Genomic DNA, 54,897 nt, shown 5'->3' with positions numbered 1-54,897 from the left:
GCCACCGGTGCGTGAGCCACACCAGGTGCCGCCGAAATGTGGCTCAGCCACCGCCGCCACCGCCACCGCCAGCCCCACGCCGCCCGCCAGCGGCACACCCTCACGCCAGCGCAAGCGTCGCGTCGAGCACGAACGCGGGGTCCTCCAGCCGGTCGCCGTAGATCTCGCGCAGCTGCCCGACGCGGTAGCGCACGGTCTGGGCGTGCACGAAGAGCTCCTCGGCCACCGCGTCGCGCCGGCCGTGATTGAGCAGCCAGCTGCGCAGGGTGTCGGTGAGCTTGTCGGCCGTGGCGGGACGCAGGTCGGCGAGCGGGGCGAGCACCCGGGCCCGCAGGTCGGCACGCGCGTCGGGGTCGGCGGCCAGCACCAGCGAGGCGAGGTGGTCGTCGGAGTCGACGAGGCCGTCGAGGCCGAGGGCGGCGCAGCGGAGCGCCCGGCGGTGTGACGCGGCCGCCTCGAGCCACGGCGTGCTCGGTCCGACGACGGCGTCGGTGCCGCTCAGGGCGCGCAGGAGCGTACGGCGCGCGCCGGCGGACCCCGAGGTCGGCACCAGCAGCGACGCGTATCCCTCCGGGAGGCCGGGCACGTCGTCGGCGGGGTGGAGCGTGTGCTGGTCGAGCGCGGTGACCGCGTGGGAGACCTGCGACTCGGGAAGCACCACCGCGGTCAGGGCGCCCGGCGGCTCCCAGCCGGCCCGCTCGGCGGCGGCGTTGACCGCGTCGGCCGGGGCGCCGGTGAGCAGCGCCCGGGCGAGCCGCTCGAGGTTGCGCTGGCGGACCCGGCCGCTGCTCTCCAGCTCGTCGGTGTGGCCGGCGACGGAGGAGGCGGAGAGCTCGTCGATGTAGGCGAAGACCAGCTCGGCGAAGCGGGCCAGCTGCCCGGCGTCGACGCCGGCCTCCACGGCCGCGTCGGCCATGTCGCGCCACGACGCGCGGGCGCCGACGCGGTAGGCGGCGAGCAGCGCGTCGACCGTTCGGCCGCTGCGGGCCTCGCCGCGCCCGAGCTGGTAGGCGCCCTCGATCGCCGGCGCCTTGGGCGCCTCGGCGTCCTGCCGGGTGGCCAGCGTCAAGAAGCCGCCGAGCGCGAGCTGCACCGCGTTGCGGATCACCCCGCCCATCCGGCCGCTCCAGGCGCCGGCGTAGCTCGGCACCTCCTCGACGATGGTGAGGACCGCGGTGTCAGCGACCTCCGCCAAGCGTGAGCGCAGCGCCGCGGCGACCTTGGGGTCAAGGCCCACGACGGTCTGGATTTGTGTGGTGGGACGCACGGGACGAGTGACCATCGGGACTCCCGGTCAGGGTTTTGTTCGCGACGAACAACATCCTAACGCCGATTCACGTGCGCAGGGCAGGAAGGCAGCCCGAGGATCGGGCACATTGGATGTCATGAGCACGACTCTCGAACCCCCGGCCCGCGGCAGGCCGCGCAGCCGCCGACTGGGCGACCACCTGGTCCGGGTCGCCGAGGCTGCCACCACGCCGTACCTCCCTGCGGACTTCCTGGACATGTTCGCGCCGCTGCGCTCCGGCGCCGACCTGCGCGGTCGCATCGAGGCCATCGAGCCCGAGACTGCCGACGCGGCGACCATCGTGATCCGTCCCGGCGCCGACTGGGCCGGCCACGTGCCCGGCCAGTACCTCCGCATCGGCATCGACGTCGACGGCGTACGCCAGTGGCGCGCGTACTCGCTCACCCACGGCCCGCGCCGCGACGGCCGCATCTCCATCACCGTCAAGGCCGTCCCCGACGGCCTGGTGAGCAACCACCTCGTCCACGAGGCGCGCCCCGGCACCCTGGTGCACCTCGAGCAGGCGGCCGGTGAGTTCGTCCTCCCACCCGAGGGTGGCAAGTTCCTCATGGTGACCGCCGGCTCGGGCATCACGCCCGTCATCGGGATGCTGCGCAACCTGTTCCCGAGCACCGACGAGGGCGTCCTGCGCCCCTCGCGCAGCGCCGAGCACGACATCGTGGTCGTCCACGTCGCGCCCAGCCACCCGGACTCGATCTTCATCCGCGACCTCGAGGCCCTCGACGCGGCCGGCGCGATCCGGCTCGTGGCGAGGTACGACGACGAGCACGGCGTGCTCGACGTCGCCGACCTGCCCGGCCTGGTGCCGGACCTCGCCGAGCGCACGACGCTCGCCTGCGGTCCCGCCGGCCTGCTCGACGCCCTCGCCGCCCACCACGAGGCGGCGGGGCTGACCCTCACCACCGAGCAGTTTCGCACCGCGCGGGTCGAGCCCGGCGAGGGCGGCACCGTCACCTTCACCTCCGGCACCACCATCGAGCTCGACGGCGCCACGCCGATCCTCGACGCCGCGGAGGAGGCCGGGATGCTCATGCCGAGCGGGTGCCGCATGGGCATCTGCATGGGCTGCGTCATCCCGCTGCGCGAGGGCAGCGTCCGCGACCTGCGCAACGGCGCCATCACCACCGCCGTCCCCGGCGAGACCGGCGACCTCAAGGTGCAGACCTGCATCAACGCCGCCGCCGGCCCGTGCCACATCGACCACTGACCCCCCGTCCGACCTCCCCGACAACCCCCAGGAGATCGTCATGACCACCGTCCAGAAGAAGGCCGTCCTCGGCCAGACCAACCCGATCGCGCACCTCACCGACGCCGACATCGAGCAGATCGGCTACGAGCTCGACGCCATCCGGCAGGACGTGATCGACAGCCGCGGGGCCGACGACGCCGCCTACATCCGCCGCGTGATCGACACCCAGCGCAAGCTCGAGCTGGGCTCGCGCGCGGTGCTGCTCTTCAGCGCGTTCCCGCCGGCGTGGGTCCTCGGCACGCTCGGTCTGAGCATCTCCAAGATCCTCGACAACATGGAGATCGGGCACAACATCCTGCACGGCCAGTGGGACTGGATGCGCGACCCCAAGATCCACTCCAGCACCTGGGAGTGGGACATGGCCTCGCCCGCCGAGCAGTGGAAGCACAGCCACAACGAGCTCCACCACACCTACACCAACGTCATCGGTAAGGACAACGACCTCGGCTACGGCATCATGCGCGTCGACGAGGACCAGGCCTGGACCCCGTCCCACCTCGGCCAGCCGCTGTGGTGCTTCATCAACGCCGTGTTCTTCGAGTACGGCATCGCCGCCTACGACCTCGAGCTCGGCGCCGTGATCGCCAAGAAGCAGACCAAGGACCCCGAGTTCCGCCGCCGCGCCAAGCAGGTGCTCGGCAAGATCCGCAAGCAGGCGACCAAGGACTACGTCGTCCACCCGGCGCTGTCGATCCCGACGGGCTCGTTCCTGCCGACGCTCGCGGCCAACTTCACCGCCAACGTCGTGCGCAACCTGTGGTCCAACTCCGTCATCCTCTGCGGCCACTTCCCCGAGGGCGTGGAGACCTTCGAGAAGCGCTCCATCGAGGGCGAGACCAAGGGCGAGTGGTACGTCCGGCAGATGCTCGGCAGCGCCAACATCTCCGGCTCGAAGTTCCTGCACCTGATGACCGGCAACCTCTCGCACCAGATCGAGCACCACCTCTTCCCCGACCTGCCGTCCAACCGCTACGCCGAGATCGCGCCCAAGGTGCAGGCGCTCTTCGACAAGTACGACCTCACCTACTGCGCGCGCCCGCTCGTCCCGCAGGTCGCCTCGGCCTGGCACAAGGTCATCCGGCTCTCGCTGCCCAACGGCTGGCTGGCCACGACCAACAAGAAGAACCTGCCGCAGCAGCTGGGCATCCTCTACAAGATGGCCACCGGCGACCGTCGTACGCGCCGCCTGCTGGGTCGCAAGCTCGAGAGCGAGGCCCGCGCGGCCGCCTGATCCACCCCTGGGCGACCCGGTTCGCCCTTGACGTATCAGGACCCGCCGCGTTCCCTCCTGTTCTGACGACACGTCCTGGGAGGGAACGCGCATGACGACAGGTATGCCCCGATGATCCGCATCGGCTCCGTGGGGGAGCCGGCGTACGACGCCCGCGGCGAGGTGTCGCCGCCGCGCCCCCGCGGGGCCACGGAGGACGCGCCCGCCGGCGCCTCGCGCGGACTCCGCTGAGCCTGCGCCGAACCGGCGCCCGGCTCACCTAGAGTTCCCCGGTGGTCTGGCTGGTCGGCGCTGTCCTGCTCCTGTGGTTCGGGTGGGGACCGGCCGTCCTCCTCGCTGCCGCGGCGGCCCTCTGCGTCCCGCGGATCCGCTGGTGGGTGCAGGACCGCGGTCGCCCCAGCGGCCGGGTGACCGGTGCCGCCGCGGGTGCGAGCGTCGCGCTCGTCGCCGCCGTCCTCGTCGTCCCCGACGGCTGGCTGCCCGTCCCGCCGGCGCCGGGCGCGTGGGCAGGGCCGTCGTACGTCGGCCGCCCGGCGACGCCGCACCCCGTCGCCGCCGAGACCGTCCAGCACCCGCACCGGGTGACGGGCGGATCGCTCGTCCGACCGGGTCCCCTGGGACTCCAGCCGGAGGTGGAGACGGCCTGGTTCGGCCTGCAGCGCTGCGGCCGGCTCGAGCTCACCGGCGCCGGGTCGCTCCTCGCACTGTGCGCGGGCCGGTCGGGCCCGAGCCTGCGACTGGTCGATCCGGCGACGCTCCGCCCGAGCGCGACCTTCGACCTGCCCGAGCGGGTCGAGGGTTCGGCGTGTGCCGGCGACGCCTTCTACCTCGACGCGGGGGGCCGGGCGGTGGTGGCGACGACCGACCGGCGCGTGCTCACCGTCCGCACGTCGGTCGACGGCGAGCCGGACCTCGAGGCCGACGCGCCCGGCCAGGGCTGGGACCTCAAGCCCTACGTGCCGTTCGGTGACTGCCTCGTCGCCGTGGCGCCGGACTGGTCGGGTCGGGTCTGGTGGGCCTCGCGCGAGGGGCTGGTCGGCTCCATCGCCCCGGACACCGGCCAGGTAGCGGTCGTCGACCTCGGCGACCCGGTCCGGCGCGGCATCGCAGCCGATGCGTCGGGTGCTGTCTACGTGGTCACGGACGCAGCCCTGCACCGGCTCGCCACCGGTCCCGACGGGGCTCCGCAGGTCGGGTGGCGCACGGAGTACGACGGTGCCAGCGGGTCCGCGCCGGTGCTGCTCGACGGCGGGGTCGTGGCGATCACCGACTCCGTGGACTCGCGTCTCGGCGTGCTCTTCGTCAGTCGTGACAGCGGACAGCCGCTGTGCCGGCAGTCCGTCTTCGAGGAGGGCGCCGCCACGGACAGCGACCTGGCGCCGCTCGGCAGCGGGGTGGTGGTGACCAACAACGAGGGTTACTCGTCGCCGCGCAGCACCCTGCTCGGCTTCACCACCAGCCCCGGGATCGCGCGGGTCGACCTCGCGGGCGGTGAGTGCGTGGTGCGGTGGACGAGCGAGGAGGTGTCCCCGAGCTCCGGTGTCACCGCCAGCTGGCCCAACGGGCTGGTCTACGCCTGGACCAAGCGGCCGTCCCTGACCGGGGTCAGCGCGTGGTACCTCACCGCCCTCGACGTCGAGACCGGCCGCAGCATGTGGGGCGTGCGCACCGGCACGGGGCTGCTCGCCGGCAGCGACCGCTCCGAGGTCTTCCTCGGCCCCGACGGGTCGGCGTTCCTGGGGACGTTGGCGGGGCTGGTCCGGGTGCGCGACCGCAGTTGAGGGCTCACAGCCAGCTGAGCCCGACGGTGGCCTCGCTGAGCTCCCACAGCCGACGCTGGGCCGCCTCGTCGCGCGCGAGGGGGGCGGTCGTCACGACCTGCGGCGGCCCGCTCGCCTGCCCGGGCCCGCTCGGACCGACGTACGTCCCGCCGGGCAGGTCCGCGGTCGCGGCCATCAGCGTGGGCCAGGCCCCGGCCTCGGCGGACTGCGAGACCGCCTTGACGGCGGCGTCGAGGATGGCCGCGCGCCGCCCTCCGGTGCTGCCGAGCTGGCCGTTGACGGCGAGGTGCGTGCCCGCCAGGCCGGGATGCGCGGCCAGCGCCTTGACCGGCAGGGCGGCGCGCCGGAGCCTGCGCTCGAGCTCGAAGGTGAAGAGCAGGTTGGCCAGCTTGGTCTGGCCGTAGACCCGCCACCGGCGGTAGCGCCGCGGCGCCCGCGGGTCGTCGAGCGGGGCCGAGCGCGCCAGCCGGTGCATCTGCGAGGCGAGGGTGACGACCCGGCCGTCGCCGGAGCCGGCGAGCTGGTCGAGGAGGAGCCCGGTGAGCAGGAACGGCCCGAAGTGGTTGGTCGCCATCTGCGACTCCAGCCCGTCGCGCGTGCGGCGCAGCGGGGGAGCCATGACGCCGGCGTTGTTCACCAGCAGGTGGATCGGTCCGAGGCGCTCGGCCTCCCTCCCCGCGGCGCGGACCGAGGCCAGGTCCGACAGGTCGACGACCAGCGTGTCGAGCCCGGCGCCGGGCACCTCGGCCGCGACGGCCTCGCGCGCCGCGTCGAGCTTGGCCCGAGCGCGGCCCGCCAGCGTGACACGGGCGCCGTGGCGAGCCAGCTCGAGGGCGGTGTGGAAGCCGAGGCCGCCCGGCGTCGGCCCGGTGACCACCGCGTGCCGGCCGGCCAGGTCGCCGATGTCGGCCGTCGTCCACACCGTGCTCACGGCGTCACCGCCATCGCGGCCAGCACGCGCTGCCCGAGGTCGTCGCGCCCCGCCACCCGCACCCCGCCCGGTGGCACCGGCCGGCGCCCGCCGGCCAGCACGACGAAGGTCTCCCGGTCCATCGCCAGCGTCACCGTCGGCGCGGCGTCGGGCGTGCCGACGCGCCCGCGCCCGTCCTCGCCCACGACCACCGTCGCGGGCGCGTGCTCGGCCACCTCGAGCCGTACGACGGCGCCCGCGGGCGCCTGGGCCCGCTTGGCGACCACGTAGGGGAGGCTCTCCATCAGGTAGTCGGTGGCGTGCACCGCGGGGGCGGAGTCGAGGTTGCCCGGCATCTCCAGCGCGCGGCGGACGTCCTGCTCGTGCATCCACACGTCGAGCGGCCGGTTGCGCAGGAGCAGGCCGGTGGTCCAGCCGATCGCCCCGAACGGCCCGGGCGCCGGAGCCCCCGGGTCCGTCGGCGGGTCGGCCAGCAGCTGCGTGTGCCGCGCGGTCGTCGACTCGCGGATCTCGGTGATCAGCGCGTCGGGCGTCGCGTCGCGGCGGGCGAGGACGCCCTGCTCGGTGAACTGGCCCATCGCCCCGCGCACGTGCGCCGCCTGGCCGACCTCGACGTCGTCGTGCGGGCGGCCGGCGAGCAGGGACTCGAGGTGGGCGGTGTGCGCCGCGATCGCGTGCACGTCCCAACCCGGCAGGTCGGTCGGCGTGGACCACTGCCCCTCGCCGACGTGCTCGAGCAGGCGGGTGAAGGAGTCGACCGCCTCCCACCACACCGCGACGAGCGCGCTCAGTCGTTCCTGGTCGGTCATGGGCAGAGCCTAGGACCGAGCGGGGACTGCCGCCCCGGCGCGCGGTCTAGGCTGGCGGTGACGGCCGGCGTCGGCCGTGTCCCCACCTCGAAGGAGTCGTCATGGGCATCGGTCTCGGCATCCTCCTGCTCGTTCTCGGCCTGGTCCTCCTCTTCGCCATCAACGAGTTCCCGGCCTCGGTGCAGGAGGTGGTCGACCCCACCACCGTCGGCTGGATCCTCGTCGTGGCGGGCGGGGTGGCCCTCGTGCTGGCACTCGTGACGCAGCGCTCGCGGACCACGCGGGTGGAGGAGCGCCACGAGATCTGAGCGGCCGGCCGTCACAGCCAGCCGCGGTCCTGCGCGATCCGCGCGGCCTCGCTGCGCGTGGTCGCGCCGGTCTTGCCGATGGCTGCGGACAGGTGGTTGCGCACCGTGCCCTCCGACAGGTGCACCCGCGCGGCGATCGCCGCCACCGGCGACCCGTCGAGGGCGTGCACCAGCAGCTCCCGCTCCCGAGCGGTGAGCGGGCTCGGTCCGTCGACCAGCGACGCGGCGGCCAGGTCGGGGTCGATGGCTCGCAGGCCGGCGTGCACCCGGCGCACGGCGTCGGCGAGCTGGCGCGCCGGGGTGTCCTTGACGACGAACCCCGACGCCCCCGCCTCGATGGCGCGGCGCACGTAGCCGGGGCGGCCGAACGTCGTCACGACGAGGGACCGTACGCCGGGCAGCTCGCGTCGTACGGCGGCCGCGGCGTCGATGCCGTTGAGGCCGGGCATCTCGATGTCGAGCAGGCACACCTGCGCGCCGGAGTCGCGAGCCGCCGCGACCACCTCGTCGCCCCGACCCACCTGCGCCACCACCTCGAGGTCGGTCTCGAGGTCGAGCAGCGCGGCCAGCGCGCCGCGCACCAGCGCCTGGTCGTCGGCGAGCAGCAGCCTGATCACGGCAGCGCCACCTCCACCCGGGTGCCGGGCGTCGTCCGGGCGACGGTGAGGGTGCCGCCGGCCCCGCTGACCCGTTCCCGCATGCCGCGCAGGCCGTTGCCCTCCGCGCCGCTGCAGCCGGTGCCGTCGTCGGTCACCGCGATGCCGCGGGGACCGAGCTCGATCACCACCCGGTCCGCGGCCGCGTGGCGCACGACGTTGGTGACCGACTCGCGCAGCACCCAGGCCAGCAGCGCCCGGTGTCGCGGGTCGGTGTCGGCGACCGTGCCCACGACCGTCGTCGCGACACCGGCGTCGGCCAGCACGCGCGGCGCGGCGAGCAGCTCGGCCTCGAGGTTGCCCGCGCGTAGGCCTCCGACCGTCGCCCGCACCTCGGTGAGGGCCTGCCGGGCGGTGGCCTGGATCGACTCGAGCTCCTCCTTGGCGCGCGCCGGGTCGAGGTCGATGAGGCGCGCGGCCAGCTCGGCCTTGACCGAGAGCGCGGTCAGGGAGTGGCCGAGGACGTCGTGCACGTCGCGCGCGACCCGCTCGCGCTCGGCGAGGACGGCGTACTGGTGCTGCGCGGCGTAGACCTCCCGCTCGCGCTCGCTGAAGATCCGGAGCAGGACGGCGCCCAGCATGATCGGCCACAGCGTCAGGAAGAAGTAGCGCGGGAAGCCGTCGAGGCCCAGCAGCGACAGCAGCGGCACCAGCACCCAGAAGCCCACCGCCCGCTGCCAGGCCGGCGCCGGCAGCTCCAGCGCGGAGAGGATGGCGAGGTAGGGCGTGTAGCCGACCGCCTGCATGCCGATGACCGGCACCGTCGCGAGGCCCAGGGCGACCATCACGGCGAGGTGGCCCCACACCCGTCCCCTCCGGCTGTAGCCGTGCACGTTGACGACCGCGAAGCCGACGATGCACAGCAGGCTCGCCGCCTTGGCCGCCGGGGACACGTCTGCGTCGACGACCGCCAGGACCGGGTAGAGCAGGAAGACCAGCCAGACGGACGCGAAGGCCCAGCCCCACTTCTCCCAGGGGTTGGCCGGGATCGGGTCCGCGGTCACACCCGCGCCCGGCTGCGGCGCAGGCCCCACAGCGCGAGCAGCGCGAAGACGGCGGTCCACGCGAGCACGTTAGCGACCGGCAGCCACAGCGCGTCTCGGCCACCGCCCGGCAGCTCGCCGTCGGTGAGGGAGAAGCGGGCCAGCGCGACGTAGCCGTAGAGCGGCGTGAGCCGGCCGATCTCCAGCAGCAGGCCGCTCATCGGGGCGAAGACGTTGCCCAGGAAGGCCATGATCACGATCATGCCGGAGGCGATGCCGGGAGCGTTCGGCCCGCGGAACACCAGGCAGACGGCCAGGCCGTAGATCGCGAACAGCGCCGACCCGAGCCACACCACCGCTGCCGCGAGGGTCCAGTCGCGCCAGTCGCCGCGGGCGCCGGTGGCCGCACCGATCGCGAAGATGAGGGCCACGGGGACGGCCGCCACGCTCATCGCGACCGCCGCCTTCGCCGCGACGAAGGCCAGGGGCCGCATCGGTGTCAGCCCGAGCTGGCGGCCCCACCCCATCACCTGCTCGGTCGTCGCGCTGCCGGCGACGCTGGTCGTGGCGGTGACCGCGCCGTAGGCGGCCATCGAGATCATGACGTACATCGCGACGTTGCCGGTGCCGACGGGGTCCTCGGACCCGAGGCCGAACACGAAGTACATGAAGGTCGGCAGGCCGACGACGAAGAACATCCCGATCCGGTCGCGCAGCTGGCGCCGGAGGTCGAGCCGCGCGTAGGTCAGCATCTGCGGTCGCGGGGCGGGGCGTACGCCCTCGCTGCGCTCAGCGGCGGCGGTGCCGGTGGGGGCGTTCATCGGTCCGCTCCGACCATGTCGGTGGCCTGGGCCGCGGCCGGCTCACCGGCCGGCTCGGCGGTGAGGGCGAGGAAGGCCGCCTCCAAGCTGGCCGCCGACACCTCGAGGTCGGTCACGCCGAGCGGCTCGAGTGCCCGCCGCACCGCGGCCAGCCACGCCTCGTCGAGGCCGGCGGGGCTCACGGCCCGGGCGGGCGGCCGGAAGGTCAGCCTGCGCCCGCCGTACGCCGCCCGCACGTCGGCGGTCGGTGCGTCGTGGACGATCCGGCCGTGGTTCATCAGCACGGTGCGCTCGGCGAACTCGTCGGCCTCGGCGAGGTAGTGGGTGGCGAAGACGATCGTGCGACCCAGGGCGGCGTCGGCGCGCATGGCCTGCCAGAACTCCTGGCGGGCCCCGACGTCCATCCCGGTGGTGGGCTCGTCGAGGATCACCAGGTCCGGGTCGGGGACCAGGGCGAGCGCGAACTTGAGTCGCTGCTGCTCCCCGCCCGAGCAGGCCTCCACCCGTCGCGCGGCCAGGTCGGCGAGGCCGGCCCGCTCGAGCACCACCTCGACGCGGTCGGTGCGCCCGTGCAGCGCCGCGATGGCGCGGACGGTCTCCTCGACGGTGAAGTCGTTGAGCAGCCCGCCGGACTGCATGACCGCCGAGACCCGGCCGGCGCGCACCGCCTCGCCGGGCGCGACGCCGTACACCTCGACGAGGCCGGCGTCGGGCCGCGTCAGGCCGAGCAGCATGTCGACCGTGGTCGTCTTGCCGGCGCCGTTCGGGCCGAGGAACGCCACGATCTCGCCCGGGTGGACGGTCAGGTCGACGTCGTCGACCGCGACGACCGGGGTGCCGTCGGTCGACCGGAAGGCCTTGCGGAGGCCGACGGCGCGGATGGCCGGGATGTCGCTCATGCCTTCACCCTGGCGCCGTACGCCGCCACGGGCCGGGTGGAGATGTCACGACCTGCCCGTGACACCTGTCATCCGGGGCCGGTCGCCCGGCGCTGCCTGTCCATCACGGTATGTAGGCGAATGGGCACTTCCCCCGGCGAACTCGCAGGGGGAAGTGCCCATTCAGCGACGTACCGTGATGGCGCAGCAGGGGGCGGACTTCACCGCCCAAAGCTCATCGCCCGGGCGGAACGCTCAGAAGGCCGCCTCGTCGAGGTCCATCAGGTCGAGCCCGATGCCCTCGGCGATGGCCCGCTCGGCGCTGATCTTCGGCAGGTTGGTCTGCGCGAAGAACTGCGCGGCCGCGACCTTGCCCTCGTAGAACGCCTGGTCCTTCGCCGACACCTCGCCGGCCAGCCTGCCCAGCGCGACCTCGGCCTGGCGCAGCAGCAGCCAGCCGCACACCACGTCGCCGAGCACCATGAGCAGGCGGGAGGTGTTGAGGCCGACCTTGTAGATGTTGCGCACGTCGTCCTGCGAGCTCATCAGGTCGTTGATCATGTGCCCGACGATCGCGTTGGCGTCCTCGAGCGCGGTGGCGAGCAGCGCCCGCTCCGTCTTGAGCCGGCCGTTGCCGGCCTCGGAGGCGAGGAAGGCCTCGATCTCCTTGGCCAGGTGGCCCAGCGCGCGGCCCTGGTCCTTGACGATCTTGCGGAAGAAGAAGTCCTGACCCTGGATCGCGGTCGTGCCCTCGTAGAGGGTGTCGATCTTCGCGTCGCGGACGTACTGCTCGACCGGGTACTCCTGCAGGAAGCCCGAGCCGCCGAAGGTCTGCAGCGACTCGGTGCCCAGCAGCACCCACGAGCGCTCCGAGCCGTAGCCCTTGACGATCGGGAGCAGCAGGTCGTTCACCGCGGCGGCCAGGCGCGCCTCGTCGGAGTCGGCGGTGCCGGCGTGCTCGGCGATCATCACCTGGTCCTGCCAGGTGGCGGTGTAGAGCACCAGCGCGCGCATCGCCTCGGCGAACGCCTTCTGCGTCATCAGGGAGCGGCGTACGTCGGGGTGGTGCGTGATCGTCACGCGCGGGGCCGTCTTGTCGGCGGCCTGGGTGAGGTCGGCGCCCTGGACCCGCTCCTTGGCGTAGTCGAGCGCGTTGAGGTAGCCGGTGGACAGCGTGGCGATCGCCTTGGTGCCGACCATCATCCGGGCGTTCTCGATGACCTGGAACATCTGCGCGATGCCGTCGTGCACCTCGCCGAGCAGCCAGCCGCGCGCCGGCTCGCCGCCGCCGACCTGCGGGTCGCCGAAGGTGACCTCGCAGGTGTTGGAGACCTTGATGCCCATCTTGTGCTCGACGTTGGTGACGTAGACGCCGTTGCGCTCGCCGGTCAGCTCGCCGGTCTCGTGGTCGAAGTGGTGCTCGGGCATCCAGAAGAGGGAGAGGCCCTTAGTGCCCGGCCCGCCCGCGCCCTCGACACCCTCGGGGCGCGCGAGCACGAGGTGCATGATGTTCTCGCTCATGTCATGCGTCGCGCTGGTGATGAAGCGCTTGACACCGGTGATGTTCCACGAGCCGTCGGCGTTGGGGACCGCCTTCGCGCGCCCGGCGCCGACGTCGGAGCCCGCGTCGGGCTCGGTGAGCACCATCGTGCAGCCCCACCGGCGGTCGACCATGTACTGGGCCACGCGCTTGTCGCGCTCGTTGCCGTTGCGGTGGACCACGTTGGCGAAGGCCGGCCCGGCGGCGTACATCCACACCGGGGCGTTGGCGCCGAGCACCATCTCGCCGATCGCCCAGATCAGCGACGAGGGAGCGGGGGTGCCGCCCATCTCCTCGAAGACCTGCAGGCGCCAGAACTCCGAGTCCATCCAGGCCTGGTAGGAGGCCTGGAACGACTCCGGCACCGGGGCCGTGTGCGTGGCGGGGTCGAACACCGGCGGGTTGCGGTCGCTGTCCTCGTACGAGGCCGCCAGGTCCTCGCGGGAGAGGCGCTCGACCTCGCGCAGGATCTCGCGGGCGCTCTCGCCGTCGATCTCGCCGAACGGGCCCTGGCCGAGGACGTCGTCGCGGCCGAGCACCTCGAAGAGGTTGAACTCGATGTCGCGGAGGTTGCTCTTGTAGTGGCTCACAGCTTCCACCTGTTCCGTGTCGGTCGTGGGCGAGCGCAGCGGCTACTCACCGGTAACAAATGATGCCTCGCGGGCGAGCTCGACGCAACACGGGGTCGATGGGCGCGATCCCCAACGACGACAACCCGTCCGGTCTGGTCCACGGACACGCCACGACCCATCTCGGTTTTGTCTATCGCCTCTTGTATGTCTAGTCTGTCACCCGACAAACCACGGACAGTGGACCTAGAACAGTTTCGACCTGGAAGGAGCCTGCCGATGCGCAAGCTCATCGTGCTCGGAGTCGTGGGCCTGATCGCCCAGCTCATCGACGGCTCCCTCGGGATGGCCTACGGCGTGACGTCGTCCACCCTGCTGCTCGCGGCCGGCGTGGCACCCGCTGCGGCATCCGCCGCGGTCCACTTCTCCGAGATCGGCACCTCCCTGGTCTCCGGCGCCTCGCACCACAAGCTCGGCAACGTGGACTGGCGCACCGTCTCGATCCTGGCGCTCCCGGGCTTCGTGGGGGCGTTCCTCGGGGCGACGCTGCTGTCCAACCTCGACGCCGCGGTGGCCAAGCCCGTGGTCGCGATCATCCTGCTCAGCCTCGGCTTCTACGTCGTCTACCGGTTCCTGCGTCTCGGCGGCGCGCGGCCCACCTTCAAGGGCCACCCGTCGGCGGCCTTCCTCGCGCCCATGGGCCTGGTCGCCGGCACGCTGGACGCCGTCGGCGGTGGCGGCTGGGGCCCGGTCGGCACCACCTCCCTGCTCTCCAGCGGCCGCCTGGAGCCCCGCAAGGTCGTCGGCTCGATCGACACCTCCGAGTTCGTGGTCGCCGTCGGCGGGTCGCTCGGCTTCCTCTTCGGCCTCGGCGCCGCGGGCATCAACTGGGGCTATGCCGGTGCGCTGCTGGCCGGTGGCGTCGTCGCCGCCCCGATCGCCGCGTGGCTGGTCAAGCGCCTCGCCGCCCGGGTCCTCGGCACCGCGGCCGGCGGCCTGATCATCCTCACGAACTCCAAGACCCTGCTCGAGTCGGCCGGCGTCCCGGGCGTCGGCGTGGCCGCCACCGCCGCGGTCGTCTTCGTCCTGTGGATCTCCGCCATCGTGTGGGCCGTCCGGCAGGAGCGTGCCGCCAAGGCGCTGGCTGCGGACCGCGACCTCGAGCCGGCCACCGCCTGAGCCCTCCTCGTACGCCGTCGCCCCGCCCGCGCGGGTGCGGCGGCGTACGCGCATCCACGCCGCCGGTGTCGACCGGCAGCGCCCCCCGTGGCGCCGGGTCTGACAAACTGGCCCCATGCGCGTCTCCGCCAAAGCCGACTACGCACTGCGTGCGCTGATCGAGATCGCGGTCCGTGCTGACGGGGCCGCGGTGAGTGCCGAGCAGCTGGGCAAGGCCCAGAGCATCCCGCACGGCTTCCTCCAGGCCATCCTCGCCGACCTCCGGCGCGCCGACGTCGTGGTGTCGCAACGTGGCCAGTCAGGCGGCTGGCGGTTCGCCCGCCCGCCGGCGGCGGTCACGGTCGCCGACGTGATCCGAGCGGTCGACGGTCCACTGGTGTCGGTCTACGGCCTGCGGCCGGAGGCGGTGGAGTACGACGACTCGGCGCAGGTGCTGCAGCACGTCTGGATCGCGGCTCGGCACTCGCTGCGGATGGTGTTCGAGCAGGTCTCCATCCAGGACCTGGCCGACGGCCGGCTCCCGCAGGGCGTCGCTGCGCTCACCGAGGACGACGACGCCTGGCAGCCACACTGACCGCAGGCCGGTGCGGGGGGGCCTCAGGCGGCCAGCTTGCGGGTGACCTGCTTGCGTCGCTTGGTGATCTTGGCCAGCCGCTTGTCGAGGCGCGCCTCCTCCTCGAGGAGGGCGATCCGGGCGACCTGCGCGGCCAGCTGCTCGTCGGTGAGGTCGGAGGGCAGCACGTGCGTACGACCGTCCTTGACCTGCGACATCCAGGCGGCCGGCGGCTCGACGGCGAAGCCGCTGGTGACCACGAGCACGACCTTGAAGCCGACGAGCCCGTCCAGGGCGAGGGCCGCCTGCTCCGGTGAGGCGTCGAAGAAGGCCGGGATGCTGACGAAGCAGTCGGACTTGGTCCGGAACGCGCGACGGCACACCTTGGCCCACGCGCCCTCGACGTGCTTGCGCTTCAGGCCGGCGGCCTTGTGCGTGCGGCGGATCTCGATGCCGGCGTGCGCAAAGAGCTCGGGCTCGGCATCCGGTACGGCGATGCGCCCCAACGCCAGCGCCTCGGTCATCGCCGAGACGTCCACCGTGTCGGGGCCGACGTGGAGCAGGAACAGTCTCTTGGCCATGGCGCCAGCCTGCTGCGGCCGGGCGACGACCACGTGAACACGGGTCGTCGGCGGCCGGAACACCTCTCCCGACCGGGAGCGCCGGATCAGTCGACGGCCCGCAGCCACGTGACGAGCGGCTTCAGCGCCCGCCAGTCCGCCCGCACCCGGTCGAGGAGCCCGGCGTCGATGGCGTCGGTCTCGAAACCGTAGGAGCGGCCGACGAACAGCTGCTTGCGCCGCAGCAGGTGGATGCGCGGGTGGTCGGCCGGGTAGCCGCGCGGCGAGGTCTTGAGCTGCTCGCCGCCGACCTCGAAGCCGTCCTTCTCGAGCCGGCGCAGCAGCCGGTCCAGTGCCGTGCCGGTCCGGTCGTCGGCCATCGCCGCGCGGATGGCGGCCAGGGCGGGGCCGTCGGCGTCGTAGAAGCCGGCGCCGACCCGGGTGCCGCGCGCCGAGATCTCGACGTACCACCCGGTCCGCGGCCCGGCGGCGACGAAGGCGCCCTGGTGGGTCTTGTACGGGGTCTTGTCCTTGGCGAACCGGACGTCGCGGTAGGGACGGAACACCTTCGCGGCGCCGAACTCCGGCTCGAGCTCCGCAACCAGCGCCTTCATCGGCGCCTCGACGGACTCCTTCCAGACGTGCCGGTGGGCCTCCCAGAACGACTTGGTGTTGTCCATCTCGAGGTCGTCGTAGAAGTCGAGCGCGGCGACCGGGAACCCTGCAAACGACACGGCGGAAGCCTAGTCACCGCGCTTGGTCGCGCGCGTCCGCGGGCGCGGCTGCGAGGCGGCCGGGGCGCGGGGCGGGGCGGTGTTGCAGTCCCCGGCTAGCCGGGGAACCTGGAGGTTCCAGTGCGAAGTTTCGGGGGTGAGGCTCAAGTTTCCCCGGCTAGCCGGGGATCGCAACAAGGCCGCGACAAGCCCGTACGGCGTACGGCGGGGCCGCAGGCGGCGAGTGAGGACCTGGAGCGGATGACGAGATTCGAACTCGCGACATCGACCTTGGGAAGGTCGCGCTCTACCAGCTGAGCTACATCCGCAGAGCCGTCCGGGGACGGCGGGCCGAACAATACCGGACCCGGGCTACCGGACGCTCGACAGGCGGGGGTGCTTCGGGGAGACGGTGTCGCCCGAGGAGCGGCCGGTGACCCGGCGGTGCACCCACGGCACGAGGAACTCGCGGGTCCACTGCACGTTGGCGGCCCAGGTCTCGCGCCGCCCCAGCACGGGCAGCGGCTCGACGGTGACGGGCTCGAGGGAGTGCTCGACGCCGATCGCCTCGAGGACGGCGTGCGCGATGTGGGTGTGCCCGGAGCTGTTGAGGTGCATCCGGTCGGTGTCCATGACGCCGGCGATCTCGACGTCGCGCATCCGCCACATGTCGACGAGGGTGGCGCCGTGCCGGTCGGCGATCTCGCGCACCCACTCGTTGAAGATCGCCATCCGGCCGCGCACCGGCCCGTAGATCCCGCCGCTGCCGGGGTCGAAGATCGTGAACATGACGACGCGGGCGCCGGTCGCGGTGAGCCGCGCGATCGCGTCGTCGTACGTCCGGGCGAGCGCGTCGAGGTCGACCCGGGGGCGGAGCACGTCGTTGCCGCCGCCGTGGATGGTGATCAGGTCCGGCTCGAGCGCGATGGCGGGCTCGACCTGCTCGGCGACGATGGGGCCGAGCTTGCGACCGCGGATGGCGAGGTTGGCGTAGCCGAAGTCGTCGGTCTGCTCGGCGAGCACCTCGGCGACGCGGTCGGCCCAGCCGCGCAGGCCGTTGGGCCGCGTCGGGTCGGGGTCGCCGACGCCCTCGGTGAAGGAGTCGCCGAGGGCGACGTAGCGGTGGAAGGTCACGGCCCCCATTGTGGCGACCGGCCGGCGGCGCCGCACAGCCGGGGAAGCGCGACGCGGTCCCGTCGCACGGGGACATGCCCTAGGTTGGCCGCGTGCTGCTCTCTGATCGCGACATCACCGCTGAGATCGACGCCGGCCGGATCGCGCTGGAACCGTGGGACCCCGCGATGATGCAGCCCTCCAGCGTCGACGTGCGCCTCGACCGGTTCTTCCGGGTCTTCGAGAACCACCGCTACCCCCACATCGATCCCGCGGCCGACCAGTCCGACCTCACGCGCGAGGTCGAGCCGGTGGGCGACGAGCCGTTCATCCTGCACCCGGGCGAGTTCGTCCTGGGCTCGACGTACGAGGTCGTGTCGCTGCCCGACGACATCGCCGCGCGCGTGGAGGGCAAGTCGTCGCTGGGCCGGCTCGGGCTGCTCACCCACGCCACGGCGGGGTTCGTCGACCCCGGGTTCTCCGGGCACGTCACCCTCGAGCTCGCCAACGTCGCGACGCTGCCGATCAAGCTCTACCCCGGCATGAAGATCGGCCAGTTCTGCTTCTTCCGGCTGACGTCGCCCAGCGAGCACCCGTACGGGTCGGAGAAGTACGGCTCTCGCTACCAGGGCCAGCGCGGCCCCACTCCGAGCCGGTCGTTCCAGGGCTTCCACCGCACGCCGATCTGACCGGCGTACGCCGCGATGCTCCGATCGGGCGAGGAGAGGTTAGGCTGCCCTAAGTAGCCCCCACCCCCGCCCACGGAGTCCTCATGAAGCAACGCCTTGCCGCGCCCCTCGCCGCCGCCACCGTCCTGGTCGCCGCCCTCGCCGGGTGCAGCACCGGCGCCACCGGCAGCGCCAGCGACACCGCCGCGGAGCCGACCGCCACCACGTCCGTCGACGCGGACGCGTTCCCCGTGACGATCGAGCACGCCTTCGGCGAGACCACCATCGAGGCGGAGCCGACGCGCGTGGCCACGCTCGGGTGGACCGACCACGACCACGCCGTGGCGCTCGGCGTCATCCCCGTCGGCGCCACGAAGATCGCGTGGGGCGGCAACGAGGAGGGCTCGACCGACTGGTTCGACGCCGCCGTCGAGGAGGCCGGCGCCGAGGCCCCGGTGCGCTACGACGACGCCGACGGCGCCCCGGTCGACGAGATCGCGAAGCTCGCGCCCGACCTGATCCTCGCCACGAACTCCGGCGTCACCGAGGCGGAGTACGCCAAGCTGTCCAAGATCGCGCCCGTGGTCGCCTACCCGGAGTACCCCTGGACCACCGACTGGCGCACGTCGCTGGAGATGGTCGGCCAGGCGCTCGGCCGCACCGCGATCGCCGAGGAGGTCGCCGCCGACACCGAGGCCACGATCGAGGAGGCGACGCAGGCCCACCCCGAGCTGCAGGGCGCCGAGCTCATCTACGGCTACCTCGCCGCGACCGACCTCTCGTCGGTGGGGATGTACGCGCCCGAGGACCCGCGGGTGGCGCTGATGCACGACTTCGGCATGGTCGACGCCCCCGTCGTCGCCGAGTCGGTCAAGCCGGGTGAGTTCTACGGCATGGTGTCGGCCGAGCGGTCCAGCGAGCTGGACTCCGACGTGTTCCTCACCTGGGTCGACTCCGCGGAGAGCATCGAGACGATCGAGAACGACAAGCTGCTGAGCCAGATCCCCGCGATCGCCGGCGGCCACTGGTACGCCGAGACCGACATGGAGACGACCATGGCGGCGACGAACCCGACGCCCCTGTCGATCCCGGTCATCGTCAGCGACTTCCTCCCCCACGTCGTCGAGGCCATCGAGGGCACCTGAGTGACCGCCCTCGTCCCGACGCGGGACGTCGCCTCCGGCCCACTGGGGGGAGACCCGAGGCGTCGGCCCGCACTGCCGGCCAGCGCCGCGATCGCGATCGCGGTGCTGGTCGGTGCCGGCGTGCTCTCGCTCGTCGTCGGGGCGCGAGCCGTGCCGCCCACCGCGCTGTGGGACGCCGGCCACCCGCTGCGGCCGGTCGTCGAGGCGCGCCTCGAGCGGACCGTGCTCGGCCTGGCCGTCGGTGCGGCGCTGGGGCTGGCCGGGGCGCTGATGCAGGGCCTGACCCGCAACCCGCTGGCCGACCCGGGCATCCTCGGCGTCAACGCCGGCGCGACCTTCGCGATGGTCGTCGCGATGAGCACCCTCGGCCTGTCCGCGACGGGTGAGCTCCTGGCGCCCGCGTTCCTCGGTGCGGCGCTCGCCGCGGCGCTCGTGCACGCGATCGCCTCGCTCGGCCGCGACGGCGCCACTCCGATGAAGCTCGCGATCACCGGAGCAGCCCTCACCGCCGGCCTCACCAGCTGGACCACCGGACTGCTGTTGGCCGACCGCAAGACCGTGGAGACGTTCCGCTACTGGCAGGTCGGCACCATCGCCGGCCGCGGGTTCGACGTGCTGCTGGCCGGACTGCCGTTCCTCCTCGTCGGCGCGCTGCTCGCGCTGACGGGGGCCCGCCTGCTCAACACCCTGGCCCTCGGGGAGGACCTGGCCCGCGGGCTGGGGCGTCGTACCACCCGGGACCGGCTGGTGATCGCCCTCGCCATCGTCCTGCTGGCCGGCACCGCCACCGCCCTCGCGGGCCCCATCGCGTTCGTCGGACTCGTCGTCCCGCACGTGGTCCGCGGCCTCGTCGGCCCCGACCACGCCCGCGTGCTGCCGTTCTCCATGCTGGCCGGGGCGGCGCTGGTCGTCCTCGCGGACACGGCCGGGCGCGTCGTCCTCCCGCCCTCGGAGGTGCAGGTGGGGATCATGGCCGCCGCCGTCGGCGTGCCGGCCTTCATGGTCCTCATCCGCCGCGCGGGGAGCTCCCTGTGACGCTCGCCGTGGACCGCCCCGCCGTCCCGTCCGGGACCGTCGACGCTGCCGGCGTCGTACGCCGGGCGCGCCGCGCGCCGCGACGCCACCTGCGCCGGCTCTGGGCCGGCCTGGTCGTGGTGCTCGTCGGCGCCTTCGCGGTGCGCGTCCTGCTCGGCGACTACACCGTCACGATCCCCGACTTCGTGCGCATCCTCGGCGGCGAGCAGATCCCCGGCGCGACGTACATCGTCTGGGAGTCCAAGCTGCCGCGCGCCGTGCTCGCCGTGCTCGCGGGCCTGGCGTTCGGCATCGGCGGCGCGATCTTCCAGACCACGCTGCGCAACCCCCTGGCCAGTCCCGACATCGTGGGCGTGAGCCTCGGCGCGAGTGCCGCCGCGGTGTGCGCCATCGCGCTGGCCGGCTGGACCGGCTGGCCGGTCTCGGCCGCCGCCGTCGCGGGTGCCCTGGCCGTCGCGCTGGCGGTGCGCCTCGTGGCCGGCGACCACGGCGGCTTCCGTCTCGTCCTGGCCGGCATCGGCCTCGCGGCCGCCATGCAGTCGGTCATCCAGTACGTCTTCACCCGCGTCGACGAGTACGACGTCCAGCTGGTGCTGCGCTGGCTCACCGGCAGCGTCAACGGCGTCGCCTGGTCGACCATCGGCCTGCTCGCGATCGCGCTGGCGGTGCTCCTGCCGGCCACCGCGTGGACCGCGCGGTCGCTGCCGGCCAGCGAGCTCGGGGAGGACGCGGCGGCCGGCCTGGGTGTCGGGCGCGCCCGAGCCGACGTCCTGATGCTGCTCGGCGTGCTCCTCGTCGCCGTGGGCGTGGCCGCGGCGGGACCGATCGCCTTCGTCGCCTTCCTGTCCGGGCCGATGGCCCGCGCCCTCAACGGCGGGCGCACCAGCCTGCTGGCCGCCGGCCTGGTCGGCGCGGTGATCGTCCTGGCCGGCGACCACGTCGGCGCCTACGCCTTCGCCGACCTCAACCTCCCCGTCGGCGTCGTCACCGGCGCATTCGGCGCACCGTTCCTGCTCTGGCTGCTCGCACGCGGCCGCACCGGAAGGAGGGCGGCATGACCGTGACCGCCGACCCCGACCAGACCGCGCGGCTGCGGGCGAGCGACCTCACGCTCGGCTACACCGACACCGCCGTGGTGCAGGGCCTCGACCTGGCGGTGCCGCACGGCCGGATCACCGTCATCGTCGGCGCCAACGCCTGCGGCAAGTCGACGCTGCTGCGTGGCATGGCGCGGCTGCTGCGCCCGCACTCGGGGTCGGTGCTGCTCGACGGCGAGGCCATCCACCGGCTCCCGACCAAGCAGGTCGCCCGCACCCTGGGACTGCTGCCCCAGAACCCGGTCGCCCCCGAGGGGGTGACCGTCGTCGACCTGGTCGGCCGCGGCCGCCACCCCCACCACGGCGCGTTCGGCCGCTGGACCAGCGAGGACGACGACGCGGTCGCCGAGGCGCTGACCCTCACGGACACCCTCGGCCTCGCGCACCGCGTCGTCGACGAGCTCTCCGGCGGACAGCGCCAACGCGTCTGGATCGCCATGGCGCTCGCCCAGGGCACCGACCTGCTCCTGCTCGACGAGCCGACGACGTACCTCGACGTCGCCCACCAGGTCGAGATGCTGGACCTGCTCGCCGACCTCAACGCCCGCCGCGGCACCACGATCGTGATGGTGCTGCACGACCTGAACCTCTCCGCGCGCTACGCGGACCACCTCGTCGCGCTGCACACCGGCCGCATCGTCGCCGAGGGCACGCCGCACGAGGTCGTCACCGAGGACGTCGTACGCACGGTGTTCGGCCTCGACAACCGCGTGATCGACGACCCCGTCTCGCACACGCCGATGGTCGTGCCGGTGGGCCGTCACCGGCCGCGACGCCACGACGCGCCCGCTCCCGACCAGCAGTCCCAACAGCAGTCCCAGCAGCACCCCCAGCCGTCCTCCGAGGAGACCCGATGACCGTGACCTCGTCCGTCCTGCCCATGCTGTTCACCGAGGTCGAGGTGGTCTCGGTCGAACGGCTGAGCCCCTCGTTCGTCCGCGTCGAGCTCGGCAGCCCCGAGCTGGCGCACTTCGGCGTCGACGGCCCGCGCTACGACCAGCGCATCAAGCTGATCTTCCCCGACCCGGTGACCGGCGGCATCACCTCGACCGATGATGCGGACGAGTCCTGGCTGGCGACGTGGCTGGACCGGCCGGCCAGCGAGCGCGGGCACATGCGCACGTACACGATCCGCGACGTGCGGGGCTCCGGTGCGCGGACCACCTTCATCGTCGACATGGTGCTGCACCTCGAGGGCGACCTCGTCGGGCCCGGGTCGACGTGGGCGTCGAAGGCGGCAGTCGGTGACCGCATCGTCATGCTGGCACCGCGCCGCGGCTACCCCTACGGCGGCATCGAGTTCGTCCCCTCGCCCGGCGTCGACCTGCTGCTGGTCGGCGACGAGACCGCCGTCCCCGCGATTTGCTCCGTGCTGGAGCAGCTGCCGGCCGACGCCCGGGGCACCGCGTTCCTGGAGGTGCCGGTCGCCGGCGACGTGCAGGATGTCGAGGGTCCCGCGGGGGTCGAGGTGGTGTGGCTGGCCCGCGAGGGCGCGGAGCTCGGCCAGCGGCTGCACGACGCCGTGGTGGCTCACCTGGGCATCCCGGGCGCGCAGGTCGAGGTGGCCCCCGACGAGGTGGACCCCGACCTGTGGGAGACGCCGTACTACTCCTCCTCGGGCGAGGAGGTCGCGACCGACGAGGCCGGGCCCAGCGGCACGTACGCGTGGATCGCGGGGGAGTCGAAGGTGGTCACCGGCCTGCGTCGCCACCTGGTCAACGAGCTCGGCTTCGACCGGCGTCAGGTCGCCTTCATGGGCTACTGGCGCCGCGGCGTGGCGATGCGGTCCTGACGACGCCGGCGGTGCCGGCGGGTCGCTCCGGCTCGACGGGCTGTGCCGCGGCTCCGTGGGGCGTACTGTGGCCCGAACGCACCATGGCGAGTCATCACCGAGTTCGGGATCCGACGCGTAGCGGCGTCTCCTCGATGCAAGCAGCAGAGGAGGTCCACCTGTGTCTCCTTCATCGACCGACGTCGCGCGCTCCCTGGCCGAAGCGGCCCGCGCCATCAGCGCCCCCCACGACCTCGACGAGACGCTGGACGCGATCGTGAACGCCGCCCGGACGTCCGTGCCCGGCTTCGACCACGTCGGCATCTCCGTGGTCCGCAAGGACGGGATCGAGACGAAGGCGGCGACCAGCCAGCTCGTCTGGGAGCTCGACGACGTGCAGTACCGGCTCACGGAGGGTCCGTGCGTCGACTCCATCCGCACCGAACCCTCCATCAGCGCGCCCGGGCTGCGCCACGACCAGCGGTGGCCCCGCTACGTCCCGGAGGCGGTGGCTCGCGGAGTCCGCGCGCAGCTCGCCTTCCGGCTGTACGTCGACGACCACGCCATGGGTGGGCTGAACTTCTACAGCACCGAGTCCGAGGAGCTGCAGGAGGGCGCCTGCGAGATCGGTGAGCTGTTCGCCAGTCATGCGACGATCGCGCTCGGGCAGGCGATCGAGCACGACACCCTCAACCAAGCCCTCGCGACCCGGACGATCATCGGCGAGGCGATCGGGCTCACGATGGCCCGCTTCGAGATCACCAGCGACCGCGCGTTCCAGTTCCTGGTCCGCGCCTCCTCCACCTCGAACATCAAGATCCGGGACATCGCGCAAGAAGTGGTCGACCAGGCCGACGAGCAGTACCGGCCTCGCGAGTAGGCACCGCGGTGGGCCCCGGCCGCGTCCGCTGATCGGACGGACCGGGGCGCTCGTGCCGCGGCGACGCTCGGAGCGGGAGCCGGTCAGGAAGCAGTGACGCCGACGCTCCAGGTGACGCCGAAGCGGTCCGTGAGCATCCCGAAGCCGGCGCTCCACGCCGACGCCGCGAGGGGCTCGACGACGGTGGCCCCGACCGCGAGCCCGTCCCAGTAGCCCTGCGCCTCCTCGAGCGTGTCGGCACTGATGGACACGAACACCGCCTGGTCGGTGATCGTGGTGTTGTTCTCCCGGCGGGTGGAGGTGCCGCCGAGGATGGTGCCGCCGGTCTCGCCGGGGACGTCATACGCCATCACGCGGAAGCCGGTGTCGGAGGCGACGAGGCCGAACACGACGTTGTCGGCGCCGGGGACGTCCTTCGGCATGCCGAAGTCGGCGTAGGTGTTGATGACGGTGTGCCCGCCGAACACGGAACGGTAGAACTCGAGCGCTGCGCGCGCGTCGCCACGGAAGTTGAGGTGGGTGGTCGTCTGGATGGTCATGGCTGCTCCTCGTGAGATACGCGGCCCGGATGGCCGCCCGACCCACTGTCGCGCGCGTGTAGGACAGGTTTGGTCCTGGACGGGGACGAGACTGGGGCCATGACGACCACGACGTCCCGACTGCTGAACCTGCTGTCGCTGCTGCAGACGCGCCGGGACTGGCCGGGTCCGCTGCTGGCCGAGCGGCTCGGGATCACCGACCGGACCGTTCGCCGCGACGTCGACCGGCTGCGCGAGATGGGCTACAACATCCACGCGACCCTGGGACCGGCAGGCGGCTACCGGTTGGACGCGGGTAGCGAGCTTCCCCCGCTGCTGTTCGACGACGACCAGACCGTCGCGGTGGCCGTCGCGCTGCAGACCGCGCCGGCCGCGGGCATCGGGATCGAGGAGGGTGCGATCCGAGCACTGGCGACGATCCGCCAGGTGATGCCCTCACGGTTGCGGCACCGTCTCGACGCGATCGAGGTCACCGCCCTGCCCGCTCGCGTCGGCAGCGGGACGCCGGCGAGGATGTCCGCGGGCGTGCTCGTCTCGCTCGCCCACGCGGTCCGCGCTCGCGAGGTGCTGCGCTTCGACTACGCCGCGCGTGACGCCGGTGCGGACGAGGAGCCGACGAAGCCTCCGCGGCGCGCGGAGCCGCACCACATCGTGACCGCGCAGGGCCGCTGGTACCTCCTGGCCTGGGACCTCGACCGGGAGGACTGGCGCCTGTTCAGCGCCGACCGGATCAGGCCGCGCACTCCGACCGGTCCCCGCTTCAGCCCGCGCGACGTGCCGGGGGGTGACGTGCACGAGTTCGTGGCCGCCCGGTTCAAGGGACGCGACGTCAACGAGTGGCCGTGTCGCGGCACTGTCCTGCTCGACCTGCCCGCGGGCGACGTCCTGCCCTTCGCCGGCGACGGAACCGTCCGGGTCGTCGACGAGAGCCGGTGCACCCTCGAGGCCGGCTCGTGGTCCTGGGGCTCGCTGGCCGCGTCCTTCGGGCGGTTCGAGGTCTCGATGGAGGTGGTGGAACCGCCTGAGCTCGTCGCCGCGTTCGCCACCTTGGCGGAGCGCTTCAGTGCCACGGCCGCTGGCAGGTGAGGTCAGCGGTGCTTGGGGGTGCGGGGCGAGTAGCGCACGCGCTCGGCGATGCGATGACGCGCGATGATCTCGATCTCGGTGAGTGAGTCGAACACGGTCTGCTCCTCTCGGGTCGATGGGTCGGCTCTGGTGGATGGGTCAGCTCTGGTGGAGGGTCACGTCGCCCGAGGCGGTCGTGGCCCGGACCTCGAGGTAGGGCTGGTCGGCGGCCGGCTCGCCGGTGCTGGGCAGGTGCGACGACAGGCGGCCGCTGGCCGTGCTGATGTCGGTCCACACCGGCGTGCCGGCCGCGACCCCGATGCGTACGTCGCCACTGGCTGTCTTGGCGGTCACGCGTCCCGCCGCCACCCGGTCGACCTCGAGGTCGCCGGAGCCGGTGGTGAAGACGGCGTCGCCACCGAGCTGGCCGACGTGGGCGTCCCCTGAGCCGGTCTTCACGGCGAGCCCGTCGCGCGCCGCCTCGACGCGTACGTCGCCGCTGCCGGTGGTGATCACCAGGCTCGAGTCGGCGAGGTGGACGAGGATGTCGCCGGAGCCGCTCTTGAGGCGGGCCTCGCCGGCGAGGTGCCGGGCGGCGAGGTCGCCCGAGCCGGTCTGGACGACGGTGTCACCGTCGACGACGTCGAGCGACACGTCGCCCGACCCACTGTCGACGCGGGTGTCGGCGAAGCGCCCCCGCGCCGCCAGGTCGCTGCTCCCGACCTTGGCCTGGAGGCCGCTGGCGACGGGCACCTCGACGACGATCTCGGCGCGCGGGTCCTTGCCGAAGGCGCCGGAACGAGGGGCGATGATCCCGATCCGGCGGGGACCGTGCCCGTCGCTCAGGTCGCGGACGTCGTACTCGTCGGCGCGGTCACTGGTGATGCGCACGGTGGTCTGGGTGGTGCCGGTGGCGGTCACCTCGACCGTGCCGCGGCCGTTCTCGACGTACAGGTCGATCGGTTCGGGGGTGTCGAAGGCGAGGTCCAGGTGGTTGCTCACGGGGCGCTCCGGTTCGGTTGCGGGTGTGTTCGTCCGACGGGCCGGCGATGCCGGTCCGCTGATGCGGTGGGCGGGACCCTCAGGTCCCGGGACGGGTCAGAGCCAGCCGGTCATCCGGCGATTGCCCTGCTTGCGGTTGGCGGCGAAGGGGTCGTAGCCGACGAAGGGGACGCTGCTCAGGTCGATGTCGACGTTGATGGCGTGCTCGTTGGTCGCGCTGCGCACGACCCCGACCAGCCAGGTGTTGAGGCTCTGTCCCGCGGCGGCCGCCTTCTCCTCGGCGCGGGCCTTGACGGCCTCGGGGATGCGAAGGGTGATCCGGGCCAGGTCGCCGTCGTCCTCGTCCGGAACGGCCGGCGGCGCCGGCGGCGGGGGTGGGACCGGTGCCGCGGTGGGCGGCGCGACCTCGACGACGAAGTCGAGCTCGCGGCCCACGAGCCGTACGTCGACGCTGCCCTCGGGGAGCTCGGCGGTGATCTCCGCGGCAGCGTGGGAGATGGCCTCCATCAGCGCGAGCCGGGCGCTCGGGTCGAGCGCGAAGGCCAGCCGCTCGGCCGCCTGCTTGAGCACGTCGCCGCCCGCCTCGGCGGCGGCGACCAGGTCGCGGCGCAGGGTGTCGACGTACGGGGTGATGTCCATGTGCACCAGTGTGACATCACTGTGATGCCATGTCAACGCCCATGTGACATCATCCTTGCCCCCGGCGCTCGGCGCTGCGGCGCTGGGTGTGGTTCAGCGGGCCGCCGACGCGCGGCTGGGGTGGCGGTGTGTGAGCCACATCGGGAGGCGTTGGGATGTGGCTGGGGCACCGCTGGGGGAGCGGCCGCGCTGCGCCGTTTGGGTGGCGGTGTGTGAGCCACATCGGGAGGCGTTGGGATGTGGCTGGGGCACCGCTGGGGGAGCGGCCGCGCTGCGCGGTTTGGGTGGCGGTGTGTGAGCCACATCGGGAGGCGTTGGGATGTGGCTGGGGCACCGCTCGGCGAGCGGCTGCGCTGCGCGGCTTGGGTGGCGGTGTGTGAGCCACATCGGGAGGCGTTGGGATGTGGCTGGGGCACCGCTCGGCGAGCGGCCGCGCTGCGCGGCTTGGGTGGCGGTGTGTGAGCCACATCGGGAGGCGTGGGGATGTGGCTGGGGCACCGCTGGGGGAGCGAGCCGGGGGCGCGGCTGGGGTGGCGGTGTGTGAGCCACATCGGGAGGCGTTGGGATGTGGCTGGGGCACCGCTGGGGGAGCGACCGGGCCCACGTCGTCGACGGCCCATGTAACGCCGCGTTACGCCACCTAGTCACCCCCGTGGAAGGGGGTGGGTACAAGCAGTAACACGGCGTTACAGCCGCGCGGGCGGTCTGGCGCGGGGCGGCCGCCGGAGGCGGGCGGGCCCAGATCAGAGGTCGAAGAGGGATCCCGAACCGCTGATGTCGACGTCCGTACGCGGAGTGTGCCCGGGCGCATCGGAGCGCGGTGCCGGCTCGTTCTTCGTCTCCGCGGGCGACTCCTCGGAGCCGGCGTCGGGCTCCGGCTCCGGCTCGGAATCCGGCGATGCGGCCTCGGCCTCAGGCGCGGGCTGGGGATCCGGGTCCGGCTCGGACTCCGGCGCAGCGGCCTCGGCCTCGGCCGCCGGCTGGGTCGCCGGCTCGGCGGGCCCGGGATCGGACGCGAGTGCCTCGGGTGCCTCCGGTGCCGGCGCGCTGGCCGGGGCCTCGAGGTCGAACAGCGAGCCGAGATTGCTCAGGTCGACGTCGGTGCTCGGCGTGGGTGTCGCCGCAGCCGCGTCCGGGGCGGCCGCTGGCGCGCCCTCCGGCTCGGACTCGGCTGCCTCGGCCTCGGCCTCGGCCGCGGCCTCGGGTTCGGTGGCGGGGGCAGGGGCCGGTTCGGCCGCCGGAGCCTCGAGGTCGAACAGGGACCCCAGGCTCGACAGGTCGGCGTCCGTGGTGGGTGCCGAGGAAGTACTGACTGCCCCGGGCTGGGCGGTGGCCTCGGCCTGGGTCGGCTCGGCCGACGCCGACCCCGACGCCTGCGTCGGCTCGGGCGAGCCGGCCCCTGCGACGTCGGGTGCAACGGGCTGCGCCGCAGCTGGCTCCGGAGCGGCGATGTCGAAAAGCGAACCGCTTCCACCGAACCCCGTGGTCGGGGCTGGTGTCGGCTCCGGCTCGGCAGTCTTGGCGGGCTCGGCGGCGGCCACCTCCGGCTCGCTCGGCGTACCGATGTCGAACAGGGAGCCGCCCGCGCCCAGGTCGGTCAACGCGGAGGCGGTCGGCTCTTCGGCCGGCTCGGCGTCGCGCGGCTCGGCCGGCTCGGCGTCGCGCGGCTCGGCCGGCTCCTCGTCCGAGGCGGTCCCGTCGGCGGGGATGTCGAAGAGCGAGCCGCCGGAGGAGGGCGGGTCCTGGGCAGGCGTGTCGAAGAGCGAGCCGCCGGAGGAGGGCGGGTCCTGGGCAGGCGTGTCGAACAGCGAGCCGCCGGAGGAGGGCGCGTCCTGGGCAGGCGTGTCGAACAGCGAGCCACCGGAGGAGGGCGCGTCCTGAGCGGGCGTGTCGAACAGCGACGTACCGCCGGACGCCTTGGCGAGCGGGCCCGCGTCGGCAGTCTCGGTCACGGTGTTGTCGGTGACGGTGACGTCACCGGCCTCAGGCTCGTCCTTGGTCGCCACGTCGGTGGCCGACGCAGATGCGACGGCGGACGTGGACGCTGCGGCGGCCACCCCGGGGGCGGCCTTGGTCGCCTGCTCGCCCTTGACCGAGGCCAGCAGCATCTGCGCGACGTCGAGGACCTCGACCTCCTCGCGGGCCTCGCCGTTGCTCTGCTGCAGGGTGAGCCCGTCGGAGAGCATCACCCGGCAGAAGGGGCAGCCGACCGCGATCTGGTCCGCACCGGTGCCGACGGCCTCCTTGGTGCGGTTGACGTTGATGCGCTCGCCGAGGTTCTCCTCCATCCACATGCGCGCACCGCCGGCGCCGCAGCAGAACGAGCGCTCGGCGCTGCGCTCCATCTCGACGTACTCGGCGCCGGGCAGCACCTGCAGCAGCTCGCGCGGCGGCGAGTAGACCTGGTTGTGGCGGCCGAGGAAGCACGGGTCGTGGTAGGTGATCGAGCGCTTCGCGGCGCCGGCGCCGTCCTTGACCGGGGTCAGCCGGCCCTCGCGCACCAGGCGGTTGAGCAGCTGCGTGTGGTGCACGACCTCGAGCTCGATGCCGAAGTCCTTGTACTCGTTCTTCAGCGTGTTGAAGCAGTGGGCGCAGGTCGAGACGACCTTCTTGACCTTGTACTCCTTGAAGGTCTCGACGTTCTGCTGCGCCAGGCCTTGGAAGACGAACTCGTTGCCCGCGCGGCGCGCCGGGTCACCGGAGCAGGTCTCGCCGTTGCCGAGCACGCCGAACGAGACGCCGGCCATGTCGAGCAGCTCGGCGACCGCGCGGGTCGTCTTCTTCGCGCGGTCCTCGTACGCCCCGGCGCAGCCCACCCAGAACAGCCAGTCCACGGACTCCAGGGACTCCAGGTCCTCACCGACGACCGGGACGTCGAAGTCGAGGCCCTTGGCCCAGTCCATCCGCGCCGTGGCGGACATGTTCCAGGGGTTGCCCTTGTTCTCCAGGCCCTTGAACAGCTGGTTGAGCTCGGCGGGGAAGTTCGACTCCACGAGCAGCTGGTAGCGCCGCATGTCCATGATGTGGTCGACGTGCTCGATGTCGACAGGGCATTGCTGCACGCAGGCGCCGCACGACGTGCAGCTCCACAGCACGTCCTCGTCGATGACGAAGTCGCCGTCGGCGGGGTTGTAGAAGTAGTCGAGCACGTCGGCGCCCGCGCCAGCGGTCTCGCCCTTGGAGCCGACCCCGACCAGCTGCCGCTCGGTGTGGGCCTCCACGCCGTCGGCCTTGGCGTAGGCGTGGTCGCGCAGGCTGGTGATGACCAGCTTGGGGGACAGGGGCTTCTCGGTGTTCCAGGCCGGGCACTGCGACTGGCAGCGACCGCACTCGGTGCAGGTGGTGAAGTCGAGGATGCCCTTCCAGGAGAAGTCCTCGACCGTGCCCGCGCCCAGCGTGGCGTCCTCGTCGAGGTCGTCGAGGTCGTCGAGGGTGATGGCCTTGCCGCGGGACGTGAGCGGCTTCATCGCGCCGAGCGCCGTGCTGCCGTCGGCCTCGCGCTTGAACCAGATGTTGAACCAGGTGGTGAAGCGGTGCCACGCGATGCCCATGGTGAGGTTGCGGGCGATCACCATCAGCCAGACCATCGCCAGCGCGATCTTGAACGCGGCGATGGCGTAGATGGTGTTCTCGAGCGCCTGCGGGGAGTTGGGGTAGAACGCGTCGCCGATCCACGACGCGATCGGGTAGTGGCTGCGGCCGGCGTCCTCGTCGAGCTTCCACTCGGCGGCGCGCACGAACAGGATCGCCGCACCCTCGAGCAGCGCCAGCGCCTCCACGAAGTAGGCCTGCCAGAAGGTCGAGCCGAAGAAGCGGCTCCCGCGGCCCTCGGTGCGGGGGTGGTGGCGCTGGCGGACGAGGATCAAGAACACGATGCCGACGGTGCTGAGCAGCCCGATGGCCTCGCTGAACCACTCGTACGGGTACCAGTGGCCGATCAGCGGCCACGCGAAGGACGGCTCGAACAGCTGGAAGTACGCCGCCAGCACGGCCGTGCTGAGGAACAGGAACGCCGCGTAGACGAACCAGTGCATCACGCCGATCCACGGCCGCTGCAGCATGCGGGTGTGGAGGAAGGTCTCCTTGAGCATCGTCGCGGTACGCCCGACCGGGTTGTCGCTGCGCCCCGGAGCCGGCTGTCCCGCGCGGATCACGCCCAGCATCCGACGGACGGCCGGGACCAGCACGGCCAGCGCTGCGAGGGTCAGTGCGAACGAGAGGACGATCGCGAAGATCTGCATGGGGGACGGCTCCTCGGTCGGGGCGTACAGAGCCGGAGCATAGGGCCGCCTGTCGGGGCGACGGCAGGGCACGTACGGGTGAGAAGAATCCTACCCGCAGGTAACTTCAACCGGGAGCGACGGTGCCCTCAGTTGACGATGGCGACGTTCTCCAGCTCGATCTCGCGGGCGTCCTCGCGGTACGTCGCGACCTTCGACCTCACCTGGTCCAGGGCCTCGGTGAGCTTCTCCACGCCGTCGCGCAGCTTCTGCTGGTGCTCGAGGTGCGCGATGTGCGACTCGCTCGTCTCGTCCCAGCCCGGCGTCAGCCGCTTCACCTCCTCGAGCAGGTCGTCGATCTGCTTCTTGATCGCCGTGGTGGCGTCGGCCAGCGCGGTCTCGATGGCCGACAGCGAGCCCTGGTGGACGACGAGGCCGCGCTCGCTCATCGGGGACCACCCCCGAGGCGGTCGGAGAGCTGGCCGGCTCGCTCGGCCTGCGCGACGTCGTTGGTGGCGTGCTCCTGCGCGACGTACATCAGGCTCTGGGAGTAGCCCTCGAGGATCGGTCCGAGGGTCACCGCGACGTCGAACCACGCGTTGATCGCCTCGCCGAACCCCGCCGCGGCCTGGCCCTTGAAGCCCGAGCCCGCCTCGGTCTCGATGGTGGCGCCCAGCGCGCGCAGCGTCTCCTGCAGCGGCTCCACCGCGTCGGCCGCGGCCTGCGCGGCGGCCTGCATCTCGGCGTACACAAGTCCGACGGCCACGGGCCGCCTCCTTCCGTGAGTTGATGCCCCCTTCCTACCCGCGTGTCCACGGGCCTAATCCGTCATCCGACCCGGACCTGGCACGGACGCCGACCGGACCTCGGGTGGCCGCGCCCCGGGTTTGGGTCGCGGGGTCCCGGGGAATCGGTGAGCCATGCCGTCCTACGACTACGAAGTCGACCTCGAGAGCATGGGCAAGGCCGCCCAGGGCCTCAACGACACGCTCCAGCTGTTCAAGGACAAGGACGTCGAGGACCTCGTCCCCGGCAAGGGCGACGTCGGCAGCGACGTCGTCTGGGACGCCCTCGACGAGTTCAAGAACCGCTGGGAGGAGGGCGTCAACAACCTCTGCCAGGACGTCGAGGAGATGGCCGGGCGGCTCGGCAAGATCGCGATGAACTACTTCGAGACCGACAAGGCCGGCTACGACGCCCTGTCCGCCCTCAAGGGCACGATCGCCGCGGTGAAGGTGCTCTGAGATGCCGGACTTCGAGGTCGAGGGCAATCCCGGCAACATCCGCGCCAAGGCGCTCACCATGGAGCAGAAGGGCCAGCTCTTCTACGACACCGGCGAGGCGCTGTCCAAGATCGACGTCTCCGGCTGGACCGGCCGGGCCGCCGACGAGTTCCGCGAGGCCCACGACCTCGAGCCCGAGCGCTGGTACAAGGCCGGCAACGGCTTCAAGAAGGCGGCCGCCGGGCTGACGACGTACGCCGGGGTGCTGGAGGACGTGCAGCGCCGCGCCGCCGAGGCGAAGGCGGAGTACGAGCGCGGCCAGCGCGAGTCGGAGAACGCCCGCAGCCAGTACAGCTCCTACATGGACCGGATGCGCTCCTACTGGAGCAGCGGCGGCACCGAGCAGGCCGAGCCGTTCCACGACTGGGGCGACCCGATCCAGCAGGAGGCGCTGAAGGCTCTGGCCTCGGCGCGGGCTGACCTCGACAGCGCCGCCCAGGTGTGCGCCGGTGAGGTGCGCGCCGGCTGCGCGGACGCCCCGGAGGAGCCCAACTGGCTCGAGTCGGGCCTCAAGTTCGTCGGCGGCATCCTGGAGGGAGCCGGCGAGGCCGTCTGGGACCTGCTGACGATGGTGCCGTTCAGCCCGGTGAACCTCGTCATCGACGCCTACAAGCTGGCCACCGGCGACCTCACGCCGGAGGAGCTGATGGAGAAGTACGAGCTCTCGGCGGAGAACGCCGTAGAGATGGCGCAGGGCATCTACACCGGCCTCACGACCGACCCGGTCGGGTTCGGCAAGAACCTCGGCAAGAGCCTCCTCGACTGGGACACGTGGGCCGACGACCCGGCCCGGGCCATCGGCCACCTCGTGCCCGACGCGATCGCGGCGGCCGCCACCGCCGGCACCGGCGCGCTCGCCACGAGGGGCGTCAAGGGCACGGCCGACATCCTCGACGGGCTCGCGGACCTGTCCCGGCTCGACAACCTGTCCGACCTCAACAGGCTGGACAACCTCTCGGACCTCAACCGCCTGGACGACATCGGTGACCTCAACAGGTACGACAACGCGCCCGAGGGGCCGCAGGGGACGTGGCGCCACCTCGACGACCCGGCTCTGGAGCCGTGGCTCGACGAGGTCAGCCGGGCCCACCCGGAGCTGGACCGCGAGGGCATCCGCGGCATCTGGGACTACACGACCGACGACGGCTACGACACCATGAACAGCGCGATGCGCGGCGACGGGCCCATCGACCCGGCCGTCCAGGACCGGATCGACGCCACCAACCGCGGCCTCGACCAGCTGCCCAACTACGAGGGCACGACCTATCGCGGCACCAACCTGCCCGACTCGGTCGTGGAGCGCATCAACAACGGCGGCACCCTCACCGACGGCGCCTTCACCAGCAGCTCGACCAACGCCAACGTCGCCGAGGGGTTCATCAACCTCGGCAAGGACAACCCGACGCGGATCACCATCGAGGGTCACTCGGGCAGCAACGTCGGCCCGTTCTCCGCGGCGAGGTCGGAGGCTGAGATCCTGTTCCGTGGCGGCACCGAGTTCGAGGTGCTCAGCAACACGCCGGGGCCTGACGGCGTCCGCCAGCTGGTGGTCAGGGAGGTCAGATGAGCAGCGCCGACGACCTGGACGCGATGAGTCCGGAGCAGATCCGCGAGTGGGCCGAGCGCAAGTGGGCGGAGTCCCGCGCGGCCAACGCCGACAAGCCGCTGCCCGAGATCAGCCGGGTCAAGCGCGACGACCACCCCCACTGGGAGGTCGTCGCCTACGAGTTCCACACCTCGCCGGGGCGCCGGGTCCTGGTCGACAGGGGTGACGGCGCCCAGGTGGAGGGCACGCTGGGCGGTGTCCGTCCGGCTCGGGGCGCCGACGAGCTGCTGGTCGAGCTCGACGGCGCGCAGTGGGCCTGCCGCCGCGCCGACGGGCACGAGTGGGCGCCGAAGGCCAACGGCCGGGTGCGCGTCGAGACACTGCAGGTACCGGTCGTCGCGCGTCCCGTCGACCGTCCCGTCGACGGCACCTCGGCCGCCGAGGAGTGGACCCTGCAGACCAACATGGAAGGACAGCCGTGACGCAGACGCCCGACCTCGAGAGGCTGCTCTCGACCCTGGAGCAGCTCCCGCCCCACGAGGGCGTGGTGTTCCGCGGGTGCGAGGCGCGCAGCCACGAGCGGTGGCCGGGACGCACTCACGTCACGCAGGCGCTGCTGTCCACCTCGCGTGACCCCCGGGTCGCCACGGAGAACTTCTCCACCGACGCCGTGTACGCCGTGCTGAGCAGGACCGGCCGCTCCATCGAGCAGTTCTCGGCCGCCCGCCACGAGCGCGAGGTCGTGTTCCTCCCCGGCACCGTCCTGACTCTGGTGACCCGGGTGCGGGTGCGGGACCTCGGCGTCACGGTCGTCGAGGAGTTCGACCCCGCGGGCGGCGAGCCGGAGCCGGTCGACCTCGACGCGGTGCTGGAGGAGATCGGCCGCGCGGTCCTGGAGGCCGGGCTGCGACCCGACGTACCGGCGCCGATCCCGGGCAAGTTCGCCGGCGACATCGCGTGAGGCCACCGCAGGTGCGGCGATGACCGACGACCTCGACGCGGCCCGCGCCGACCGGATCGAGGGGGTCCTGGTCGCCTCGGCGTGCGGCGACGCGCTCGGGGTGCCGTACGAGTTCGGCTCGGCGCCGCTGGCCGCGACCGAGGCGCCGCGGATGATCGGCGGCGGTCTGGGGCCCTACGCGCCCGGGGAGTGGAGCGACGACACGCAGATGGCGGTCGTCATCGCCCAGGTGGCCGCCGAGCGGGGCCTCGCCGACGAGCAGGCGCTGGACCGGGTCGTCGAGGGCTGGGTCGCGTGGTTGCGCGAGGGTGCCTCGGACGTCGGCACCCAGACGCGCCAGGTGCTCTCCGCCGTGCGGCCGGGTGCGCCGCGGCCGGCGGAGCAGGCGCGGGAGGCGGCCTGGCAGCTCCACCGCCGCACCGGCCGGACGGCCGGCAACGGGTCGTTGATGCGTACGGCGCCGGTGGCGCTCGCGTACCTCGACGACGCCGCCGCGCTGACGGCGCACGCCCGGGCCGTCTCGGACCTCACGCACCCCGACCCCGTCGCGGGCGACGCCTGCGTGCTGTGGTGCCACGCGATCCGGCACGCGGTCCGCGGGGGCGCGGTGCCCGACCTCGCGGACCTGGTCGAGGTGCTGCCGGCGGCGCGGCGCGACCAGTGGGCCGCCTGGGTCGCGGAGGCGGAGGCGCGCCCGCCGCAGGCGTTCGCGCCCAACGGCTACGTCGTCGCGGCACTGCAGGCGGCGTGGTCGGCGCTGCGCCATCCCGCCGGAGCGGGGTCGCCCGTGGTCGCCTCCCTGACGGCTGCCGTGCACGCCGGCGACGACACCGACACCGTGGCCGCCATCGCCGGCGCGCTGCTCGGCGCCCGCTGGGGCGCCTCGGCGTTGCCCGACGAGTGGCTCGCCGACGTCCACGGCTGGCCGGGCCTGCGAGCAGCGGGGCTGCGCGCCCTCGCGCGGCGCGTGGCCGCGACCTGACGCCTCCGCCGGCGGCTCTGGGGTCCGTCCGTCCGGCTAGGTGCCGGAGGTCCGGCCGCTGACCCGCCGGGTCAGCCTCGCCGCCGTTGCGCTGACCGCGGCGGCGGTCACCGCGACGTCCGCGCCGTCGTCGCTGGGGAAGGTCACTGCCACCCCGGCGACGGGGTGCGCGCTGTGGTCGAGCACCGCCGCCGCCACGCTCTGCAGCCCCGGCGTCACCTCGCCGTCCTCCGTGGCGTGCCCGCGCTGCCGGGTGGCGGCGAGGACGGTGCGCAGGGCGCTCAGCGAGGTCGGACCCTTGCCGTGGCGGTCGACGAACGCGTCGCGGTCGGGGTAGAGGGCGCGTACCTGGCTGGCCGGCAGCGCGGCCAGGATCGCCCGCCCGGAGGCGGTGAGGTGCGCGGGCAGGCGTACGCCGACGTCCGTCACGAGCGGCGGCCGGCCGGGCGCCCGCTCCTCGATGACGTACAGCACGTCGCGACCGTGCAGCACCGCGAGGTGGGCGCCGTGGCCGGTGCGGTCGACGAGCTCGGCCAGCGGGCGGCGGGCCAGGCGGGCCAGCGGCTCCTGGCGGGTGAAGCCGCTGCCGACCTCGAAGGCCGCGACGCCGAGGCCGTAGCGGTGCTCGTCGGGCAGGTGCACGACGAAGCCCTCGTCGATCATCGTGTTGAGCAGGTGGTACGCCGTGCTGCGGGGCAGCTCGCACGCCCGCATGATGCGGTCGAGGGGGACCGGGTCGGCCTGGGTGGCCAGGAAGCGCAGGACCCGGAGCGCGCGCGTCGCGGCGGGGACCTGGCTCACCGGCACGGGCTCAGGCCGTGCCGCCGCCGTCCTTGCGGGTGAACCAGCCGCCGCCGCCGTCGGTCTCGATCGGCTTGCCGGGCATCTCCTGGGCGCCCGGCGTACGGCGGGGCAGGCTCGGGGTGTCGCTGCTCGGGGTCTCGGCGCTCGGGTTGGCGCTCGTGTCGGTGCTCGTGTCGGCGGGAGGTGCGGCGTGGCTGCCTCCGGTGGGGGTGCCGGCGCTCGCGTGGCTCGTACGCTCGTCGCCGGTCGTGACGGCGGGGTCCGCGTCGGCGGCCGGCTCCGGCTGCCGGTCGGCCGCGGCGGCCTCGGCGGCGGTCGTCGGTGCCTGCTGCTGGTCGGCCGCGCTGGGCACCTGGGGCGTGTAGTCGTCCGCCCGGTGGTCGACGCGCGGGTCGAGCCGGTCGGCGGCGCGGAGCTGGGCCTCGTGCTCGGCCTCGGCGTGGGAGGCCTCGACCCGAGCGGCCTCGGCCTCAGCCTCGGCGCGCGCGGCCTCGGCGCGGGCCTGCTCGGCCTTCGCGTCCGCCTCGGCGGCGCGCTGCTGCACCGTCGGGAGGGTGGCCTGCGCCTCGGCGGCGGCCCGGGACCGCAACTCGTCGGCGCGGGCCATGTCGGCCTTGCGCTTCCTCTGGCGGAGCAGGAACGCCGCCGCGGCGAGGAGGACCAGGACGATGACGGCGATGACGATGTACGTGGTCGTGGTCACGGATTTCCTCTTTCAGCTCACAGGGATGCCCTCAGTCTGGCAGCACCGGGCGCGGTGTCCAGCGCCGCGTTGCCGCGCCTCCCCCGCCCGGGCGGGGGGCGGTGGGCGATGTTGCGATCCCCGGCTAGCCGGGGAAACTCGAGGTTCCTGCCCGAAGTTTCGGGGGTGAGGCTCAAGTTTCCCCGGCTAGCCGGGGAACCTGACAGCCAGCCACCCCACTCCCGGGGGTCTGGGATCCGAGACAGGAGGGGCGCGGGCGGGGTCGTGCCCGACGCCTCGGCGCGGTTTCATGAGACGCATGCAGAGCATCCAGGTCGGGGTCGGCCCCGTCTCGTTCGAGGACCTCGTCCACGTCGCCCGCGACGGCGCCCCCGTCGAGCTGACCGAGGAGGCGCTGGCCGCGATCGACCGCGCTCGGGAGGTCGTCGAGGCGCTCGCCGCGGCGGAGACCCCGACGTACGGCGTCAGCACCGGCTTCGGCGCTCTGGCCACCCGCCACATCCCGACGGAGCTGCGCGCGCAGCTGCAGCGCTCCCTGGTCCGCTCCCACGCCGCCGGCTCCGGCCCCGAGGTGGAGCGGGAGGTGGTCCGGGCGCTGATGCTGCTGCGGCTGTCCACGCTCGCGACCGGGCACACCGGCGTACGGCGCGAGACCGCGCAGCTGCTGGCCGGCCTGCTCTCGCACGGGATCACGCCGGTGGTGCGCGAGTACGGCTCGCTCGGCTGCTCCGGCGACCTGGCCCCGCTGTCGCACTGCGCGCTCGCGCTGATGGGCGAGGGCGAGGTGCGCGACGCGTCCGGGACGCTCATGCCCGCCGCGGAGGCGCTCGCCGCAGTCGGCCTGCAGCCGGTCGAGCTCGGCGCCAAGGAGGGCCTGGCGCTGATCAACGGCACCGACGGGATGCTCGGCATGCTGGTCATGGCGATCACCGACCTCCGGATGCTGCTGCGCACCGCCGACATCGCCGCCGCGATGAGCGTCGAGGCGCAGCTGGGCACCGACCGGGTCTTCGCGCCCGAGCTGCAGGCCATCCGCCCGCACCCCGGCCAGGCGCTGTCGGCGGCGAACCTGACGGCCTTGATGGCCGACTCTGCCGTGGTCGCCTCGCACCGCACGGGGCCCGGCAACACGGTGGAGTGCAACCGGGTGCAGGACGCGTACTCGCTGCGCTGCTCGCCGCAGGTCCACGGCGCCGCCCGCGACACCGTCGAGCACGCGGCGACCGTCGCCGGCCGCGAGCTGGCGAGCGCGATCGACAACCCGGTCGTCCTCGGCGAGTCGGTGGAGTCCAACGGCAACTTCCACGGCGCCCCGGTGGGCTACGTCCTGGACTTCCTGGCGATCGTCGCCGCGGACGTCGCCTCGATCAGCGAGCGGCGCACCGACCGCTTCCTCGACAAGGCCCGCAACCACGGGCTGCCGCCGTTCCTGGCCGACGACCCGGGCGTCGACAGCGGCCACATGATCGCGCAGTACACGCAGGCCTCGATCGTCTCCGAGCTCAAGCGCCTCGCCGTGCCGGCGTCGGTCGACTCCATCCCCTCCAGCGCGATGCAGGAGGACCACGTGTCGATGGGCTGGAACGCCGCACGCAAGCTGCGCCGCTCGGTCGACGGCCTCGCGCGGGTGATCGCCGTCGAGGTGCTCACCGCCGCCCGGGCGCTCGACCTGCGCGCCCCGCTGACGCCGTCGCCGGCGACGGGCGCGGTCGTCGGCCTGCTCCGCAGCTCCGGCATCGCCGGCCCCGGACCCGACCGCCACCTCTCACCCGAGATCGAGGCGGCCGTCGCCCTCGTCCAGTCCGGCGCGGTGCTCGCCGCCGCCGAGTCAGTGATCGGAGAGCTGAAGTGACCACCGAGGAGAACCCCCGCCTGCCCATCCGCGCCGCCCGCGGCACCGAGCTGACCGCGAAGTCGTGGCAGACCGAGGCGCCGCTGCGGATGCTGATGAACAACCTCGATCCCGACAACGCCGAGCGTCCCGGAGACCTCGTGGTCTACGGCGGCACCGGCAAGGCGGCCCGCGACTGGCCGTCGTACGACGCCCTGGTGCGCACCCTGCGCGACCTCGAGCCCGACGAGACGCTGCTCGTGCAGTCGGGCAAGCCGGTCGGCGTGATGCGGACCCACGAATGGGCCCCGCGGGTCCTGATCGCCAACTCCAACCTCGTCGGCGACTGGGCCGACTGGGAGGAGTTCCGCCGTCTCGAGGACCTCGGCCTGACGATGTACGGCCAGATGACGGCCGGGTCGTGGATCTACATCGGCACCCAGGGGATCCTCCAGGGCACCTTCGAGACCTTCGCCGCCGTCGCCGACAAGAGGTTCGGCGGCACCCTCGCCGGCACCATCACCGTGACCGCCGGCCTCGGGGGCATGGGCGGCGCGCAGCCGCTGGCGGTGACCATGAACGACGGCGTCGCGATCTGCATCGAGTGCGACCAGCACCGCATCGACCGTCGCCTGGAGACCCGCTACCTCGACGTGCAGGCCCGCGACCTCGACCACGCCGTCGAGCTGGCCCTCGAGGCGCGCGACGCGCGCCGCGGCCTGTCGATCGGCGTGCTCGGCAACGCCGCTGACCTGCTCCCCGAGCTGCTCGAGCGCCACCTCGACCGCGCCGGCCGCGGCGAGGGCCCGCTGGTCGACGTCGTCACCGACCAGACCTCGGCGCACGACCCGTTGTTCTACCTGCCCTCCGGGACGGCGTACGACGACTGGGAGCGCGAGCGCACCGAGGACCCGCGCGGCTTCACCAAGCGCAGCCAGGAGTCGATGGCGCGCCATGTCCGGGCGATGGTCGAGCTGCAGGACGCCGGCGCCGAGGTCTTCGACTACGGCAACTCGATCCGCGACGAGGCCCGCAAGGGCGGCTACGACCGGGCCTTCGAGTTCCCCGGCTTCGTGCCCGCCTACATCCGGCCCCTGTTCTGCGAGGGCAAGGGCCCCTTCCGCTGGGCCGCGCTGTCCGGCGACCCGGCCGACATCCACGCCACCGACCGCGCCATCAAGGAGCTGTTCCCCGCCGACGAGAAGCCGGAGTACGCCCGGCTGCACCGGTGGCTCGACCTGGCGAGCGAGCGGGTGCAGTTCCAGGGCCTGCCCGCGCGGATCTGCTGGCTGGGCTACGGCGACCGCGCCAAGGCGGGCGCCCGGTTCAACGAGATGGTCGCCAGCGGCGAGCTCAGTGCGCCGATCGTGATCGGTCGCGACCACCTCGACTGCGGCTCGGTGGCCTCCCCCTACCGCGAGACCGAGGCCATGCTCGACGGCTCGGACGCCATCGCGGACTGGGCGGTCCTCAACGCGCTGGTGAACACCGCGTCGGGCGCGACGTGGGTCTCGTTCCACCACGGCGGCGGGGTCGGCATCGGCCGCTCGCTGCACGCCGGCCAGGTCACCGTCGCCGACGGCACCCCGCTCGCGGCCGAGAAGATCGAGCGCGTGCTCACCAACGATCCCGGCATGGGCGTCATCCGGCACGTGGACGCCGGCTACGACCGCGCGGTCGAGGTGGCCGAGGAGCGCGGCGTGAGGATCCCGATGCGGGGTTGAGGTCCGCGCGGGAGCCGGTCACCGTCGCCTTCTGGCACCGGTGCGGGGCGCGAGCCGAGCTCAGCCGATCGCGCCGCCGCCGGTCAGGATGAGCTGCGTGCCGTCGAGCGGCCCGCGGGCGAACCGGCTGCGCAGGTCGAACGTGGCCTCGACGATCCACTCCGAGGGCGTCTCGAGGTCGGTGGCCACGAGGCGGCCCGAGAGCGAGCCGGCGCCGCCCGGACCCTCGTCGACCGGGGCGTCGACCGCGACGCCGTCGACCTGAGCGGTCGCCGTGGCGAACGTGGCACGGTACTGCTCGCCGGCAGCGGTGACCTTGGTGAGGGTCACGGCTGGCTCGACCACGGCGTGGAGCGAGCCGTCCTCGCTCCAGCCGGCGTCGGGGAGGTAGGGCAGCATCCACACGCGGACGGTGCAGTCGAGCTCCAACGTCGCGGCGGGTCGGGCGCGCCACCCCGCCGAGCAGTCCTGCCGCTCGCCGGCGGCCGCCGGCTCGTACAGCGCCTCCGCGACACCCGCGTCGCGCGAGCCGTCGAGGTGGACCTGCTGCTCCAGGCCGGCGTAGGTCGCCGAGACCGTCTCCACGGGAGTGTCGGCGCCCACGGCGACCACGCGACTCCCGGTGGCGTTCGTCGCGCCGTCGGGGATGGTGGTCACGGTGGCCGGCTCGTCGCCAGCCACCAGCCGCAGCTCGGTGTCCTCGTCGAAGCCGGTCACCTCCGAGGTCTGGTAGCGGTCGAGTGCCCAGGCGACCGGCACGAGGGCGCCGCCCTCCGGCGCGGTGAACTCCTGCGATCCGACGGTGACGGAGCCGACGGGCTCACCGACCGTGACCGTGATGGAGCCGCTCGGCACGCGCACCTCGAAGGTGTCGCCCGAGACGCCGGCAGGTCCCGGGGTCGACTCACCGGCCGCGAGCGTGCCGGAGTCGCCGTCACCGCACCCCCCGGCCAGACCCAGGGCGAGGAGGCCCACGACGACGGCGCAGACCCGGCGTGGCCCCGAGTGCCGTGCGTGCGCCCTCAATGCCCGGCCTGCTTGAGCTCGTACATCTTCCGGAACTGGTCGGCCACCATTGCCGTGCCGGCCTCGTCGAGCGCGCGCTGGACGGCGAGCCGGTCGCGGCGCGCCCACAGCTGGGAGTCGATGGTGATGACGAAGTGGGTGAGCCCGACCGAGGCGATCGACACCGTCCCGTCCGCCGACACGCCCTCCACGGCCAGGTTGTCCCGCTTGTCGACGAACGTCTGCAGGTGCGGGTTGCGGCTGCCGTCGATGGGCGTGATCTGCAGGCCCGTCACCATCTCCTTGTGCCGGTTGTAGGCCTGCGTCCGCTCCACGAGGGCGAGCTTGAAGAGCCGGCCGAGCTGCGTCGTGAAGTCGCCGAGCGTCGCCCGGTGGAACCAGGAGTCGTCGCAGGTGATCCGGAACTCCCGGTCGCCGCGGTTGGTGAGGTGGATGCAGCCGTTGGGGGACGTCGTCTGCACGGACACGTCCTGCCAGGACTCGCGGAAGCGCTGCATCCGGCTCACGAGCCGCCACCCCACGTCCCGAGCCCGGAGTAGGCGGCGATGTGGTTGCGGTGGACCGAGGTCAGCGTCGGGGGCGGCTGGCAGAACTCGTCCCAGTTGCCGTCGATCTCGGCGAGATTGGTGTCGAGCTGGGCCCGGATGGCGTCCTCCGCGTCGCGCACGGCGTCCTCGACGCGACGTACGCCGTCCATCAGGTCCGCCAGGACGTCGCGGGGACAGCACGTGGCGAACTTCTTGGACTCGGTCTGGCCTGCGGCGTAGACGTCCATGCCGGTGCTCGCGACGGTCACCCCGGCGCCGACCGCGGCCAGGATGGACAACGAGGCGCCGCCGGTCGGGACCGCTGCGGCGACCGCGACCACCGCGCCGACGACCTTGAGCGTCGTGGAGATCTCACCGGCACCGGTGTCGAACTCGTCGTCGGCGGCCTCGAGCGCGGCGTAGGCGTCGTTGCCGAGCTTCTCGAGGTCCTCCAGAGCGGCCGTCCACACGGCGGCCTCCGCGTGCAGCAGCTGGCGCAGCACGGCGGCGGCCGCGAACTGGTTGCTGATGCCGGTCTTCCAGCTCTGCGACCACTGGAAGAACCCGTCCGCGGCCTGGCCGGTCCAGTCGTCGAGCTCGATGCCGGCCGTGGAGACCTGGTCGAGAGCCGTGTTGGCGTTGCCCGTCACGGGGTTGCCGGAGCCGTCGCTCGTGCCGGTGTCGAAGCCGGTGGGGGCGAGCAGGGTCATCGTCTCGAGGAGGGCGTCGGTGTGCTGGCCGAACTGGGACGGGTCGGGCACGTCGGCGAAGTTGTTGAAGCACGAGCCGAACTGGGACGGGTCGTCCGGGAAGCCCGAACCCCACGAGCCGGAGTTGTAGCGGTCCATGAGCCGGCCCTGGAGGTCCATGAGGTCTGCCGGGGTCACCATGTCAGTCGATCCTCTGCTTCTCGCGCTCGTAGGCGTCCCGCGCCGCCTGGTCGGTCAGCTCGTAGTCCTCCGCGGCCCACACGAGCGCCGTCCCGCAGTCGCGGATGGCCTGCTCCGAGTCTTCCAGTGCCCTGCTGATCAGCCCCCGGAGCTCGTCGAACCGCGAGCTGACATCGGTGCCGACGCCGGAGGACCGCGACAGCAGGTCGACCAACGAGGTCGACACCCCTCGCTTCGCGGTCTCCAGCGTGTCGCCCACCTCGGGCAGCTTCTTGGCGCCCGCTCGCCACACGCGGCCCACCTCGACGCCCAGTGCCTCGCTCAATGTCCTGCCCTCCGGTTGGTGTCGCTGACACCCTGACACCTGCCCGCACGACCGCGATCGAAACCTCCCACGCGCTCCGAGCCGCGGCACGCCCCACGACCGGGCCGCGGCAAACCCGCGACATCTGCCCAGGCGTACGACAGGATGCAGTCATGGCTACGGGGGAGAAGAAGCCGGCGCGCTCGCGCGTCGTACTGACCGACATCAGCTCGCGGGCGTGGGAGCACCCCGCAGACAAGGGCGCACTCGTCGCCCTCCGCAAGCTCAAGGGCTTCGACGTGCTCCTCAAGACGATGTCGGGGGTGTTCCGCGAGCGCGCGTGGCGGCTGACGCTGCTCGGCTCCGCGGTGCGCGTCGACGAGCGGCAGTTCGCGCGGCTGCACCGGCTGCTGGCCGAGGTCGGCACGAGCCTCGACGCGCGCGACCTGCCGGAGCTGTACGTCGCCGCGGACCCGACGCTGAACGCCCAGACCATCGGCATGGACCGGCCGATCATCGTGCTGTCCTCCGGCCTGGTGCACCACCTCGACGACGACGAGCTGCGCTTCGTCATCGGCCACGAGCTCGGCCACGCGATCAGCGGCCACGCGATCTACCGCACGCTGCTGCTGCGGCTGCTCGGGGTCGGGGGCCTGCTCAACGCCCTCCCCGGCGGCGCCCTCGGCATCCGCATGGTCACCGTCGCCCTGCTCGAGTGGTCGCGCAAGGCCGAGCTGTCGGCCGACCGCGCGGGCCTGCTCGCCAGCCAGGACCCGACCGCGGCGCTGCGCACCCACATGAAGCTCGCCAGCGGCGGCACGCTCGAGGAGCTCGACGTGACCTCGTTCCTGCAGCAGGGCGCGGAGTACGACGAGGGCGGCGACGTCCGCGAGTCGCTGATCAAGCTCTCGCTGCTCCAGCAGCAGTCGCACCCGTTCGCGGTCGTGCGGGCCACCGAGCTGCGCCGCTGGATCGACTCGGGCGCCTACACCGCCATCCTCGGCGGCGAGTACCCGCGCCGCGACGGCGACGACGAGGCCTCGGTGAGCGAGGCCGCGCAGGAGGCGGCTGCGAGCTACGCGGTCACGTTCGAGCGCACCCAGGACACCCTGGGCCGGCTGGTCCACGACCTCGCCGGCTGGATGGGCTCGGCCAGCACCTGGCTCAACGACCGCTTCCGGCGCGGCAGCGAGAGCGCCTGACGGGTCGCGGTCCGAGCACCGTTCTGTCAGCCGTCGGCGGCGAGCGCGCGGACGGCGGCGGAGATCGCCAAGGTGCGCCGCGCCAACTCGACGTGCAGGCTCTCCACCATCCGGCCGTTGTAGGTCACGACCCCGGCGCCCGCGCCCTCCTCCCAGGCGGCGACGAGCCCCTCGGCGTCCGCGACCGCCTGCTCGCTCGGAGCGAAGGCGGCGTTGGCGCCGTCGACCTGGCCGGGGTGGATCAGCGTCTTGCCGTCGAAGCCCATCTGGCGTCCCTGCTCGCACTCGGCGAGGAACCCGGCGGTGTCCTTCACGTCGTTGTAGACGCCGTCGATGACGGCGATGCCGGCGGCGCGGCCGGCCAGCAGCGCGGTGTGCAGGCTCGGCAGGATCGGCGCGCGCCCCGGCACGTGCTCGGCGTACAGCTCCTTGACCAGGTCGTTGGTGCCCAGCACGAAGGCGCCGAGGCGCTGCGAGGCGCGGGCGATCGCCAGGGCGTCGAGGACCGCCACCGGCGTCTCGATCATGGCCCACAGCGTGGTGTGGTCGGGGGCGCCGGCACGCTCCATCGCCTCGACCAGCCGCGCGACGTCGTCGGCGCTGCCCACCTTGGGCACGACGACCGCGTCCGGGCCCGCCTGGCTGGCGGCGACGATGTCGTCGTCGTGCCACTCGGTGCCGAGGCCGTTGACCCGGATGGCGACCGTGCGCCGACCGTAGTCGCCGCTCGCGGCCGCGGCTGCTGCCGACTCCCGCGCGGCGACCTTGGCATCGGGGGCGACGGCGTCCTCGAGGTCGAGGATGAGGCCGTCGCACGCGATGGTCTTCGCCTTCTCCAGCGCGCGCTCGTTGGAGCTGGGCATGTAGAGGACGGAGCGCAGGGGGGTGAAGTCGCTCATGCCGGCACCTCGATCGCGTCGTAGGCCTTCTTCAGCTCGGGATCGATCGCGGCGAGCTCCTCGGCGAGCGCGACCATCACCCGGCACTGCTTGACCGACGCGTCGTCCTCCATCTTGCCGTCGATCATCACCGCGCCGGTGCCGTCGCCCATCGCGGCGATGACCCGGCGGGCGTGCGCGACGTCCTCGACGCTGGGGGAGAACACCTTGTGCGCGATCGCGACCTGCGTGGGGTGCAGGCTCCAGGCGCCGACGCAGCCGAGCAGGAAGGCGTTGCGGAACTGGTCCTCGCAGCCGACGGTGTCGGCGATGTCTCCGAACGGCCCGTAGTAGGGGTAGATGCCGTGCATCGCGCACGCGTCGACCATCCGGGCGATCGTGTAGTGCCACAGGTCCTGCTGGTACGTCGCCCGCGCGGCGTCGTACTGCGCCTGGCCGTCGACGCGCGGCGCGTCCTGGCGCACGAGGTAGCCGGGGTGGCCGCCTCCGACGCGGGTCGTCTTCATCCTCCGGTCGGCAGCGAGGTCGGCGGGACCGAGGGAGAGGCCCTGCATGCGCGGGCTGGCTGCGCAGATCTCCTCGACGTTGGCCACGCCGCGCGCCGTCTCGAGGATCGCGTGGACCAGGATCGGCCGGTCGAGCCCGGCCTTGGCCTCGAGCTGCGCGAGCAGCCGGTCGACGTAGTGGATGTCCTCGGCTCCCTGCACCTTGGGGACCATGACCACGTCGAGCTTGTCGCCGATCTCGGGCACGAGCGTGGTGAGGTCGTCGAGCCCCCACGGGCTGTCGAGGGAGTTGACCCGGGTCCACAGCTGGGTGGGGCCGAAGTCGGTGGTCCGGGCGATCTCGACGAGGCCTCGGCGTGACCGCTCCTTGTTCTCCGCCTTGACGGCGTCCTCCAGGTTGCCCAGCAGCACGTCGACGGTGCCGACCATGGCCGGGACCTTGGCCGCCATCTTCTCGTTGCCGGGGTCGAAGAAGTGGATCGCCCGGCTCGGACGGGCCGGGATCTCGCGCAGCGGCGCCGGCGCCCCGACGGCGAGCGGGGCGAAGAAGTCCTTGGCGGAACGGGTCATGCTGCGCAAACTACCGCTGGGTGACGAGGCGTCGATATGACGGATGTCTCGCCGGCGTCGAGCGCGCAGGCCAGCGGCGTCAGCGCCGTCGACCCAGGAGCCGGCGCCAGCCGCGGCGTGGCTCGGTGGCCGGTCGGGCCGCGGCCAGGGCGGCGCGCTGCGCCTCGGCCCGGGCCGTACGCCGCTCGCGCCAGGCGGCGAGCTCGGCGTCCACGTCGCGCAGCGGCGTCACCACGGGTGGTCCGCCCTGCAGCTGACGGCGGTTCTCCACGACGCGCCGGTTGAAGTCCTCGAGCTCGCGGCGCACCTCGGCCTCGACGTTGATGGCGTCGAGGCGGTCGTCCAGCTCCGCGTCCTCCTTGCGCAGGGCGATGGCCGGTGGGAGCAGCGCGATGTTCTCGCGCTCGACCAGCTTCTTGACCCACCAGTCGGGATCGTGCTCGACGTCGAGGTCGGCGATCGGTTTGCCCTGCCCGGGGAGGTTGTCGAACTCGCCGCGCTCCATCGCCTGCCGGACCTGCAGGTCCACCCAGCTCGCCTGCTGGGCGATGCGGGCGGCGGCGGCCGAGCTGCCGGTGCGGTGGTCGCGCGCGGGCTCGCGACGGGCGTCGTCGGCGGGCGGGGTCGGGTCGGGCATCACGGTCACCTCCGGGACCTCCAGACTAGTCGGCGGTGGACTCCGGGCCGGAGATCTCGTCCTCGAGGACACCGCCCCGGCACCTCCGGCGGAGGCGCGGCCCCCGTGCCGACGGCCACCGTGGAGCCATGACCATCCTGCTCTCCGACCCGCGCGTCGCGGCCGTGCCGGTGCGTGAGTCCGGCGACCCGCTCGTCCGCCTCGACCCCGACTTCGGCCCGGCGCGCGCCGTGGTGCGGCGGGAGCTCGCCGACCGCCTCGCCGCGGCCCGGCGCGAGCTGCCGTCCGGGATCTCGCTGCGCGTCGTCGAGGGGCACCGCACCGTCGCCGACCAGCGCGCCATCATCGCCGCGTACTCCGCCGAGGTCTGCGCCGCCCACCCCGGGATCTCGCCCACGGACCTGCACCACCTGACGAGCCGCTTCGTCGCGCCCGTCGCGGTGGCGCCGCACGTCGCGGGCGCGGCGGTCGACCTCACGCTGGTCGGCGCCGACGGCGACGAGCTCGACATGGGCACGCGGATCGACGCGACGCCGGAGGAGTCCGACGGAGCGTGCTTCTTCGCCGCGGCCGTCGGCGCCGAGGCCCGGTCCCACCGTGACCTGCTCGCCCGCGTGCTCGGCGGCGCCGGCCTGGTGAACTACCCCACCGAGTGGTGGCACTGGAGCTACGGCGACCGCTACTGGGCGCTGCTCACCGGCGCCGACGCGGCGCTCTACGGTCCCGTCGAGCCCGGCACGCGGATCGAGGGGGAGGCCGCGTGACCGCGCTGGCGAGCGTCCCCGACGCGGCCACCGGTCACGGTCCGCGCCTCGAGGTCGACCTGACGGCGGTCGCCGCGAACACCCGCCTGTTCTGCTCGCGCACCGACGCTCAGGTGATGGCGGTGGTCAAGGCCGACGGCTTCGGCCACGGCGCCGGCGACGTCGCGCGTACGGCGCTCGCCAACGGCGCCACCTCGCTCGGCGTCACCAGCATCGCCGAGGCCCTCGCCCTGCGCGCGGAGGGCCTGGACGCCCCGGTGCTCAGCTGGCTGAACCCCCTCGAGGCGGCGTACGACGACGCGCTGGCCGCCGACATCGACCTGGCGGTCCCCTCGCGCGAGCACCTCGACGTGGTGGTCGCCGCCGCGCACCGCTCGTCGGTCCAGCGGCCCGCGCGGATCCACCTGCACCTCGACACCGGCATGGCGCGCGACGGAGCCGAACCGTCCGCCTGGCCGCGGCTGTGCCGTGCCGCGCGCCGGGCGGAGCGCGCCGGGCTGGTGCGGGTCGTCGGTGTGATGGGCCACCTCGGCTGCGCCGACGCCCCGTCCGACGACTGCAACGCGCTGGGCCGGCGCCGGTTCGCGTGGGGACTCGAGATCGCCCGGTCCGCTGGGCTGCACCCCGGGCAGCGTCACTTGGCGGCGACCGCGGCGACCCTGCTCGACGCGCGCAGTCACCACACCACCGTGCGGGTCGGCGCGGGCCTCGTCGGCATCGACCCGAGCCGCACCACGCCTCTGCGCCCGGCCCTGACCCTCACCGCCCCGGTGGTCACCGTGCGGCGGGTCCGCGCCGGCACGGGCGTCGGCTACGGCCACACGTGGACCGCGCCGCAGTCCACCCACCTGGCGCTGCTGCCGCTGGGCTACGCCGACGGGCTGCCGCGCGTCGCCTCCGGCCGCGCCGAGGTGCTGGTGCGCGGTCGCCGCCGCCCGCTCGTCGGCCGCATCTCCATGGACCAGGTCGTCGTCGACCTCGGCGACGACCCCGTGCAGCCCGGGGAGACCGCTACGGTGCTCGGCCCCGGCGACGCCGGCGAGCCGACCGTGGCGGAGTGGGCCGCCTGGTCCGACACCATCGAGCACGAGGTCGTCACCGGTCTCGGCTCCCGCGCCCGCGCCCGCCGCACCGTCCTGCCCGCCGTCGCCAGCCACCTCCGGAGCCTGCCGTGAACCCCGCCCCCATCCGCACCCGCGTCGCCGTCGTCGGGGGCGGACAGAACTGTGAGCACGAGGTCTCCCTCGCCTCCGCCGCCTCGGTGGCCGCCGCGCTCGACCCGGCGGCGTACGACGTGGTGCGGCTGACGATCGGCCGCGACGGCACCTGGTGCGACCAGGACGACCGCCCGCTCCCGCTCGGCGAGGCGGTCACGCTCCTCCAGGGCTGCGACGTCGTGCTGCCGGTCGTCCACGGACCACGCGGGGAGGACGGCTCGCTGGCGGCGCTGTGCGAGCTGGCCGGGGTCCCCTACGTCGGGTCCGGCGTCGGGGCGGGCGCCCTCGCGATGGACAAGTGGGCGACGAAGCTCGTCGCCGAGGCGATCGGCATCCCGACCGCCCCTGGAGTGCTGCTCACCGCGGGCACCGCGGCGACGTACGACTGGACGCGTCCCGTCGTCGTCAAGCCGGTCGCGGCGGGGTCCAGCCACGGTGTCTCGCTGGTCGCCGACCCCGGGATGCTCGAGGAGGCCCTGCGGACCGCCCTGGCGCTCGACGACCGCATCCTCGTCGAGGACGTCGTCGTCGGGCGGGAGATCGACGTCGCGGTGCTGGGCACCGCCGACGGCTCGCGCGTCGTCTCGCCGGCGCTGGAGATCGTCGTCGACGGGTGGTTCGACCACGACGCGAAGTACGGCGGTGGGGCCGAGTTCCGGGTGCCGGCAGCCCTGCCCGACCCCGAGCGGACGGCCCTGGAGGAGGCGGCGCTCGCGGTCTACGACGCACTCGGGTGCCGCGGCGTGGCGCGCGTCGACTTCTTCGTCACCGACGCAGGCCTCGTGCTCAACGAGGTCAACACGATGCCCGGCTTCACCGAGCAGTCGCAGGTCCCGAAGATGTTCGCCGCGGCCGGGATGTCCTACGGGGCACTGCTGGACCGTCTCGTGCGCGACGTGCTGCCCGCGTGAGGGGCCGGATCGAGGGCATCGACCTCCTGCGCGGCATCGCGGTCGCGCTGGTGATGCTGCGGCACGCCTGGCCCGCGGCCTTCCCCGGAGCCGGCGTGGTCGGCGTGGTGATGTTCTTCGCCCTGAGCGGCTACCTCATCACCGGGCTGCTGGTCGACGAGCTCGACCGGACCGGCCGGGTGGACCTGCGCCGGTTCTACCTGCGGCGCGCGCGCCGCCTGGTCCCGGCGCTGCTGCTGCTCGTGGCCGGGGTCGTCGTGGTCACCCTGCTGCTCGACCCGCTCGGCGACCGCGACGAGCTGGTGAAGACGGTGCTGGTGGCGCTGACGTGGACCGGCAACCTGCCCTTCGGTCACGCGAGCGAGGCGACCTTCCACCTCTGGACGCTGGCGACCGAGGAGCAGTTCTACCTCCTGTGGCCCGCCGTGCTCGCGGCGGCGTACGCCCGGGGCCGCGTGCGAGCGGGCCTCCTGCTGGCCGGGGTCGCGTGCGTGCTCGCCTGCATCGCGACGGTGCTCTGGCTGCGCGAGGACCCCGACCTCGCCTACTCGCTGCCCACCTCGTGGGCGCTGTGCTTCGTGATCGGCGGCGCGGCGCGCGTAGTCGGCACCCATGACGCAGCCCGGTGGCCGAGGGTGGCTGCGTCCGCGTGGGCCGCCCCTGCCGCGCTCGTCGGCCTCCTCGTCCTGAGCGTGGTTCCATTGCGTGGACACGCCCTCACCTACCTGGCAGGAGGACCCGCCATCGCTGCGCTGACCGCGGTCCTGCTGCTGTCGTGGCGGACCTGGACGGAGGTCTCCGGACCCGCCCGGGCGCTCGTGCTGCTCGGCACGGTGTCCTACGGCGCGTACCTCTGGAACTACCCGCTCACCCTCTGGCTGCGGCCGTCGCTCGACGGCCTCGCCGGTCCGGTCGCCGCCGTGCTGACGCTCGTCGCGGCCGGGCTCAGCTGGCGCCTCGTCGAGTCGCGATCCCAGCGCACGGCGCGCACGCCCGAAGCGGTGGCTCCGTGAGCACCTCGGTGGCGGGGCGGCCGTCGGCCGAGCAGCTCCGGGCCTGGCTGCCCGACGCCGCCCTCGGGGCGGCGGTGCTGCTCCTCGGGCTGGCCGAGGCGTCGCGGGTCAAGCCGTTCTGGCAGGACTGGTGGGACCTGGCGCTCGTGGTCGGGGGCATCGCGACGGCTGTCGGGCTGAGCCGCCGGGCGCCCGGCGCGGCCCTCGGCCTCGTGTGGCTCGTCGGCCTGGCGCAGCTGGTCACCGGCACGCCCGTCCTCCTCGCCCAGCTCTCGATCGCGGCCGTCGCCTTCGGCGCCGCCCGGTGGGGGAGCACGGCGGTGGTGTGGCTCAGCGGCCTGTCGATCCCGCTCGGCGCGGCGGTCGTGGTGCTGTTCGCCGCCTCAGAGGTCTACGACGTCATCAGCGGCTTCATCGACTACAGCAGCGTCATCGACTCCGCCTACCGCTTCGGTACGACGTGGGAGGTCGGCGCGGCCGTTGTCGGCATGTTCGTGCTGGGGTCCCCGTGGCTGGCCGGCCTGGCGCTGCGATTCGGCTCCCGGGCCGCGGAGTCGCGGGTCTCGCAGGTGGCCGCCGAGGAGGACGCCGCACGCGCGGTCCAGGAGTCCGCGCAGGCGCGCGAGATCGCCCGGCTGCGGGAGGAGCAGGCCCGCATGGCGCGCGACGTGCACGACGTGGTCGGCCACTCCCTGGCCGTGATCCTCGCCCAGGCCGAGTCCGCCCAGTACATCGAGGACGCCGACACCGAGAAGCTCAAGCAGACGATGGCGACGATCGCCACCTCCGCCCGCACCTCGCTGCAGGACGTGCGGCAGGTCCTCACCACCACCCGGTCCGGGAGCGCTCCGAGCCGCGGCGGCAGCCTCGACAGCCTCGTGGAGAACGTCCGCGCCAGCGGGCACGAGGTGGCGTCGACCGTCGTCGGCCAGCCGCAGCCCCTGCCGCCGGAGCTGGAGACCGTGGCCTATCGGGTGCTCCAGGAGATGCTGACCAACGCCATCAAGCACGGGCGCCGCGACACCCCCGTCACCGTCGAGCGCCACTGGGAGGGCGAGCTGCGCATCGAGGTCCGCAACGTCGTGCAGGGCGAGCCGGGCGACGACGTCACCCAGCCGATCCGGGCGGTGCATCATGGGGGAGCGCCCGGGCAGGGGATCGACGGCATGCGCCGCCGGCTCGACGCGGTGGGCGGGCGGCTCGACGTACGCCGTCGCGACGAGGCGGGCGGCCCGACGTTCACCGCCACCGCGTGGGTGCCCGTGCGGGGCGGCTCGTGATCCGCGTCGTCCTGGTCGACGACCAGGACCTGTTCCGCGAGGGCGTACGGGTGATCGTCGACGCGCAGGACGGCATGGAGGTCGTCGGAGTCGCCGGCGACGGCTTCGAGGCGGTGCAGGTCGTCGACGAGCTCGAGCCCGACGTGGTGCTGATGGACATCCGGATGCCCGAGATGGACGGCGTCGAGGCCACGCGACAGCTCTTCTCGCCCGACCGGGTCTCGCGGCGCGAGCACCCGCTGCGGGTCGTCGTGCTGACCACCTTCAACCTCGACGACCGCGCTGCCACGGCCATCCGCTACGGGGCCAGCGGCTTCCTGCTCAAGGACACCACCCCGGTGATGCTGCGCGACGCGATCCGCACGGTGCACGCCGGCAACGCCGTGCTGGCCCCGGCCGACCTGTCGCTGCTGATGCAGGACCAGTTCGTCGCCCGGGCGCCCGCGCCGGCGGCGTACCTCACCTTGACCGACAAGGAGCGCGAGGTGTTCGCCGCCGTCGCCCGGGGCCTGTCGAACACCGAGATCGCGGGCCTGGTGTTCGCCTCGGAGTCCACCGTGAAGACGCACGTCGGGTCGGTGCTGCGCAAGCTGTCGCTGCGCGACCGGGTGCAGATCGTGGTGTTCGCCCACGAGCACGGGCTGGTCGAGCGCGGCTGAGGCCAGCTCGGGGGCGGACCGCCGCGCCGCCGGACCCCGGTGCGGTCCCGGGGTCGGGCAAGGGTGGATCCCGATGGTGCGCGGTGCCCGAGCGGCGCAGGCTGGAGTCACCACTCGAGCAACCGGAGGAACACTCATGGACCGCATCCGCTCAGCCTTCGCCCGCCAGGGCCTCGTCCGCTCGCAGGAGCGGGGGATCCTCGGCGGAGTGTGCGCCGGCGTCGGGCGCCGGCTCGGCCTCGGGCCATGGATGACGCGCCTGCTGTTCGCAGTCACCCTCGTCGCCGTCCCGGGCAGCCAGCTCCTGGTCTACCCGCTCCTGTGGTGGCTGATGCCGTCCGAGGAGCACGTCGCCGTGTCGTCCGCCGGCGGGGCGTATCCGCTGCGCTGACCACTGGGGGCGCGCAGCATGAGGACGCTCTCATCGCGACCTCATGGCCACGTCATGACCGGCCGCCAGAGTCGTCCTCGTCAGCCGGGAGAACCCCGGGAACCGCACCGAAGGAGGCCGTCATGGCCCGTTCCGGAATCCTCACCGCCCTCACCCCCGCCGTCCAGGCCCGCCGGGGCGACACCACGAGCGACGACGGCCGCCGCCGTCGCCGCCGTCGTCGCCGCAACCGCAGCCGCAGCCGCTCGCGCACCAACTGACCGGCGCGGACACCCGCGCCCCACCCCGCACGGGCGGGCGGCCACCACCCAGGGCCGCCCGCCCGTCCGGCTCGTCCACGCCGTTCCCGATCCCGCAGGAGTGCCGATGTCCGTACGGCGGCGCCTCGCCCGCGCGCTGCAGGCCGCCCCCGAGCAGTCGGCGCTGGTCGACGTGGCCGCCTCGATGCGCCTGCTCGACATCGCCCGCCGATTCTGGCCGCGGTTGCGCCCGCTGCGCGGCTGGCTGCTGCTCGGCCTGCTGCTGCTCACTGCCGCTCCGGCGATCTCGGTGGCGGAGGCGATGCTCTACCAGCGCCTCGTCGACGACGTCCTGGTGCCGGCGGCCTTCGAGCCGCTGCTGGTGCTGGCGCTGCTCTACGTCGGGCTCAACCTCGCCAGCGGAGTCGTCTCCGGCGCCGACGACTACCTGTCGACGTACGTCTCCCAGCGCTTCCTCGTCGGCCTGCGGCGCGACGTGTTCGCCCACGTGCTGTCGCTGCCCGCGGCCACCCAGGACCGGCGCCGCCTCGGTGACACGCTGACCCGGCTCACCTCCGACGTCGCCGCCGTCGAGCGCTTCATGGTCTCGCAGGTGAGCGAGGGCCTGGGCGCCCTGGTGCGGCTGGTCGTGCTGGTCGGCGCGCTTCTGTGGATGCAGTGGCAGCTCGCGCTGGCCTCGCTGGTCGTCGCGCCCCTGTTCTGGTGGGTCTCGACCCGCTTCGCGCGCCTGACGCGCGACGTCTCGCGCGAACGCCGCCGCCGC

The 54,897-nt window shown here is 73.2% G+C and carries 57 protein-coding genes and 1 tRNA gene (1 of these 58 only partly in view); 31 read left to right on the top strand and 27 right to left on the bottom strand.

Annotated features, from left to right (window positions below):
• Window positions 1-100: 100 nt before the first annotated feature.
• Entirely contained in the window at window positions 101-1,237 is a 1,137-nt protein-coding gene (locus tag J3P41_RS07560; protein WP_307861875.1) for a helix-turn-helix domain-containing protein, read from the bottom strand.
• A 148-nt stretch (window positions 1,238-1,385) separates the two neighbouring features.
• Here J3P41_RS07560 and J3P41_RS07555 point away from each other — a divergent pair, with 148 nt between their 5' ends.
• The 3 genes from J3P41_RS07555 (at window position 1,386) to J3P41_RS07545 (ending at window position 5,570) form a co-directional block, all read left to right on the top strand.
• Window positions 1,386-2,516, top strand: coding sequence for a ferredoxin reductase (locus tag J3P41_RS07555; protein ID WP_210649557.1), 1,131 nt, complete (start codon window positions 1,386-1,388; stop codon window positions 2,514-2,516).
• 40 nt (window positions 2,517-2,556) lie between these two features.
• Complete coding sequence (locus J3P41_RS07550) at window positions 2,557-3,789, top strand: acyl-CoA desaturase (RefSeq protein WP_210649556.1); 1,233 nt, start codon at window positions 2,557-2,559, stop codon at window positions 3,787-3,789.
• A 272-nt stretch (window positions 3,790-4,061) separates the two neighbouring features.
• Window positions 4,062-5,570, top strand: a complete 1,509-nt coding sequence (locus J3P41_RS07545; protein ID WP_210649555.1) for a hypothetical protein — start codon at window positions 4,062-4,064, stop codon at window positions 5,568-5,570.
• A 4-nt stretch (window positions 5,571-5,574) separates the two neighbouring features.
• Here the strand turns inward: J3P41_RS07545 and J3P41_RS07540 are convergent, their stop codons facing one another.
• A complete protein-coding gene (locus tag J3P41_RS07540) occupies window positions 5,575-6,501 on the bottom strand; it encodes an oxidoreductase (RefSeq protein WP_307861874.1) in 927 nt (308 codons plus the stop codon).
• A complete protein-coding gene (locus J3P41_RS07535; RefSeq protein ID WP_210649554.1) occupies window positions 6,498-7,310 on the bottom strand; it encodes a maleylpyruvate isomerase family mycothiol-dependent enzyme in 813 nt (270 codons plus the stop codon). The genes J3P41_RS07540 and J3P41_RS07535 overlap by 4 nt, the downstream gene beginning before the upstream one ends.
• Window positions 7,311-7,411: 101 nt before the next feature.
• On the opposite strand from J3P41_RS07535, the gene J3P41_RS07530 reads away from it, so the two are divergent.
• Window positions 7,412-7,618 carry a DUF6458 family protein gene (locus tag J3P41_RS07530; protein ID WP_210649553.1) on the top strand — a complete coding sequence of 69 codons (207 nt, stop codon included), beginning with the start codon at window positions 7,412-7,414 and terminating at the stop codon, window positions 7,616-7,618.
• 11 nt (window positions 7,619-7,629) lie between these two features.
• Here J3P41_RS07530 and J3P41_RS07525 read toward each other — a convergent pair whose 3' ends face one another.
• The 5 genes from J3P41_RS07525 to J3P41_RS07505 form a co-directional block, all read right to left on the bottom strand.
• Window positions 7,630-8,235, bottom strand: coding sequence for a DNA-binding response regulator (locus J3P41_RS07525; protein WP_210649552.1), 606 nt, complete (start codon window positions 8,233-8,235; stop codon window positions 7,630-7,632).
• Complete coding sequence (locus tag J3P41_RS19245; RefSeq protein ID WP_210649551.1) at window positions 8,232-9,278, bottom strand: sensor histidine kinase; 1,047 nt, start codon at window positions 9,276-9,278, stop codon at window positions 8,232-8,234. The genes J3P41_RS07525 and J3P41_RS19245 overlap by 4 nt, the downstream gene beginning before the upstream one ends.
• Complete coding sequence (locus J3P41_RS07515) at window positions 9,275-10,078, bottom strand: ABC transporter permease (protein ID WP_246861485.1); 804 nt, start codon at window positions 10,076-10,078, stop codon at window positions 9,275-9,277. Before J3P41_RS07515 ends, J3P41_RS19245 begins: the two co-directional genes overlap by 4 nt.
• On the bottom strand, window positions 10,075-10,977 hold the full coding sequence (locus J3P41_RS07510) for an ABC transporter ATP-binding protein (protein WP_210649550.1): 903 nt from the start codon (window positions 10,975-10,977) through the stop codon (window positions 10,075-10,077). The genes J3P41_RS07515 and J3P41_RS07510 overlap by 4 nt, the downstream gene beginning before the upstream one ends.
• Window positions 10,978-11,211: 234 nt before the next feature.
• The gene (locus tag J3P41_RS07505) at window positions 11,212-13,086 is read right to left on the bottom strand and encodes an acyl-CoA dehydrogenase (RefSeq protein WP_210649549.1); all 1,875 of its coding nucleotides are present in this window, start codon (window positions 13,084-13,086) and stop codon (window positions 11,212-11,214) included.
• Between the two features lie 258 nt (window positions 13,087-13,344).
• Between J3P41_RS07505 and J3P41_RS07500 the strand changes: the two genes are divergently transcribed.
• Entirely contained in the window at window positions 13,345-14,244 is a 900-nt protein-coding gene (locus J3P41_RS07500) for a sulfite exporter TauE/SafE family protein (protein ID WP_210649548.1), read from the top strand.
• A gap of 115 nt (window positions 14,245-14,359) precedes the next feature.
• On the top strand, window positions 14,360-14,818 hold the full coding sequence (locus J3P41_RS07495) for an Rrf2 family transcriptional regulator (RefSeq protein WP_210649547.1): 459 nt from the start codon (window positions 14,360-14,362) through the stop codon (window positions 14,816-14,818).
• 23 nt (window positions 14,819-14,841) lie between these two features.
• Here the strand turns inward: J3P41_RS07495 and J3P41_RS07490 are convergent, their stop codons facing one another.
• From J3P41_RS07490 to J3P41_RS07475, 4 genes are all read right to left on the bottom strand, one after another.
• Window positions 14,842-15,378: a hypothetical protein gene (locus J3P41_RS07490; RefSeq protein WP_210649546.1), complete on the bottom strand. Its 537-nt coding sequence runs from the start codon at window positions 15,376-15,378 to the stop codon at window positions 14,842-14,844.
• An 86-nt stretch (window positions 15,379-15,464) separates the two neighbouring features.
• Entirely contained in the window at window positions 15,465-16,091 is a 627-nt protein-coding gene (locus J3P41_RS07485) for a DUF2461 domain-containing protein (protein WP_210649545.1), read from the bottom strand.
• A 232-nt stretch (window positions 16,092-16,323) separates the two neighbouring features.
• A tRNA-Gly gene (locus tag J3P41_RS07480) sits at window positions 16,324-16,399 on the bottom strand.
• Window positions 16,400-16,442: 43 nt separating this feature from the next.
• Window positions 16,443-17,204 (bottom strand): SGNH/GDSL hydrolase family protein, encoded by a 762-nt coding sequence (locus J3P41_RS07475; RefSeq protein WP_210649544.1) that lies wholly within the window; start codon window positions 17,202-17,204, stop codon window positions 16,443-16,445.
• 92 nt (window positions 17,205-17,296) lie between these two features.
• Here J3P41_RS07475 and dcd point away from each other — a divergent pair, with 92 nt between their 5' ends.
• From dcd to J3P41_RS07440, 7 genes are all read left to right on the top strand, one after another.
• Window positions 17,297-17,872: a dCTP deaminase gene (gene dcd, locus J3P41_RS07470; RefSeq protein ID WP_210649543.1), complete on the top strand. Its 576-nt coding sequence runs from the start codon at window positions 17,297-17,299 to the stop codon at window positions 17,870-17,872.
• Window positions 17,873-17,955: 83 nt separating this feature from the next.
• Window positions 17,956-18,996, top strand: a complete 1,041-nt coding sequence (locus tag J3P41_RS07465) for an iron-siderophore ABC transporter substrate-binding protein (RefSeq protein WP_210649542.1) — start codon at window positions 17,956-17,958, stop codon at window positions 18,994-18,996.
• Window positions 18,997-20,031: an iron ABC transporter permease gene (locus J3P41_RS07460; protein WP_307861873.1), complete on the top strand. Its 1,035-nt coding sequence runs from the start codon at window positions 18,997-18,999 to the stop codon at window positions 20,029-20,031.
• Window positions 20,028-21,089: an iron ABC transporter permease gene (locus J3P41_RS07455; RefSeq protein ID WP_307861872.1), complete on the top strand. Its 1,062-nt coding sequence runs from the start codon at window positions 20,028-20,030 to the stop codon at window positions 21,087-21,089. The genes J3P41_RS07460 and J3P41_RS07455 overlap by 4 nt, the downstream gene beginning before the upstream one ends.
• Window positions 21,086-21,985: an ABC transporter ATP-binding protein gene (locus tag J3P41_RS07450; RefSeq protein WP_210649541.1), complete on the top strand. Its 900-nt coding sequence runs from the start codon at window positions 21,086-21,088 to the stop codon at window positions 21,983-21,985. The genes J3P41_RS07455 and J3P41_RS07450 overlap by 4 nt, the downstream gene beginning before the upstream one ends.
• On the top strand, window positions 21,982-22,920 hold the full coding sequence (locus tag J3P41_RS07445) for a siderophore-interacting protein (RefSeq protein ID WP_246861483.1): 939 nt from the start codon (window positions 21,982-21,984) through the stop codon (window positions 22,918-22,920). Before J3P41_RS07450 ends, J3P41_RS07445 begins: the two co-directional genes overlap by 4 nt.
• Before the next feature lie 160 nt (window positions 22,921-23,080).
• Window positions 23,081-23,779, top strand: coding sequence for a GAF and ANTAR domain-containing protein (locus J3P41_RS07440; RefSeq protein ID WP_210649540.1), 699 nt, complete (start codon window positions 23,081-23,083; stop codon window positions 23,777-23,779).
• A gap of 83 nt (window positions 23,780-23,862) precedes the next feature.
• Here the strand turns inward: J3P41_RS07440 and J3P41_RS07435 are convergent, their stop codons facing one another.
• Window positions 23,863-24,318: a VOC family protein gene (locus tag J3P41_RS07435; protein ID WP_210649539.1), complete on the bottom strand. Its 456-nt coding sequence runs from the start codon at window positions 24,316-24,318 to the stop codon at window positions 23,863-23,865.
• Window positions 24,319-24,417: 99 nt separating this feature from the next.
• On the opposite strand from J3P41_RS07435, the gene J3P41_RS07430 reads away from it, so the two are divergent.
• Window positions 24,418-25,404, top strand: a complete 987-nt coding sequence (locus tag J3P41_RS07430) for a YafY family protein (protein WP_210649538.1) — start codon at window positions 24,418-24,420, stop codon at window positions 25,402-25,404.
• A gap of 138 nt (window positions 25,405-25,542) precedes the next feature.
• Here the strand turns inward: J3P41_RS07430 and J3P41_RS07425 are convergent, their stop codons facing one another.
• The 5 genes from J3P41_RS07425 to J3P41_RS07405 all read right to left on the bottom strand — a co-directional run bounded on the left by J3P41_RS07425 (window position 25,543) and on the right by J3P41_RS07405 (window position 32,010).
• Window positions 25,543-26,385, bottom strand: a complete 843-nt coding sequence (locus J3P41_RS07425) for a DUF4097 family beta strand repeat-containing protein (RefSeq protein ID WP_210649537.1) — start codon at window positions 26,383-26,385, stop codon at window positions 25,543-25,545.
• Window positions 26,386-26,481: 96 nt separating this feature from the next.
• Window positions 26,482-27,024: a toxin-antitoxin system HicB family antitoxin gene (locus tag J3P41_RS07420; RefSeq protein ID WP_210649536.1), complete on the bottom strand. Its 543-nt coding sequence runs from the start codon at window positions 27,022-27,024 to the stop codon at window positions 26,482-26,484.
• A 743-nt stretch (window positions 27,025-27,767) separates the two neighbouring features.
• A complete protein-coding gene (locus J3P41_RS07415; RefSeq protein WP_210649535.1) occupies window positions 27,768-31,265 on the bottom strand; it encodes a heterodisulfide reductase-related iron-sulfur binding cluster in 3,498 nt (1,165 codons plus the stop codon).
• 128 nt (window positions 31,266-31,393) lie between these two features.
• Window positions 31,394-31,693 (bottom strand): hypothetical protein, encoded by a 300-nt coding sequence (locus tag J3P41_RS07410; RefSeq protein WP_210649534.1) that lies wholly within the window; start codon window positions 31,691-31,693, stop codon window positions 31,394-31,396.
• Complete coding sequence (locus J3P41_RS07405) at window positions 31,690-32,010, bottom strand: WXG100 family type VII secretion target (protein WP_210649533.1); 321 nt, start codon at window positions 32,008-32,010, stop codon at window positions 31,690-31,692. Before J3P41_RS07405 ends, J3P41_RS07410 begins: the two co-directional genes overlap by 4 nt.
• Window positions 32,011-32,164: 154 nt before the next feature.
• On the opposite strand from J3P41_RS07405, the gene J3P41_RS07400 reads away from it, so the two are divergent.
• The 5 genes from J3P41_RS07400 to J3P41_RS07380 are packed head-to-tail and all read left to right on the top strand — an operon-like array spanning window position 32,165 to window position 36,016.
• Complete coding sequence (locus J3P41_RS07400) at window positions 32,165-32,488, top strand: hypothetical protein (protein ID WP_210649532.1); 324 nt, start codon at window positions 32,165-32,167, stop codon at window positions 32,486-32,488.
• 1 nt (window position 32,489) lies between these two features.
• Window positions 32,490-34,094, top strand: a complete 1,605-nt coding sequence (locus tag J3P41_RS07395) for a putative T7SS-secreted protein (RefSeq protein ID WP_210649531.1) — start codon at window positions 32,490-32,492, stop codon at window positions 34,092-34,094.
• The gene (locus tag J3P41_RS07390; RefSeq protein ID WP_210649530.1) at window positions 34,091-34,555 is read left to right on the top strand and encodes a hypothetical protein; all 465 of its coding nucleotides are present in this window, start codon (window positions 34,091-34,093) and stop codon (window positions 34,553-34,555) included. Before J3P41_RS07395 ends, J3P41_RS07390 begins: the two co-directional genes overlap by 4 nt.
• Window positions 34,552-35,034, top strand: a complete 483-nt coding sequence (locus J3P41_RS07385; RefSeq protein WP_210649529.1) for an ADP-ribosyltransferase domain-containing protein — start codon at window positions 34,552-34,554, stop codon at window positions 35,032-35,034. Before J3P41_RS07390 ends, J3P41_RS07385 begins: the two co-directional genes overlap by 4 nt.
• 19 nt (window positions 35,035-35,053) lie before the next feature.
• On the top strand, window positions 35,054-36,016 hold the full coding sequence (locus tag J3P41_RS07380; RefSeq protein ID WP_210649528.1) for an ADP-ribosylglycohydrolase family protein: 963 nt from the start codon (window positions 35,054-35,056) through the stop codon (window positions 36,014-36,016).
• Window positions 36,017-36,052: 36 nt separating this feature from the next.
• On the opposite strand, the gene J3P41_RS19240 is transcribed toward J3P41_RS07380, so the two are convergent.
• Together J3P41_RS19240 and J3P41_RS19235 are read right to left on the bottom strand one after the other, a co-directional pair.
• The gene (locus J3P41_RS19240) at window positions 36,053-36,817 is read right to left on the bottom strand and encodes an IclR family transcriptional regulator (RefSeq protein ID WP_210649527.1); all 765 of its coding nucleotides are present in this window, start codon (window positions 36,815-36,817) and stop codon (window positions 36,053-36,055) included.
• A gap of 10 nt (window positions 36,818-36,827) precedes the next feature.
• Complete coding sequence (locus J3P41_RS19235) at window positions 36,828-37,523, bottom strand: hypothetical protein (RefSeq protein WP_210649526.1); 696 nt, start codon at window positions 37,521-37,523, stop codon at window positions 36,828-36,830.
• A 298-nt stretch (window positions 37,524-37,821) separates the two neighbouring features.
• Here J3P41_RS19235 and hutH point away from each other — a divergent pair, with 298 nt between their 5' ends.
• Together hutH and hutU are read left to right on the top strand one after the other, a co-directional pair.
• Window positions 37,822-39,375, top strand: a complete 1,554-nt coding sequence (gene hutH, locus J3P41_RS07365) for a histidine ammonia-lyase (RefSeq protein ID WP_210649525.1) — start codon at window positions 37,822-37,824, stop codon at window positions 39,373-39,375.
• Window positions 39,372-41,078 (top strand): urocanate hydratase, encoded by a 1,707-nt coding sequence (hutU, locus tag J3P41_RS07360; RefSeq protein WP_210649524.1) that lies wholly within the window; start codon window positions 39,372-39,374, stop codon window positions 41,076-41,078. Before hutH ends, hutU begins: the two co-directional genes overlap by 4 nt.
• 60 nt (window positions 41,079-41,138) lie before the next feature.
• On the opposite strand, the gene J3P41_RS07355 is transcribed toward hutU, so the two are convergent.
• The 4 genes from J3P41_RS07355 to J3P41_RS07340 are packed head-to-tail and all read right to left on the bottom strand — an operon-like array spanning window position 41,139 to window position 43,846.
• Entirely contained in the window at window positions 41,139-42,053 is a 915-nt protein-coding gene (locus J3P41_RS07355) for a hypothetical protein (RefSeq protein WP_210649523.1), read from the bottom strand.
• Window positions 42,054-42,100: 47 nt separating this feature from the next.
• Window positions 42,101-42,610 (bottom strand): hypothetical protein, encoded by a 510-nt coding sequence (locus J3P41_RS07350; RefSeq protein ID WP_210649522.1) that lies wholly within the window; start codon window positions 42,608-42,610, stop codon window positions 42,101-42,103.
• Complete coding sequence (locus J3P41_RS07345; RefSeq protein ID WP_210649521.1) at window positions 42,607-43,521, bottom strand: hypothetical protein; 915 nt, start codon at window positions 43,519-43,521, stop codon at window positions 42,607-42,609. Before J3P41_RS07345 ends, J3P41_RS07350 begins: the two co-directional genes overlap by 4 nt.
• A 1-nt stretch (window position 43,522) precedes the next feature.
• Complete coding sequence (locus tag J3P41_RS07340) at window positions 43,523-43,846, bottom strand: hypothetical protein (RefSeq protein WP_210649520.1); 324 nt, start codon at window positions 43,844-43,846, stop codon at window positions 43,523-43,525.
• 152 nt (window positions 43,847-43,998) lie between these two features.
• Between J3P41_RS07340 and J3P41_RS07335 the strand changes: the two genes are divergently transcribed.
• Window positions 43,999-45,027 (top strand): M48 family metallopeptidase, encoded by a 1,029-nt coding sequence (locus tag J3P41_RS07335; protein WP_210649519.1) that lies wholly within the window; start codon window positions 43,999-44,001, stop codon window positions 45,025-45,027.
• 26 nt (window positions 45,028-45,053) lie between these two features.
• On the opposite strand, the gene J3P41_RS07330 is transcribed toward J3P41_RS07335, so the two are convergent.
• From J3P41_RS07330 to J3P41_RS07320, 3 genes are all read right to left on the bottom strand, one after another.
• A complete protein-coding gene (locus J3P41_RS07330) occupies window positions 45,054-45,926 on the bottom strand; it encodes a CoA ester lyase (RefSeq protein WP_210649518.1) in 873 nt (290 codons plus the stop codon).
• The gene (locus tag J3P41_RS07325) at window positions 45,923-47,002 is read right to left on the bottom strand and encodes a CoA ester lyase (protein ID WP_210649517.1); all 1,080 of its coding nucleotides are present in this window, start codon (window positions 47,000-47,002) and stop codon (window positions 45,923-45,925) included. The genes J3P41_RS07330 and J3P41_RS07325 overlap by 4 nt, the downstream gene beginning before the upstream one ends.
• Window positions 47,003-47,081: 79 nt before the next feature.
• Complete coding sequence (locus J3P41_RS07320) at window positions 47,082-47,639, bottom strand: DUF1992 domain-containing protein (RefSeq protein ID WP_210649516.1); 558 nt, start codon at window positions 47,637-47,639, stop codon at window positions 47,082-47,084.
• A 128-nt stretch (window positions 47,640-47,767) separates the two neighbouring features.
• On the opposite strand from J3P41_RS07320, the gene J3P41_RS07315 reads away from it, so the two are divergent.
• The 9 genes from J3P41_RS07315 to J3P41_RS07275 all read left to right on the top strand — a co-directional run.
• On the top strand, window positions 47,768-48,403 hold the full coding sequence (locus tag J3P41_RS07315; RefSeq protein ID WP_210649515.1) for a M15 family metallopeptidase: 636 nt from the start codon (window positions 47,768-47,770) through the stop codon (window positions 48,401-48,403).
• Window positions 48,400-49,578, top strand: coding sequence for an alanine racemase (gene alr / locus J3P41_RS07310; protein WP_307861871.1), 1,179 nt, complete (start codon window positions 48,400-48,402; stop codon window positions 49,576-49,578). The genes J3P41_RS07315 and alr overlap by 4 nt, the downstream gene beginning before the upstream one ends.
• Window positions 49,575-50,531, top strand: coding sequence for a D-alanine--D-alanine ligase (locus tag J3P41_RS07305; protein ID WP_307861870.1), 957 nt, complete (start codon window positions 49,575-49,577; stop codon window positions 50,529-50,531). Before alr ends, J3P41_RS07305 begins: the two co-directional genes overlap by 4 nt.
• A complete protein-coding gene (locus J3P41_RS07300) occupies window positions 50,528-51,544 on the top strand; it encodes an acyltransferase (RefSeq protein ID WP_210649514.1) in 1,017 nt (338 codons plus the stop codon). Before J3P41_RS07305 ends, J3P41_RS07300 begins: the two co-directional genes overlap by 4 nt.
• Entirely contained in the window at window positions 51,541-52,824 is a 1,284-nt protein-coding gene (locus J3P41_RS19230) for a sensor histidine kinase (RefSeq protein ID WP_210649513.1), read from the top strand. Before J3P41_RS07300 ends, J3P41_RS19230 begins: the two co-directional genes overlap by 4 nt.
• Window positions 52,821-53,483 carry a response regulator transcription factor gene (locus J3P41_RS07290; RefSeq protein ID WP_307861869.1) on the top strand — a complete coding sequence of 221 codons (663 nt, stop codon included), beginning with the start codon at window positions 52,821-52,823 and terminating at the stop codon, window positions 53,481-53,483. The genes J3P41_RS19230 and J3P41_RS07290 overlap by 4 nt, the downstream gene beginning before the upstream one ends.
• Window positions 53,484-53,619: 136 nt before the next feature.
• Window positions 53,620-53,874, top strand: coding sequence for a PspC domain-containing protein (locus J3P41_RS07285; protein WP_210649511.1), 255 nt, complete (start codon window positions 53,620-53,622; stop codon window positions 53,872-53,874).
• A gap of 122 nt (window positions 53,875-53,996) precedes the next feature.
• Window positions 53,997-54,134, top strand: a complete 138-nt coding sequence (locus tag J3P41_RS07280; RefSeq protein ID WP_210649510.1) for a hypothetical protein — start codon at window positions 53,997-53,999, stop codon at window positions 54,132-54,134.
• A 106-nt stretch (window positions 54,135-54,240) separates the two neighbouring features.
• A protein-coding gene (locus J3P41_RS07275; RefSeq protein ID WP_210649509.1) for an ABC transporter ATP-binding protein crosses the window boundary here: on the top strand, window positions 54,241-54,897 show its beginning. The gene runs 1,095 nt beyond the window's last position; 657 of the gene's 1,752 nt are visible here — the first part of the coding sequence; its start codon is at window positions 54,241-54,243; the stop codon falls past the right edge of the window.

Origin of the sequence: Nocardioides sp. SYSU D00065, from assembly GCF_017916425.1 — a bacterium.
Lineage (GTDB): Bacteria > Actinomycetota > Actinomycetes > Propionibacteriales > Nocardioidaceae > Nocardioides.
Note: the sequence above shows the minus strand (reverse complement) of the source record. Positions and strands in the feature narration are given on the sequence as shown.

Excerpts from the sequence above, each read along its gene's own strand:
- J3P41_RS07555 (WP_210649557.1), top strand. The coding sequence starts at position 1,386 with ATGAGCACGACTCTCGAACCCCCGGCCCGCGGCAGGCCGCGCAGCCGC.
- J3P41_RS07550 (WP_210649556.1), top strand. The coding sequence starts at position 2,557 with ATGACCACCGTCCAGAAGAAGGCCGTCCTCGGCCAGACCAACCCGATC.
- J3P41_RS07535 (WP_210649554.1), bottom strand. The coding sequence starts at position 7,310 with ATGACCGACCAGGAACGACTGAGCGCGCTCGTCGCGGTGTGGTGGGAG.
- J3P41_RS07530 (WP_210649553.1), top strand. The coding sequence starts at position 7,412 with ATGGGCATCGGTCTCGGCATCCTCCTGCTCGTTCTCGGCCTGGTCCTC.
- J3P41_RS07515 (WP_246861485.1), bottom strand. The coding sequence starts at position 10,078 with ATGAACGCCCCCACCGGCACCGCCGCCGCTGAGCGCAGCGAGGGCGTA.
- J3P41_RS07510 (WP_210649550.1), bottom strand. The coding sequence starts at position 10,977 with ATGAGCGACATCCCGGCCATCCGCGCCGTCGGCCTCCGCAAGGCCTTC.
- J3P41_RS07500 (WP_210649548.1), top strand. The coding sequence starts at position 13,345 with ATGCGCAAGCTCATCGTGCTCGGAGTCGTGGGCCTGATCGCCCAGCTC.
- J3P41_RS07495 (WP_210649547.1), top strand. The coding sequence starts at position 14,360 with ATGCGCGTCTCCGCCAAAGCCGACTACGCACTGCGTGCGCTGATCGAG.
- J3P41_RS07490 (WP_210649546.1), bottom strand. The coding sequence starts at position 15,378 with ATGGCCAAGAGACTGTTCCTGCTCCACGTCGGCCCCGACACGGTGGAC.
- J3P41_RS07465 (WP_210649542.1), top strand. The coding sequence starts at position 17,956 with ATGAAGCAACGCCTTGCCGCGCCCCTCGCCGCCGCCACCGTCCTGGTC.
- J3P41_RS07450 (WP_210649541.1), top strand. The coding sequence starts at position 21,086 with ATGACCGTGACCGCCGACCCCGACCAGACCGCGCGGCTGCGGGCGAGC.
- J3P41_RS07445 (WP_246861483.1), top strand. The coding sequence starts at position 21,982 with ATGACCGTGACCTCGTCCGTCCTGCCCATGCTGTTCACCGAGGTCGAG.
- J3P41_RS07435 (WP_210649539.1), bottom strand. The coding sequence starts at position 24,318 with ATGACCATCCAGACGACCACCCACCTCAACTTCCGTGGCGACGCGCGC.
- J3P41_RS07430 (WP_210649538.1), top strand. The coding sequence starts at position 24,418 with ATGACGACCACGACGTCCCGACTGCTGAACCTGCTGTCGCTGCTGCAG.
- J3P41_RS07420 (WP_210649536.1), bottom strand. The coding sequence starts at position 27,024 with ATGGACATCACCCCGTACGTCGACACCCTGCGCCGCGACCTGGTCGCC.
- J3P41_RS07415 (WP_210649535.1), bottom strand. The coding sequence starts at position 31,265 with ATGCAGATCTTCGCGATCGTCCTCTCGTTCGCACTGACCCTCGCAGCG.
- J3P41_RS07410 (WP_210649534.1), bottom strand. The coding sequence starts at position 31,693 with ATGAGCGAGCGCGGCCTCGTCGTCCACCAGGGCTCGCTGTCGGCCATC.
- J3P41_RS07400 (WP_210649532.1), top strand. The coding sequence starts at position 32,165 with ATGCCGTCCTACGACTACGAAGTCGACCTCGAGAGCATGGGCAAGGCC.
- J3P41_RS07395 (WP_210649531.1), top strand. The coding sequence starts at position 32,490 with ATGCCGGACTTCGAGGTCGAGGGCAATCCCGGCAACATCCGCGCCAAG.
- J3P41_RS07390 (WP_210649530.1), top strand. The coding sequence starts at position 34,091 with ATGAGCAGCGCCGACGACCTGGACGCGATGAGTCCGGAGCAGATCCGC.
- J3P41_RS07380 (WP_210649528.1), top strand. The coding sequence starts at position 35,054 with ATGACCGACGACCTCGACGCGGCCCGCGCCGACCGGATCGAGGGGGTC.
- hutH (WP_210649525.1), top strand. The coding sequence starts at position 37,822 with ATGCAGAGCATCCAGGTCGGGGTCGGCCCCGTCTCGTTCGAGGACCTC.
- J3P41_RS07345 (WP_210649521.1), bottom strand. The coding sequence starts at position 43,521 with ATGGTGACCCCGGCAGACCTCATGGACCTCCAGGGCCGGCTCATGGAC.
- J3P41_RS07335 (WP_210649519.1), top strand. The coding sequence starts at position 43,999 with ATGGCTACGGGGGAGAAGAAGCCGGCGCGCTCGCGCGTCGTACTGACC.
- J3P41_RS07330 (WP_210649518.1), bottom strand. The coding sequence starts at position 45,926 with ATGAGCGACTTCACCCCCCTGCGCTCCGTCCTCTACATGCCCAGCTCC.
- J3P41_RS07325 (WP_210649517.1), bottom strand. The coding sequence starts at position 47,002 with ATGACCCGTTCCGCCAAGGACTTCTTCGCCCCGCTCGCCGTCGGGGCG.
- J3P41_RS07320 (WP_210649516.1), bottom strand. The coding sequence starts at position 47,639 with ATGCCCGACCCGACCCCGCCCGCCGACGACGCCCGTCGCGAGCCCGCG.
- J3P41_RS07315 (WP_210649515.1), top strand. The coding sequence starts at position 47,768 with ATGACCATCCTGCTCTCCGACCCGCGCGTCGCGGCCGTGCCGGTGCGT.
- J3P41_RS07285 (WP_210649511.1), top strand. The coding sequence starts at position 53,620 with ATGGACCGCATCCGCTCAGCCTTCGCCCGCCAGGGCCTCGTCCGCTCG.
- J3P41_RS07280 (WP_210649510.1), top strand. The coding sequence starts at position 53,997 with ATGGCCCGTTCCGGAATCCTCACCGCCCTCACCCCCGCCGTCCAGGCC.